The 42307-nt window shown below is 67.4% G+C and carries 36 protein-coding genes; 25 read left to right on the top strand and 11 right to left on the bottom strand.

Annotated features, from left to right (window positions below):
* Positions 1-182: 182 nt before the first annotated feature.
* Positions 183-746, bottom strand: coding sequence for an oligoribonuclease (gene orn / locus PO768_RS12540; protein WP_137942116.1), 564 nt, complete (start codon positions 744-746; stop codon positions 183-185).
* Between the two features lie 53 nt (positions 747-799).
* Here orn and PO768_RS12535 point away from each other — a divergent pair, with 53 nt between their 5' ends.
* Genes PO768_RS12535 through rsgA form a run of 3 tightly spaced genes read left to right on the top strand, consistent with a single transcriptional unit; the run spans position 800 to position 3329 of the window.
* Positions 800-2089 (top strand): M48 family metallopeptidase, encoded by a 1290-nt coding sequence (locus tag PO768_RS12535; protein WP_272646331.1) that lies wholly within the window; start codon positions 800-802, stop codon positions 2087-2089.
* Between the two features lie 2 nt (positions 2090-2091).
* Positions 2092-2424 (top strand): 4a-hydroxytetrahydrobiopterin dehydratase, encoded by a 333-nt coding sequence (locus PO768_RS12530; RefSeq protein ID WP_272646330.1) that lies wholly within the window; start codon positions 2092-2094, stop codon positions 2422-2424.
* On the top strand, positions 2379-3329 hold the full coding sequence (gene rsgA, locus PO768_RS12525) for a ribosome small subunit-dependent GTPase A (RefSeq protein ID WP_442953221.1): 951 nt from the start codon (positions 2379-2381) through the stop codon (positions 3327-3329). Before PO768_RS12530 ends, rsgA begins: the two co-directional genes overlap by 46 nt.
* 3 nt (positions 3330-3332) lie before the next feature.
* On the opposite strand, the gene PO768_RS12520 is transcribed toward rsgA, so the two are convergent.
* The 3 genes from PO768_RS12520 to PO768_RS12510 all read right to left on the bottom strand — a co-directional run bounded on the left by PO768_RS12520 (position 3333) and on the right by PO768_RS12510 (position 5483).
* Complete coding sequence (locus PO768_RS12520) at positions 3333-3605, bottom strand: hypothetical protein (protein ID WP_137942112.1); 273 nt, start codon at positions 3603-3605, stop codon at positions 3333-3335.
* Between the two features lie 18 nt (positions 3606-3623).
* Positions 3624-4376, bottom strand: coding sequence for an SDR family oxidoreductase (locus tag PO768_RS12515; RefSeq protein ID WP_262970551.1), 753 nt, complete (start codon positions 4374-4376; stop codon positions 3624-3626).
* A gap of 75 nt (positions 4377-4451) precedes the next feature.
* Complete coding sequence (locus PO768_RS12510) at positions 4452-5483, bottom strand: 6-phosphofructokinase (protein ID WP_272646328.1); 1032 nt, start codon at positions 5481-5483, stop codon at positions 4452-4454.
* A 76-nt stretch (positions 5484-5559) separates the two neighbouring features.
* Between PO768_RS12510 and PO768_RS12505 the strand changes: the two genes are divergently transcribed.
* Entirely contained in the window at positions 5560-5982 is a 423-nt protein-coding gene (locus PO768_RS12505; protein WP_269840203.1) for a response regulator, read from the top strand.
* Here PO768_RS12505 and PO768_RS12495 read toward each other — a convergent pair.
* Together PO768_RS12495 and PO768_RS12490 are read right to left on the bottom strand one after the other, a co-directional pair.
* Positions 5936-7816, bottom strand: coding sequence for a M3 family metallopeptidase (locus PO768_RS12495; protein ID WP_442953220.1), 1881 nt, complete (start codon positions 7814-7816; stop codon positions 5936-5938). The two genes, PO768_RS12505 and PO768_RS12495, sit on opposite strands and share 47 nt — an antisense overlap.
* Positions 7817-8260: 444 nt before the next feature.
* Positions 8261-8920, bottom strand: coding sequence for a hypothetical protein (locus tag PO768_RS12490; RefSeq protein ID WP_272646327.1), 660 nt, complete (start codon positions 8918-8920; stop codon positions 8261-8263).
* Positions 8921-9045: 125 nt separating this feature from the next.
* Between PO768_RS12490 and PO768_RS12485 the strand changes: the two genes are divergently transcribed.
* Genes PO768_RS12485 through PO768_RS12475 form a run of 3 tightly spaced genes read left to right on the top strand, consistent with a single transcriptional unit; the run spans position 9046 to position 12553 of the window.
* Complete coding sequence (locus tag PO768_RS12485; RefSeq protein ID WP_272646326.1) at positions 9046-9606, top strand: YaeQ family protein; 561 nt, start codon at positions 9046-9048, stop codon at positions 9604-9606.
* 47 nt (positions 9607-9653) lie between these two features.
* Positions 9654-11699 carry a prolyl oligopeptidase family serine peptidase gene (locus PO768_RS12480; protein WP_272646325.1) on the top strand — a complete coding sequence of 682 codons (2046 nt, stop codon included), beginning with the start codon at positions 9654-9656 and terminating at the stop codon, positions 11697-11699.
* Positions 11699-12553, top strand: a complete 855-nt coding sequence (locus PO768_RS12475) for a DUF924 family protein (RefSeq protein WP_272646324.1) — start codon at positions 11699-11701, stop codon at positions 12551-12553. Before PO768_RS12480 ends, PO768_RS12475 begins: the two co-directional genes overlap by 1 nt.
* 6 nt (positions 12554-12559) lie before the next feature.
* On the opposite strand, the gene PO768_RS12470 is transcribed toward PO768_RS12475, so the two are convergent.
* Positions 12560-14263 carry a long-chain fatty acid--CoA ligase gene (locus PO768_RS12470; protein ID WP_272646323.1) on the bottom strand — a complete coding sequence of 568 codons (1704 nt, stop codon included), beginning with the start codon at positions 14261-14263 and terminating at the stop codon, positions 12560-12562.
* Positions 14264-14510: 247 nt separating this feature from the next.
* Here PO768_RS12470 and PO768_RS12465 point away from each other — a divergent pair, with 247 nt between their 5' ends.
* Both PO768_RS12465 and PO768_RS12460 read left to right on the top strand, forming a co-directional pair.
* Positions 14511-15002, top strand: coding sequence for a molybdopterin-dependent oxidoreductase (locus PO768_RS12465; protein WP_272646322.1), 492 nt, complete (start codon positions 14511-14513; stop codon positions 15000-15002).
* Positions 14999-17185 (top strand): ATP-binding protein, encoded by a 2187-nt coding sequence (locus tag PO768_RS12460; RefSeq protein WP_272646321.1) that lies wholly within the window; start codon positions 14999-15001, stop codon positions 17183-17185. Before PO768_RS12465 ends, PO768_RS12460 begins: the two co-directional genes overlap by 4 nt.
* A gap of 1 nt (position 17186) precedes the next feature.
* On the opposite strand, the gene murB is transcribed toward PO768_RS12460, so the two are convergent.
* Positions 17187-18263, bottom strand: coding sequence for a UDP-N-acetylmuramate dehydrogenase (murB, locus tag PO768_RS12455; protein ID WP_272646320.1), 1077 nt, complete (start codon positions 18261-18263; stop codon positions 17187-17189).
* A gap of 64 nt (positions 18264-18327) precedes the next feature.
* Here murB and PO768_RS12450 point away from each other — a divergent pair, with 64 nt between their 5' ends.
* From PO768_RS12450 to ileS, 11 genes are all read left to right on the top strand, one after another.
* Complete coding sequence (locus PO768_RS12450; RefSeq protein WP_272646319.1) at positions 18328-18816, top strand: YajQ family cyclic di-GMP-binding protein; 489 nt, start codon at positions 18328-18330, stop codon at positions 18814-18816.
* Between the two features lie 4 nt (positions 18817-18820).
* Positions 18821-19471 carry a retropepsin-like aspartic protease family protein gene (locus tag PO768_RS12445; RefSeq protein ID WP_272646318.1) on the top strand — a complete coding sequence of 217 codons (651 nt, stop codon included), beginning with the start codon at positions 18821-18823 and terminating at the stop codon, positions 19469-19471.
* Between the two features lie 82 nt (positions 19472-19553).
* Positions 19554-22373 (top strand): XrtA/PEP-CTERM system TPR-repeat protein PrsT, encoded by a 2820-nt coding sequence (gene prsT / locus PO768_RS12440; protein WP_272646317.1) that lies wholly within the window; start codon positions 19554-19556, stop codon positions 22371-22373.
* A 158-nt stretch (positions 22374-22531) separates the two neighbouring features.
* Positions 22532-23344, top strand: a complete 813-nt coding sequence (xdp1, locus tag PO768_RS12435; RefSeq protein WP_272646316.1) for an exosortase-dependent surface protein XDP1 — start codon at positions 22532-22534, stop codon at positions 23342-23344.
* 161 nt (positions 23345-23505) lie between these two features.
* Positions 23506-24684 (top strand): acyl-CoA dehydrogenase family protein, encoded by a 1179-nt coding sequence (locus PO768_RS12430; RefSeq protein WP_272646315.1) that lies wholly within the window; start codon positions 23506-23508, stop codon positions 24682-24684.
* Between the two features lie 18 nt (positions 24685-24702).
* The gene (locus PO768_RS12425; protein WP_272646314.1) at positions 24703-25812 is read left to right on the top strand and encodes an acyl-CoA dehydrogenase family protein; all 1110 of its coding nucleotides are present in this window, start codon (positions 24703-24705) and stop codon (positions 25810-25812) included.
* A 17-nt stretch (positions 25813-25829) separates the two neighbouring features.
* Positions 25830-26798: a P1 family peptidase gene (locus PO768_RS12420; RefSeq protein WP_272646313.1), complete on the top strand. Its 969-nt coding sequence runs from the start codon at positions 25830-25832 to the stop codon at positions 26796-26798.
* A gap of 7 nt (positions 26799-26805) precedes the next feature.
* Positions 26806-27543, top strand: a complete 738-nt coding sequence (locus PO768_RS12415; protein WP_272646312.1) for a pseudouridine synthase — start codon at positions 26806-26808, stop codon at positions 27541-27543.
* Positions 27544-27814: 271 nt separating this feature from the next.
* Entirely contained in the window at positions 27815-29533 is a 1719-nt protein-coding gene (locus tag PO768_RS12410; RefSeq protein ID WP_272646311.1) for an ATP-binding protein, read from the top strand.
* A 21-nt stretch (positions 29534-29554) separates the two neighbouring features.
* The gene (locus PO768_RS12405) at positions 29555-30589 is read left to right on the top strand and encodes a bifunctional riboflavin kinase/FAD synthetase (RefSeq protein WP_272646310.1); all 1035 of its coding nucleotides are present in this window, start codon (positions 29555-29557) and stop codon (positions 30587-30589) included.
* An 88-nt stretch (positions 30590-30677) separates the two neighbouring features.
* Positions 30678-33518 carry an isoleucine--tRNA ligase gene (gene ileS, locus PO768_RS12400; protein WP_272646309.1) on the top strand — a complete coding sequence of 947 codons (2841 nt, stop codon included), beginning with the start codon at positions 30678-30680 and terminating at the stop codon, positions 33516-33518.
* A gap of 35 nt (positions 33519-33553) precedes the next feature.
* Here ileS and PO768_RS12395 read toward each other — a convergent pair whose 3' ends face one another.
* On the bottom strand, positions 33554-34063 hold the full coding sequence (locus PO768_RS12395) for a DUF1269 domain-containing protein (RefSeq protein ID WP_137942091.1): 510 nt from the start codon (positions 34061-34063) through the stop codon (positions 33554-33556).
* 157 nt (positions 34064-34220) lie between these two features.
* On the opposite strand from PO768_RS12395, the gene lspA reads away from it, so the two are divergent.
* The 3 genes from lspA (at position 34221) to PO768_RS12380 (ending at position 37130) form a co-directional block, all read left to right on the top strand.
* Complete coding sequence (gene lspA / locus PO768_RS12390) at positions 34221-34709, top strand: signal peptidase II (protein ID WP_137942090.1); 489 nt, start codon at positions 34221-34223, stop codon at positions 34707-34709.
* Between the two features lie 41 nt (positions 34710-34750).
* A complete protein-coding gene (locus tag PO768_RS12385; RefSeq protein ID WP_272646308.1) occupies positions 34751-35521 on the top strand; it encodes a DUF2189 domain-containing protein in 771 nt (256 codons plus the stop codon).
* A gap of 88 nt (positions 35522-35609) precedes the next feature.
* A complete protein-coding gene (locus tag PO768_RS12380) occupies positions 35610-37130 on the top strand; it encodes a hybrid sensor histidine kinase/response regulator (RefSeq protein ID WP_272646307.1) in 1521 nt (506 codons plus the stop codon).
* Here PO768_RS12380 and PO768_RS12375 read toward each other — a convergent pair.
* Positions 37110-38102 carry a quinone oxidoreductase family protein gene (locus PO768_RS12375; RefSeq protein WP_272646306.1) on the bottom strand — a complete coding sequence of 331 codons (993 nt, stop codon included), beginning with the start codon at positions 38100-38102 and terminating at the stop codon, positions 37110-37112. The genes PO768_RS12380 and PO768_RS12375 overlap by 21 nt on opposite strands.
* 20 nt (positions 38103-38122) lie before the next feature.
* Here PO768_RS12375 and PO768_RS12370 point away from each other — a divergent pair, with 20 nt between their 5' ends.
* Positions 38123-39079 carry a DMT family transporter gene (locus tag PO768_RS12370; protein ID WP_272646305.1) on the top strand — a complete coding sequence of 319 codons (957 nt, stop codon included), beginning with the start codon at positions 38123-38125 and terminating at the stop codon, positions 39077-39079.
* A 109-nt stretch (positions 39080-39188) separates the two neighbouring features.
* Positions 39189-40217 carry a CsgG/HfaB family protein gene (locus PO768_RS12365; RefSeq protein WP_262970530.1) on the top strand — a complete coding sequence of 343 codons (1029 nt, stop codon included), beginning with the start codon at positions 39189-39191 and terminating at the stop codon, positions 40215-40217.
* A gap of 16 nt (positions 40218-40233) precedes the next feature.
* Here the strand turns inward: PO768_RS12365 and PO768_RS12360 are convergent.
* Positions 40234-42307, bottom strand: a 2074-nt coding sequence (locus PO768_RS12360; protein ID WP_272646304.1) for a penicillin acylase family protein, incomplete at its 5' end; no start/stop codon positions are given.

Genomic DNA, 42307 nt, shown 5'->3' with positions numbered 1-42307 from the left:
ACCCAGGCGCCGGCGCGCGCGGCCGCATGGGCGGCATCCAGCACGGCCGGCAGCTCGGCCGCACTGGCGGCGCGCAGCCAGCGCTCGGGCGGGGCGTCAAAAGCGCCACGCAGACGTTCGCCGTCCTCTCGCGCCAAGGGGTGGCGCGGGAAGTCAAAAGCGGCCCAGAGCACGGAGCGCTCTCAGAGGCTCAGCAGATGCTCACGGTAATAGACCAGCTCGTCGATGGACTCGTGGATATCGGCCAGCGCGGTGTGCGCCTGGGCCTTCTTGAAGCCCTCGATGATGCCGGGCTTCCAGCGCCGCGCCAGCTCCTTCAGCGTCGACACGTCCAGATTGCGGTAGTGGAAGAAGTCTTCCAGGCTGGGCATGTAGTTGGCCAGGAAGCGGCGGTCCTGGCAGATGCTGTTGCCGCACATCGGCGACTTGCCGGCCGGCACATACTGCTTCAGAAAGGCAATCACCTCGGCGGCGGCCTGCTCTTCGCTGACGGTCGAGGCCTTGACCCGGTCGATCAGGCCGCTCTTGCCGTGCGTGCCCTTGTTCCAGTTGTCCATCGCATCCAGCGTCGCGTCGCTCTGGTGGATCGCGAAGACAGGGCCCTCGACACGTGTCGTCAGATTGGCATCGGTGACGACCACGGCCACCTCGATGATGCGATCACGGTCGGGGTAGAGACCGGTCATCTCGAGATCGATCCAGATCAGGTTTTGTTCGTGGCTGGCCAGGGTGGCGATATCACTCATTGGGATTCCTCGTCTTTGTCGGCGCATATTGTCGCAGCCCTACACTTCAGTCCATGTTCCCGTCCCAACTCCCTCCCATCCACCCGACCGCGCTGAGCCTGATCTTTGCGGCCGCGCTGCTGCTGTCGCTGGCGCTGAAGCTCTGGCTGTCGACCCGCCAGGTGCGCCACGTGATGCGGCATCGCAACGAGGTGCCGGCCGCCTTTGCCGCCACCGTGCCGCTGGCCGCGCATCAGAAGGCCGCCGACTACACGGTGGCGCGCAGCCGTTTCGGGCTGCTGGCGATGGCCTTCAATGCCGCCGTACTGCTGGGCTGGACCCTGCTGGGCGGGCTGGACGCGCTGAATCTGCGGGTCTATGAATGGGTGGCGCCACACTGGGGCGGCATGGCCTACCAGCTGGCGCTGCTGCTGGCCTTCAGCGTGATCGGCGCGCTGCTGGACCTGCCCTTCGAGCTCTACAACACCTTCCGCATCGAGCAGCGCTTCGGTTTCAACCGCATGAGCTGGCGGCTCTATCTGGCCGACGCCGCCAAGAGCGCGCTGGTCGGCGCGCTGATCGGCCTGCCGATCGCGGCGCTGATCCTGTGGCTGATGGGCGCGGCCGGCGGGCTGTGGTGGTTGTGGGCCTGGGGCGCCTGGATGGGCTTCAATCTGCTGATCCTGGTGCTCTACCCCACCGTGATCGCGCCGCTGTTCAACAAGTTCGAGCCGCTGGCCGACGAGGGGCTCCGCAGCCGGGTCGAGGGCCTGATGCAGCGCTGCGGCTTTGCGGCCAAGGGTCTGTTCGTGATGGACGGCAGCCGCCGCTCGGCCCATGGCAATGCCTATTTCACCGGCATCGGCGCGGCCAAGCGCGTGGTCTTCTTCGACACCCTGCTGCAGCGCCTCAGCGGCCCCGAGGTCGAGGCGGTGCTGGCCCATGAGCTGGGCCATTTCAAGCACAAGCATGTGCTCAAGCGCATGGTCCTGATGTTCGCCTTGAGCCTGGCCGGCTTTGCGCTGCTGGGCTGGTTGTCGCGTCAGGTAGGCTTCTACTTGGCCTTCGGCGTGCAGCCGAATCTGGCAGCGCCCAATGATGCGCTGGCCCTGCTGCTCTTCATGCTGGTGCTGCCGGTGTTCGGCTTCTTCTTCACGCCGCTGGCCAGCCGCCTGTCGCGCAAGGACGAGTTCCAGGCCGATGCCTATGCCTGCGCCCAGGCCAGCGGCGCCGATCTGGCCGCCGCGCTCTTGAAGCTGCACGAGGACAATGCCGGCACCTTGACGCCGGACCCGGTCTACGCGCGCTTTTACTACTCCCACCCGCCGGCCAGCGAACGCCTGGCCGCGCTGCAGACCCCATGACCATGAATCTTCTTCTTGCCCAATGCACGCCCCAGCGCGAGGCCCTGCCGCTCGAACAGCTGGCCGACTGGCTGGTGCAGACGCCCGGCTGGGCTGCCGACACCGAGCACAAGGTGATCGGGCGGCGCTTCGATTTTGAGAACTTCTACCAGACCATGGCCTTCGTCAACGCGGTGGCCGAGATCGCCCATGCGCAGGACCATCACCCGGAGATGATGGTCGGCTTCGATGCCTGCACCGTCAGCTTCAGCACCCATTCGGCACAAGGCCTGACCTCCAACGATTTCATCTGCGCCGCTCAGGTGAGTGCCCTGCCCGAGGCCACGGCCGGATGAGCAAATTCAACGCGCTGGACCTCGGTCGGGGGGGGCGCGGCCATGGCCGGCACTACATCGTCGAAGCCGCCGACGGCCGTCGCCTGGTCTGCCATCCGCGCGCCAAGATGAGCGACTGCGTGGTCGGCGACCAGGTGCGCTGGGCACCGTCGGGTTCGGACGAGGGGGTGATCGAGGCCGTCGAGCCGCGCCGCAATCTGCTGTTCCGCCAGGACGAGTGGAAGACCAAGAGCTTCGCCGCCAATCTCGATCAGCTGCTGATCCTGGTCGCGGTGGAGCCGGTGTTCAGCGAGAGCCAGCTGTGCCGCGCACTGATCGCGGCCGAGAGCGCCGGCATCGCGGTGCGCATCGCCTTGAACAAGACCGACCTGCCGGGCACCGAGCAGGCCCGCGAACGCCTGCTGCCCTACCGCGAGATGGGGCTGGAGGTGATGGAGGTGGCGCTGAAGGCCGACCCGGTCGGCTCCAGCGCCCTGCTCTCTCCCTGGCTGGAGGGCAAGCGGACCTTTGTGCTGGGGCCTAGCGGCACCGGCAAAAGCACGCTGATCAATCTCTTGATCCCCGATGCCAAGGCGCAGATCGGCGAGATCTCGCAGGCGCTGAATTCGGGCCGGCACACGACGACGACGACGCAGTGGTACTGGGTCGACGCACAACGCCAGACCGCGCTGATCGACTCACCGGGCTTCCAGGAATTCGGCCTGCAGCAGATCACGGCCGAGCAGTTGCCGCTCTTGATGCCCGACCTGCGCAAGCATGCCGATCATTGCCGCTTCTACAACTGCACCCATCAGCATGAGCCCGACTGCGGTGTGCGTGCCGCAGCCGCAGCCGGCCTGATCAGCCCCTCGCGCTTTCGGATCTACGGCGAGATTCTGCAGGAGCTGGGCGCCAAGCGCTGGTAAGGCTCAGGGCTCCAGCCGCGGCTGCGAGGGCTTGACCTCGCGCACCTCGACATCGACGACCTCGCCCATGGTCCTGGCTGCGGTCCCACGGCGGAACTGCTGGCGCGCACGGGCAAAGCCCGAGACATCGATGACGGGCTTGCGGCCCCGCACCAGACTCCACAGCATCAGGCCCAGCATCGTCACCAGGGCCACGGCCATCAGGCCCAGCACCAGCACGACAGTGGCGACCGCGAGCAGCAGACGCAGGGCAAACGTAACAACAGCAGACAGCAAAACCTATCCTTTACGAAGTCAACCGCGGCCGACAAAGGGCATCTTCGTCGCCATCACGGTCATATTCTGCACATTGGCCTGCAGCGGCAGGCCGGCCATATAGAGCAGCGCGCTGGCGACATGGGCCACATCCATTGTCGCCTCGACGGCGATCTCGCCGTTGGCCTGGCGCACGCCCTGGGTCATAGGCCGCGCCATCTCGGTCAGCGCATTGCCGATGTCGAGCTGGCCGCAGGCGATGTCGAAGGGCCGGCCGTCCAAGGACAGCGACTTGGTCAGCCCAGTGATCGCATGCTTGGTCGAGGTATAGGGGGCGGAGTTGGGGCGCGGCGCATGGGCCGAGATCGAGCCGTTGTTGATGATGCGGCCGCCCTGGGGCTGCTGGGCCTTCATCAGACGAAAAGCCGCCTGGGCGCAGAGAAAGCTGCCGGTCAGGTTGACATCGACCACCGCCTGCCATTGCTCGAACGGCAACTCGTCGATACAGACGCCGCGCGCGGACATGCCGGCGTTGTTGAACAGCAGATCGAGCCGACCGAAGGTTTCACGGATGCGCTCGAAGGCCTGGGCCACCGCCTGCGGCTGGCTGACATCGGTGGGCAGCAGCAGATAGCGCTCGGGCGCCGCCGCGGCGGTTTCCTCCAGCGCCTCCATGCGCCGGCCCAGCAGGGCCACGCGGTAGCCGGCGCCGGCCAGGGCCTGGGCGCAGGCCCGGCCTATGCCGCTGCCGGCGCCCGTCACGGCGGCGAATTTTTGCGTTGGAGCTGTCATCGCGAAATTGATCAGGCTTGCGGGATTGCAGGGCCAGATGATGGCATCAATTGAAGTCCAATGCTGCCGGCGCGCTCAGGGATTGGCCAGCACACCCAGACAGCGCGCCGCCTGCATCAGCTCATGATCGAGCGGCACCAGGCGGCTGGCCCCGGCCACATCGGCCAGACTCACGGCCACGCAGCGATCACCCTGCAGGGCCACCATCTGCCCATGGCCGCGCTGCAGCACCAGCTGCGCCGCCTGCACGCCGAAGCGGGTGGCCAGCACCCGGTCGAAAGCGGTCGGCGCGCCGCCGCGCTGCAGATGGCCCAGCAAGGTGTAGCGCAGCTCGGCCTCGGGGCCCAGGCGCGGGGCCAGGTCTTGCATCAGCCGCTGACCGACCGTCTCGCCCGCGCTCTCGCCTGCGGCGGCGAGCTTGACGCCCTCGGCCACGCAGACCAGCGCATAGCCCTGCTCGCGGCTGCGCCGCTCGCACAGCGCGGCCAGCGCCTGGCCGTCATAGCCGAGCTCGGGCAGCACGATGGCGTCGGCACCGCCGGCCAGCCCGCCCTCCAGCGCGATCCAGCCGGCATGCCGGCCCATGGTCTCCAGCACCATCACCCGGCCATGGCTGCGCGCCGTGGTGCCCAGCCGCCCCAGCGCGTCGGCCACCACCGCCACCGCGCTGTCGAAGCCGAAGCTGCGCTCGTTGTGCATCAAATCGTTGTCTATGGTCTTGGGCACACCGACCACCGGCACGCCCAGACGCGCAAAGCGCTCGGCGATCGTCATCGTGCCATCGCCACCGACGGCCACCAGCACTTCGATGCCATGGCGCTGCAGGCAGTCCAGCGCCCGGGCCGAGCAGTCGGCACCGCCGGCGCCGAAATAGGCAAAGGGATCGGCGCGGTTGTGGCTGCCCAGCACGGTGCCGCCCTCGTTGATCAGGCCGCGCAGCCGGGCGGCGTCGAGCGGCTGCACCCGGTCTTCCAGCAGACCCAGAAAGCCCTGCCGTATGCCGCTGACGCGCACGTCGCCGGCCTCGGTCAGCGCCAGGGTCAGCGCCCGTATCACCGCGTTCAGGCCCGGGCAGTCGCCGCCACCGGTCAGAATTCCCACATGCATGTCATCACTCCCAGGAATGGGTCCATGCTGCCACGTCAGGCGCTACATTTGTAGCCGTAGCCCCGGAGACCCGCGAGTGACAGAGTTCAGCCCCATCAGACCCCTCCCCCCTGGCCAGCCTGCCGGCGCCGGCAAGCTGCTCTATATCGAGGACAACCCGGTCAATCAGCTGGTGGTGCAGGAGTTGGTGGCGCAGCGTCCGCTGCTGCAGTTGGTCTGCGAAGAGGATGGCGGCCGCGGTCTGGCGCGCGCACGGACCATGCAGCCGGACCTGATCCTGCTGGACATGCAACTGCCCGACTTCAATGGTTACGAGGTATTGCAGCAGCTGCGCGCCGACGCGCAGACCGCTGCCATCCCCTGCATCGCGCTGTCGGCCAATGCGATGCCCGAGGACATCCGGCGCGCCCGCGAGGCGGGTTTCACCGACTACTGGACCAAGCCGATCGACTTCAAGGCCTTTCTGAGCGGGCTGGACGCCCGCTTCGGCAAGGCCTGAACCGACCCGCCTGATCCGGGACGATCAGGCCGGCAGCAGACCCCGGCCCCGCAACATCGGCGCCACCACCGCATCGCGGCCCCGGAAGGCCCGGTAGGCCTCGCGCGGCTCGCGGCTGTTGCCACTGGCGTAGATATGGTTCAGCAGGGCCTGCGCGACCTGGGGATCGAAGGGGCTGCCCGCCTCGACAAAGGCCTCGTAGCCATCGGCATCCAGCACCTCGGCCCACATATAGACGTAGTAGCCGGCGGCATAGCCGCTGCNCGACAAAGGCCTCGTAGCCATCGGCATCCAGCACCTCGGCCCACATATAGACGTAGTAGCCGGCGGCATAGCCGCTGCCGGCGAACAGGTGCTGGAAATGCGCCAGCCGGTGGTTCATGCCGATTGCGGCCGGCAGGCCGTAGGCCGCCATGGTCCGGGCCTCGAACTCGGTGATGTCCGGGCCCTGCTCGTCGGTCAGCGAATGCACGGCCATATCGACCAGGGCGCTGGCGGTGTAGCGCACCGTCTCATAACCCTGGTTGAAGAGCTCGGCGGCCTTCAGCTTGGCCAGCAGCGCGTCAGGGATCACCGCGCCGGTCTGGTAGTGGCGGGCGTGCTTCTTCAGCACCTCGGGCTCGCTCATCCAGTGCTCGAACAGCTGCGAGGGCAGCTCGACGAAGTCGCGCAGCACCTGGGTGCCCGACAGGCGCTCGTACTCGACATTGGACAGCAGGCCGTGCAGGCCATGGCCGAACTCATGGAACAGCGTGCGGGCGTCGTCGAAGCTCAGCAGCGTCGGCTCGCCGGGCGCGCCCTTGGCGAAGTTGTTGTTGTTCAGGATGACCGGGATCGCGCCGATCTCGTTGCGGGCCTGCCAGCGCAAGGCATTCATCCAGGCGCCGCTGCGCTTGGTGGCACGGGCGAAGTTGTCCTGCAAAAAGACGCCGCGCGGCGCGCCGTCGGCCCCCTGCACCTCGTAGACCTTGACATCGGCGTGATAGCCGGCGACCTCGGGCTTGGCGACGAAGCGCAGGCCGAACAGACGGCCGGCGCAATCGAACAGCGCCTGCACCATCGCATCCAGCGGGAAGTAGGGCTTGACCTCGGCCTCGTCGAGATCGTAGCGGGCCTTGCGCACCTTCTCGGCATAGAAGCGCCAGTCCCAGGCCTGCAGCTCGAAACGGTGGCCCATCGAGACCATCATGCCCTCCAGCAGCTCGCGCTCGGCCTGAGCCGCAGCCTTGGCCGGCTCCCAGACCTGGGTCAGCAGGCCTTGCACCGCCTCGCGTGTGCCGGCCATCGTGTCGGCCAGCGCATAGTCGGCATAGCAGGCATGGCCATGCAGGCGCGCCTGCTCGTTGCGCAGGCTCAGGATTTCCTGGGCCACCGCACGGTTGTCGGTCTCGCCGGCCTTTTCCCCGCGGCCAACCCAGGCTCGCCAGGCCTGCTCGCGCAGATCGCGGCGTTCGCTGAAGGTCAGGAAGGGCACGATGTGCGAGCGCGACAGGGTGATGGCATGAACGCCCTCACCCAGGCCACGATCGACAGCGGCCTGGCGCGCGGCGGCGCGCACGAAGTCCGGCAGACCGGCCTGCTCCTCATCCCCCTGCAGCAGCAGCTGGTAGCCGCTTTCGTCGGCCAGCACATTCTGCGCAAACAGCGTGTGCAGCTCGGCCAGGCGCTCGACCACCTGGGCATAGCGGCGCTGCGACTCGCCCTGCAGCTTGGCGCCGGCACGCACAAAGTCCAGATGCACACGCTCCAACAGGCGCAGCTGCTCAGGCGCCAGGCCCAGGGCCTGGCGCTCGGCATGCAGCGCGTCCACGCGCTTGAACAGTTCGGCATGCATATAGACGGCATTGCCGTGCGCAGCCAGCGGGGCGGCCAGCGCGCGCTGGGCGGCCTGCAGCTCGGGCGAGGTGGCCGAGGCGGCCAAGGTGTAGAACAGATGCTCGAGCCGGGTCAGCAGGCGGCCGCTGCGGTCGAACGCCGCCAGGGTGTTCTCGAAGCTCGGCGCGGCGCTCTGCTGGGCGATCGCATCAAGCTCGGCGCGGTGCTCGGCCAGTGCCGCCTCGAAGGCCGGCGCGAAATGCGCGGCCTCGATCTGGGCAAAAGGCGGCAGGCCGTAGGGGGTGGTCCAGTCTTGCAGCAGGGGGTTGCTCATGCCTTGTCTCACGGTGATGACGGCAGGGGTGGCGCCGCCATGGTGTTGTTGGGGTGGCGCGATTGTAGAAACGGCGCCAGCCCGGTGGGGGTGGCGCCGTTCAAAGACCGTGCGGTCCGGTGACTTTCTTTACTTCAGGCCCAGTTCCTTCTTGACGGCGATCTCGTCGGCCTCGTCATAAGGCTTCTTGCTGCAGTCTTCCTTCCAGTCATCGACCTTGTCCAGATGCGCTTCGGCGCGGGCCTGCAGGGCCTGGGTGTCGGCATTGTGCTTCTCGACCTTGGCATCGAAGGCCTTGGCGTCGGCGCTGTACTTGGTCTTGCTGGCGTTGAAGGCGTCGATCTTGGCGTCATGCGCGGCCGCCTTGGCCTTGTAATCGGCCAGCACCTTCTCGGCATCCGGGCGTTCCATCTTCGGCAGCTGGGCCTTGATCACTTCCTGGCCCTTGATCAGCTCTTCGCGTTCGGCCTTCAGCTCGGCGCCGGTAGCGGTCAGCGCCGCGCCCTGCTGGGTCAGCTCTTCCTTGGACTTGACCATCTCGGCACGCTCCTGGGCATTCGCGGCCTGGGCGGCCTTGATCTCCTTGGCGTCGGTCTCGTTCTTGTCGAAGGTCGTCAGGCAGGCGCGCAACTCGTCGCGCGTCATCAGCTTCTGCTTGGGTTTTTCGACGACGGGGCGGCTGACCTTGTTGTTCTTCGGGTCGACCTTGGCGTTCGGATTGGCCGGCTGGGCCAGCGCCAGCGCGGGCAGCAGGGCGGCGACGCAGGCGGAAAGCAGGACTCGTGTCATGGCAGGACTCTTCAGCGCGGAGGGTGAACACAGCGGCGCCGGCTCGGCGGCGCCAGGGCGGCATCATGCCATGCTGGGCAACAAGCCCGATAATCCGCCGCTTTGCCGCTCCCGAGACTCCCGATATGGCGCTCAAAGCCACCATTCACAAAGCTCTTGTGCAGATCGCCGACATGGACCGCCATGTCTACGGCGACCACAACCTGACGATTGCGCGCCATCCTTCGGAGACCGACGAGCGCATGATGATCCGCGTGCTGGCCTTCGCGCTGCACACGCCGGCCGATGATCTGAACGGCCGGCTCGAGTTCACCAAGGGCCTGTCCGATGTCGATGAGCCCGACCTCTGGCAGCTCAGCCTGACCGGCGAGGTCCTGCACTGGATTGACCTGGGCCAGCCCGATGACCGCCGCCTGATGAAGGCCCATGGCAAGGCCAACAAGGTCACGGTGATCGGCTTTGCCAGCAGCACGCCGGTCTGGTGGGCCGGCATCGAGAACAAGCTGACGCGTGCGCCGCGCCTGTCGGTCTGGCAGATCCCCTACGAACAGTCGCAGGCCCTGGCCCGGCTGGCCGAGCGCAGCATGCAGCTGCAGGTCAGCGTGCAGGACGGCGGCATCTATGTCTCGACCGCGCAGGCCTCGGTCGAGATCACCCCGATCGCCTTGAAGGTGGCCACCGAATGAAGGCACTGCTGTTAGCCTGCGGGCTTGTTCTGACTTCTTTGCACACCATGGCTCAAGACACGGCCCCCTACCAATGGCTTGAAGAGGTGCAGGGCGAGCGCGCGCTGGCCTGGGTGCGCGAGCGCAATGCCCAGAGCCTGAAGACGCTGCAGGCGCGCCCCGAGTACGCCGGCATCCGCCGCGATCTGCTGGACGTGCTGAACGCCAAGGACCGCATCCCCTTCGTCAGCCGCAAGGGCGACTGGCTCTACAACCTCTGGCAGGACGAGCAGCACAAGCGCGGCCTGTGGCGCCGCACCAGCTTGGCCGAGTACCGCAAACCCGAGCCCAAGTGGGAGACCGTACTGGACCTCGACGCGCTGGGCCAGGCCGAGGGCGAGAGCTGGGTGTTTGCCGGCGCCAGCTGCCTGGCGCCGGACTACCGGCGCTGCCTGCTGTCGCTGTCGCGCGGTGGCGCCGATGCCCGTGTGGTGCGCGAGTTCGACCTGGTCGACAAGCGCTTCGTGGCCGGCGGCTTCACGCTGCCCGAGGCCAAGAGCCAGGTCGAGTGGATCGATGCCGACACGATTTACGTCGGCACCGACTTCGGCCCCGGCTCGCTGACCGACTCTGGCTATGTGCGCATCATCAAGCGCTGGCAGCGCGGCACGCCGCTGAGCGAGGCCAGGACCGTGTTCGAGGGGGTGGCCAAGGATGTGGCGGTGTCGGTCAATGTCGACCAGACACCGGGCCATCCCCGCACCCTGTTCACCCGCGCGCTGGACTTCTACAACCAGCGCAGCTTCCTGCTGCAGCGCGAGGACAAGCTGCTCGCGCTGGACCTGCCCAGCGATGTGCAGGAGCAGTTCTGGGGCGCGCGACTGATCCTGAGCCTGCGCAGCGACTGGAGCGTCGGTGGCCAGACCTACCCGGCCGGCGCGCTGCTGCTGACCGACGCGGCCGCCTATCTGCGCGGCGAGCGGCGCTTCCAGGCCCTGTTCACGCCGACCCCGACGCGCTCGCTGGCCGGCTACAGCCTGACCCGCTCGCACCTGATCCTGAACATCTCGGACCAGGTGGCCAGCCGCCTGGAGGAATGGGACTTTTCCGGCGAGCAGCCCAAGCACCGCCCCGTACAGGCGCCCTTCCCCGGCACGCTGAGCCTGGCCAGCCTCTACGACAGCGAGCTGCCCAAGGACGAACTGGGCGACCGCTACCTGCTGAACTACGCCGACTTCCTGACCCCCGACACCCTGTTCCTGGCCCGGGCCGGCAGCGATGCACGTGAGGCGCTGAAGAGCCGCGAGCCCAAGTTCAAGTCCGAGGGCATGCGGGCCGAGCAGTTCTTCGCCAAGAGCCGCGACGGCACCGAGGTGCCCTACTTCGTGATCTGGCCGGCCGACGCCAAGGCCGACGGCAAGAACCCGACCCTGCTTTACGGCTACGGCGGCTTCGAGGTGTCTATGCAGCCCTGGTACTCGGGCGGCTTCGGCCGCGCCTGGTACGGCAAGGGCGGCGTGCTGGTGCTGGCCAATATCCGCGGCGGCGGCGAGTTCGGCCCGACCTGGCACCAGGCCGCCACCAAGGCCAACAAGCAGCGCAGCTACGACGATTTCATCGCGGTGGCTGAGGACCTGATCGCACGCAGGATCAGCAGCCCGCGCCATCTGGGCATCATGGGCGGCAGCAATGGCGGCCTGCTGGTCGGTGCCACTTTTGTGCAGCGCCCCGAGCTGTTCAATGCGGTGGTCTGCCAGGTGCCGCTGCTGGACATGCGCCGCTACCACACGCTGCTGGCCGGCGCCTCCTGGATGGCCGAGTACGGCAACCCGGACGATGCGGCCGAGTGGGCCTTCATCTCGAAGTACAGCCCCTACCAGAACGTCAAGCCGGGCGCGAAGTACCCCAAGGTCTTGTTCACCACCTCGACCCGCGACGACCGCGTCCACCCCGGCCATGCGCGCAAGATGGCGGCGCTGATGCAGGCCCAGGGCCATGAGCTGCTGTATTACGAGAACATCGAGGGCGGCCACGGCGGCGCGGCCGACAACGAGCAGCGCGCCACCTTGCAGGCGCTGGAATACAGCTATCTGTGGCAGCAACTGGGGCGCTGATGAACACGCTGGACATTCGACACAACGAGCCCGCCCAGCGCTTCGAAGCCCGGGTCGAAGGACTGAGCTGCGAAGTCGACTATCTGCGCGAGGGTGAGCGGCTGATCATCACGCACACCGGCACCGATGCGGCGCTGCGCGGCCGCGGCCTGGCCGGCCAGATGGTGGCCCATGTGCTGGCCTGGCTGGCGCCGCAAGGCCTGCAGCTGGTGCCGGCCTGCAGCTATGTGCAGACCTATCTGGCCCGGCATCCGCAGTGGCAGCGGCTGTGCGAGCCGGCCGCCGTGCAGGCGGTCTTGAACTTCTGGTTCGGTGCGCTCGGTTCGGCCGAGGAGGGCCAGGTCCGCAGCGTCTGGTTCCAGAAGAACGAGGCCTTCGATGCCGAGATCGTCCAGCGCTTTGGCGCGACGCTGCAGGCGGCCCAGCAAGGCGGGCTGAGCCACTGGCAAGCGACGCCGCTGGGCCGGCTGGCCCTGATCGTGGTGCTGGACCAGTTCAGCCGCAATGCATTCCGGGGTCAGGCCGCCGCCTTTGCCGGCGATGCGCTGGCGCTGCAGCAGGCCCTGGGCCTGCTGGACAGCCCGGCCTATGCCTGCCTGAGCAGCCTGCAGCGCTGGTTCGTGTTGATGCCGCTGGAGCATGCCGAGGACCTGGCCCTGCAGCAGCGCTGCGTGCGCGAGTTCGAGGCCTTGGCGGCCGACGATGCCCGCCTGGCCGGCGCGCTGGACTATGCGCGCCGCCATCTGGACGTCATCGCGCGCTTCGGCCGCTTCCCGCATCGCAATGCGGCGCTGGGCCGCAGCAGCACCGCCGCCGAGCAGGACTATCTGGCCCAGCCCGGCGCCGGTTTCTGAGCCCGCTCAGGCCCGCTCCTTCTCCTGCAGCAGCCGCCACATCACCTTGCCCGAGCCGGACTTGGGCAGGCTGGCGACGAACTCGACCAGGCGCGGCACCTTGTAGGCCGCCATATGCTCGCGTGCCCAGCCGATGAGGTCCTCGGCCGTCGTGCCCTCGGCGCCGGCGCGCAGCACCACCACGGCCTTGACGGTCTCGCCGCGGTAGGCGTCACGGGCCGCGATGATGCAGGCCTCCTGCACGGCCGGGTGCTTGTAGAGCAGCATCTCGACCTCGGAGGGCCAGACCTTGTAACCGCTGGCGTTGATCATGCGCTTGAGCCGGTCGGTGATGAAGAAATAGCCCTCCTCGTCCATGCGGCCCAGATCGCCGGTGCGAAAGAAGCGCTTGCCGTCGATCTCGACAAAGGCCGCCGCCGTCGCCTCGGGCTGGCGCCAATAGCCCTTGAACACCATGGGCCCGTGGCTGATGATCTCGCCGACCTCGCCGAGAGGCATCTCCTCCAGCGTCACCGGATCCACCACTCGCGAATCGACCCCGAAGATCGGAATGCCCAGGCATTGCAGCTTGGCCCGCTCGGGCGGGTTGGCATGGGTGGGCGCGGCGGTCTCGGTCAGGCCGTAGCCTTCGGCAAAGGTCAGGCCGAACTCGGCGCGCAGCCGCTCGGCGACCGCCTGCGGCATCGCCGCACCACCGCCGCTCAGATAGACCAGGCTGGTGAGATCGAAGCTCTGGTAATTGGGGCTGCCGAACAGATCGATGATCATGGTCGGGATGCAGGTCCAGTGCGTGACCTGGTGGCGCGAGATTAGCCGCCCGGCCAGCTCGCGGTCCCAGCGCGGCATGATCACCAGGCTCATGCCCTGGTAGATCGGGCCCAGCACACCGTACAGCAGGCCGGTGATGTGGAACATCGGCACCACGGCCAGGCCCACCGACTCGGGCGAGGCATAGCCCCAGAGCCCGCCGCCGCAGGCATTGGCCATCAGCGTGCGGTTGCTGTGCATGCAGCCCTTGGGCAGGCCGGTCGTGCCCGAGGTGTAGGGCAGCAGGGCCAGGTCGTCGGGGCCGGCGCTGTGCGGCCCCGGCACCAGGCCGGCGGCCAGCGCCTCGGTCCAGCGCGCCGCGCCGGCGGGCGGGGTCGGGTCAGCCATCAGCCATTGCTGCAGGGCCGGGGCCAGCGCCAGTTCGGCGTCGACACCGGCCTCGGGCAAGGCCTCGGCATAGCGGGTCACCAACACGGCCTTCAGGCGCCGCTCCGGCGGCAAGGCGGCGTTGGCCACATCGACCACGGCAGCCAGATCGGCGCTGCAGATCACGACCCGGGTCTCAGGATCGCTGATGTAGTGGCCGAACTCCTCGGCCCGGTTCATCGGATTGACCGGCACGACCACCGCATCGGCGCGGTTGATCGCGTAGAACGCGATCAGGAACTGCGGGCAGTTCTGCATGAACAGCGCGACGCGGTCGCCTTTGCCCACACCCTGGGCCTGCAGCCAGCCGGCCAGCGCCTCGGCCTGGCGCCTGAGCTCGGCATAAGTCATCGAGCGACCGCAGAAGAGGGTCGCGGCCTTGTCGGGGTAGCGGGTGGCCGCCACCTCCAGATTGAACCAGAGCGAGGTCCGGGGAATCTCCAGCCGGCGGGGCAGGCGCCGGGGCCATGACAGATGCTGGCGGGTGTGGGGCGCGGGCGGATCGGCGGCGGTCATCGGGAAGTCTCCATCGGCGGGTCGAGCGCATCTTGTCGCGCCCGGGCCGGCGGGCTTGTCACCGGAGCGACAAGCGGTGCCGCTGATGTGCGGCACATCCACTCGCGGGGGTGCCAACAGGCGCGGCCATCGCGCATCAATAGAATGCCGGGCAACGCCTATGAAGCGCAACAGCTATGGCCCGGGCTCGCACGGGCGCCACATCTGCACCGATCTGCACTGGAGTGCCATGTCTTGCCCCATCTCTGTGAGCCGTCGCGACTGGCTGTGTAGCGCCGCCGCTGCGGCGTTCGCCGGTGCCGCCCAGTCCGGCACCGAGGACAAGGTGCTGCTGAGCATAGGCGGCACGCTCGGCCGCCCCGACCGGGACGGGCGTGCGCTGTTCGACATGAAACGGCTGCAGGGTTTTCCGCAGCACAGCCTGACGCAGAAGACGCCCTGGTATGCCGGCCCGCGCAAGTTCAGCGGCCCGCTGCTGCGCGAGGTGCTGGCTGCCGCCGGGGCCCAGGGCCAGAGCATCGAGGCCATCGCCATCAATGACTACAAGGTGACGATCCCGATGGACGACGTCAGGCAGCATGATGTGATGCTGGCGCTGCAAATGGACGACCGGCCGATGCCGCTGCGCGACAAGGGCCCGCTGTTCATCATCTACCCCTTCGACAGCGATCCCCGCCTGCGCACGAGCATCTACTACGCCCGCTGCGCCTGGCAACTCAAGGCGCTGGAAATCCGGTGAGCGCGGCCGCCACCGTCCCGCGCAGGCAGCGCCGGCTACGCCTGCTGCTGGCCTCGATGGGCGTGCTGCTGGTGATGGCCTTCGGCGCCGTCGGCCTGCTGCAGTCGCGCCAGTTCGAGCTGCTCAACACCACCAGTCGCTACCAGGGAGACTATCTGGTCTGGAGCTTGTTCCAGTTCGAGGTCGAGTATCTGAAGCTGCGCCTGGCGCTGACCCAGGCGCGGCAGGACCGCAGCCCCGAGGCGGCCGAGCAGGCGGCACAGCGCTACGAGATCTTCGTCAGCCGGCTCAGCCTGATCGAGGGCGAGTACGCGGCCAAGGTGCTCAGCGCCAACCCCGACTACCAGCGCACCTTGGAGCGCACCAAGGCCTTTGTGCAATGGGCCGACGCGCTGCCGCTGAACGCGACGCTGATCCAGCAGCAGGCACCGAGCATGCAGCAGTTGCTTGATCGCATGGACGGCCTGGCCGATGCGATCCGCGAGCTGTCGCTGACGGCCTCCCACCATGTGGCCAACCAGGTCAGCGGCCGCCATGAGATGGTGCGCTCGCAAAGCAGCCTGAGCCTGTGGCTGACCGCGCTGCAATGCCTGCTGTCGCTGGGCGTGGCCCTGATCGTGATCCGCCAGTTCCGCAGCCTGGACCGCCATGGCCGCGAGCAGGAGGCGCTGGCCGAGACCCTGCGCCAGGCGCGCCAGGAGGCCGAGGCCGGCAGCCGCGCCAAGAGCATCTTCCTGGCCAATATGAGCCATGAGCTGCGCACACCGATGCATGGACTCATGGGCATGCTGAGCCTGCTGCAGGACGGCCAGCTGCAGCCCGCCCAGCGCGAGCAGCTGCAGGCCGCCCACGAATCGGCCCGCCATCTGCTGGCCATCCTCAACGACGTGCTCGATGTCTCGAAGATGGAGGCCGGCGGCATCACGATACAGCCCGAACCGATGCAACCGGCCCGGCTGGTGCAGGAGCTGGAGGAACTGCTGTGGCCGCAGGCCAGTGCCAAGGGGCTGGATCTGAGCCTGCGCCTGGACGCCGAGGTGCCGGCCTGGGTCAGCGCCGACCCGACGCGGCTGCGCCAGATCCTGTTGAACCTGCTCAGCAATGCGATCAAGTTCTCCGAGCGGGGCCGGGTGGGCCTGCGCGTCAGCAGCACGGCCGAGGCCCTGGTCTTCGAGGTCAGCGATACCGGTTTGGGCATGGACGCCGCCACCCAGGCCAAGCTGTTCCAGCGCTTCAGCCAGGGCGATCAGACGCGCTCGCGCCGTTTCGGCGGCACCGGCCTCGGCCTGGAGATCTCGCGCAATCTGGCCCGGGCCATGGGCGGCGATATCGAGGTACGCAGCGAACCCGGCCGCGGATCGGTGTTCACGGCCCGGCTGCCGCTGCCGCCCTGCCCGGCAGCGGCCGAGGCGCCCTCGCCGCCCCCGGCCGCCATGGCCGCGCCGGCACGACGGCTGCGCATCCTGGTCGCCGAGGACCATCTGACCAATCGCAGCTTCCTCGAAGCGGTGCTGGAGCGGCTGGGGCATGCGGCGGTGTTCTGTGAGAACGGCTTCGATGCGCTGCAGCAGCTCAAGGCGGCCGACTTCGATCTGGTGCTGATGGACCTGCACATGCCGATGATGGACGGCTACCAGGCCGCCCGGGCGATGCGCGAGCTGCCCGGGTCGAAGTCGCGCACCCGCATCATCGCGCTGTCGGCCGATGCCTTCGAGGAGTCGCGCGAGCGCGCGCTGCAGACCGGCATGGATGGCTTCCTGGCCAAGCCGGTCGGCATCGCCGCGCTGGCCGCCCTGCTCGACGAGGAGGCGCGCGCGCTGCCGGCGGCGTCGGCGCTGCCAGACGGCGGCTTCGATGACAGCGTGCTGCTGGAGCTGCGCCGCAGCCTGCCGCCAACCAAGATCGCGCCGCTCTACCAGACCTTTGTGCGCGGGGTGCCGGCGAGCCTGCAGCGCCTGCAGGCGGCCGGCGCGGACGTCGCCCTGCTGCGCGCCGAGGCCCATGCCTTGAAGGGCGCCAGCGCCAGCCTGGGCCTGATCGGCGTGACCGCAGCCGCGCGCGAGCTGGAGCTGCTGGCCAAGTCGGGCAGCGCCGATGCATCGGCCTTGCAGATCGCGGTTCAGGCCCTGCTGAGCGCCTTGCAGCGCAGCGCCGAGCTGTGTGCCCGACGCGGGCTGGGCTGAATCAAAGCAGGATGGGCTCCGGCTCCAGCCGGATGCCGAAGCGGCCGTAGACGCTCTCCTGGATCGCGCGCGCCAGCGTCACCACCTCGGCACCGCGCGCCTGGCCGCGATTGACCAGCACCAAGGCCTGGCGCTCATAGACCGCCGCATCGCCGACCGACTTGCCCTTCCAGCCACAGGCATCGATCAGCCAGCCCGCCGCCAGCTTCACCGTGCCATCGGGCATCGGGTAGTGGACGATGCCGGGGTCGCGGCCGATGATGTCGCGGCACTGCTCCTCGCTGACCACCGGGTTCTTGAAGAAGCTGCCGGCATTGCCAATCCGGGCCGGGTCGGGCAGCTTGGCGCTGCGAATCTCGCAGACCCAGTCGAAGATCTGGCGGGCGCCGGGCGCGCTGATGCCGGTCTCGGCCACCTTGCGCTGCAGATCCAGATAGTCGATATGCGGCTGCCAGGGTTTGGGGCAGCGCAGCCTGACCTTGGTGATGACGCTTTTGCCGGCCAGGCCACCAAAGCCGGTTTGCTTGAACACGCTGTCGCGGTAGCCGAAGCGGCAGACCGAGGCCGGCAGGTGCACGGCACGGCCGGTCACCAGGTCCACCGCATCCAGGCTGTCGAAGCGATCCTTCAGCTCGATACCATAGGCGCCGATGTTCTGGACCGGCGCGGCGCCGACCGTGCCGGGGATCAGGGCCAGGTTCTCCAGCCCCGGATAACCCTGCTCGATAGACCAGCGCACCAGCTCATGCCAGGGCACGCCGGCGCCAGCCTCGATAATCCAGGCATCATCCCGTTCTTCCAGCAGGCGCAAACCAGGAATCTCGATCTTCAGCACCACGGCCTCGATATCGCGCGTCAGCACCATATTGCTGCCGCCGCCCAGCACGAACTTGGGCGCGCGGCCCAGGCTGGGGTGGTCCACCACGCGGCGCACATCGGCTTCCGAGCGGATGCGCACCAGCTGGCGGGCCACAGCCGGCAGGCCGAAACTGTTGTAAGGCTTCAGATTGACGTCGCGCTCCAGCAGCCATGCCGGTGCGGTCGGCCCGTTAGGGGGATTTACAGCTTGTTCCTGCATGGCAGAATTTTCACCGATCGAGAGGCCGAACCCGGCCCCTCACCCCAACAGCAGACAAATAAACATGCCCAGCTTTGATACCGTCCTCGAACCCGATATGGTCAAGATCAAGAATGGCGTCGACAACAGCGCCAAGGAGATCGCGACACGCTTCGACTTCAAGGGCACCGGCGCCCGCATTGAACTCAAGGACAAGGAAATCCAGGCCTTCGGCGACAGCGAGTTCCAGCTCGAACAGATCGAGGCCGTGCTCTACGCCAAGCTGACCAAGCAGGATGTGGTCATCAGCTTCCTCGACAAGGCCGAGAAGATCGAGAAGCTCGGCGGCGACAAGGTCAAGCAGGTCTACAAGATCAAGGACGGCATCGAGTCCGAGCTGGCCAAGAAGATCGTCGCCGCCGTCAAGAAGAGTGCGCTGAAGGTGCAGGCCTCGATCCAGGGCGACACCGTGCGTATCACCGGGAAGAACCGCGACGATCTGCAGGTCGCGATCGCGATGCTGAAGAAGGACATGGCCGACACGCCGCTGTCCTACAACAACTTCCGGGACTGAACGCGTGCCGCCGCCCCGCGCCGCCGCCCTGTTCGCCCTGGTGCTGATGGTCGGCGCGGCCTGGGGCCAGAGCGTCAGCTTCAACGGCAGCCTGGGCGCCCAATCGGCCCTGCTGCTGATCGACGGCGAGGCGCGCACCGTGGCGCTGGGCCAGAGCGTGCGCGGCGTCAAGCTGCTGGCACTGGAGGATGGTCGCGCCACCGTCGAGTTCGGCGGCCGGCGCCACACCCTGGTGCTGGGCGCCTCCCCCGGCCGCATCGGTGACGGCAAGACCGCCACGGGCGCGAGCCGGCAGATCGTGCTGGCCTCGGGACCGGGTGGGCATTTCGTCGCCCAAGGCAGCATCAACGGCCAGGCCACGCAGTTCCTGGTCGATACCGGCGCCACCAATGTTGCGATCGCTCAGATCGAGGCCGAGCGCATGGGCCTGAAGTTCCGCGAAGGCCGCCGCGTGATGACCCAGACCGCCAACGGCACGGTGCCGGCCCATCTGCTACAGCTCGCCTCGGTGCGCGTCGGCGAGGTCGAGGTGCGCAATGTCGACGCCATCATCGTGCCCGGCCAGATGAGCCATGTGCTGCTGGGCAACAGCTTTCTGACGCGCTTTCAGATGCGCAGGGAGAATGATGTGATGACCTTGGAGCTGAGGTATTGACCCCCCGCTTCGGGCGGGGCGAGACGCGCGCATCACGCGCTATCTGAAAGAATAGGCTCCCGCTCCCATCCGCACATCGTCCATGCACATCAGAAATCGCCTGAACATCGCCACCGTTCTGCGCTGTGCTTGCCTGACCATCGCACTGGCAAGCGGTCCGACACTGGCCCAGGCTGACAATGCCAAAGCAGCCAAGTTCTATGAAGATGCGCTGGCCCGCTACGAGCGCAAGGACATTGCCGGCGCCATCATCCAGCTGAAGAACGCGCTGCAGATCGACAAGAGCCTATTGCCTGTGCAAGTGCTGCTGGGCAAGGCTTTGCTGATGAACGGCCAGGCCGCCGCCGCCGAGGTGGCGTTCAATGAGGCGCTGAAACTGGGGGTCAACCGTGCCGAGGTGCTCGTTCCGCTCGGGCAAGCCATGGTGGCCCAAGGCAAGCAGGCTCAAATGCTGGAGCAGGCATTGTTCTCGCCCACTGGCCTGCCGCCAACAGTGCAAGCTGCGTTGCTGCTGCTGCGCGCCTCGGCCCAGGGTGACCTGGGCGAAGGCCAGGCCGCGCTTCGCAGCATCGAGGCGGCCCGGGCGCTGGACGAGCGCTCGCCTGACAGCTGGATTGCCGAATCCCAGCTGAATTTGCGCATGCGCCGCCCGGTCGAAGCCATGGCAGCGGCCGAACGAGCGCTGGCGCTGGCCCCTGGATTGGCCGAAGCGCATTACCAGCAGGGAGCCGTGCTGCATGTGCGTGGCGACGAGCGCAATGCGCAGACCGCTTACGAACGGGCCCTGAAAATAGACGCCCGCCACCTGGAAGCCCGGCTGGCGCGCGCCGGCATCCATGTCGACCGGAACCATGATGCCGAGGCCGCCGCTGACGCGGCCGAAGTGCTTAGACTCTCGCCCGGCGAACCGCGTGCCGTCTACCTTCAAGCCCTGCTGAGCAGCCGCGCGGGGGACATGGCGAAGACTCGGGCCAAGCTCAGCGAGGTCGTGAACCTGATCGACCCGGTACCTATCGAGTTCATCCGTTACCGTCCGCAACTGCTGATGGTCAATGGTCTGGCCCATTTCGGCCTGGACGAGCCTTTGAAGGCCAAGCCCTATCTCGAAGCTTTCCAGAGAGGCCAGCCCAACAGCCCAGTGGCCAAGCTGCTGGCCCAGGTTTATATCGGTGAAAACAGTGTAGACAAGGCCATCGACGTGCTGGAATCCTATCTGCGCAGCGTGCCCCGTGATACCCAGGCCATTACCCTGCTGGCATCGGCCCATATGAGCCAGCGGCGCTATAGCAAGGCCACGACTCTGCTGCAATCGGCGCTGGGCCAGCAGGATATCCCGGATATTCGCGCGGCCCTCGGTCTGAGCTTGATGCGTGGCGGACAGAACTTGAATGCCCGCGCCCAGTTGGAGGAAGCCTACAAAAAAGACCCTCGTCAGACTGCCGCAGGCATGGCCCTGGCCACGCTCTATCTGCGTGAGGGCCTCACCCCACAAGCCCAGCGTATTGCCGAGTCGCTGCTGAAGCAGCAAAACAGCAACCCGACGCTGTTGAATCTGCTCGGGGTGGTCAAGCTTCAGGCGCGGGACTGGCAAGGCGCCCGAACGGCTTTTGAACAGGCATTGAAAACCGAGCCTGATCTGCTGCAGGCCAAGCTGGGGCTGGCCAGACTTGAGGTCGCTCAAGGGTCATTCGACGCCGCGCAGGCGCGGTTGAGTGCCTTGCTGAAGACCAATGAGCAGGACATCGACGCGCATCTGGAAATGGCTCAATTGGCCGAACGCCGAGGCAAGTCGGAAGAAGCCGTGCGTTGGTTGCAGAAGGCGGTGGATTACGCGGGGCCGCGCGAGAGGCGACCGAATTTCGCATTGGTCCAGTTGCACGAGCGACGCGGGGAAGCACCCGAGATGCTGGCCGCAGCCAAAGTGTTGCTGGCCAAAGCGCCCGAGGACAGTGCAACGCTCGGCATTTATGGTCGCGCGCAACTGCGCAACGGCGACCGGACAGCGGCACGGCAGACCCTGATTCACGCCGCACGCCAGATCCAGTCTGATGCTGGCGCGCTGCTCGAGATCGCAGGGCTACAGACAGCCGCCGGAGATCTGGCCGGCGCCCGTTACAGCCTTGAGAAAGCCCTTGGCTTTAGACCAGACCACCCACCAGCCATGGCCATGCTGGCCAGCCTGGAACTGCAGGACGGCGACAAGCTGCGTGGTGAGGCGCGTGCTCGCAAGGTGCTGCAACTTGAGCCCAAACGCGCGGCCAGCCACACGCTGATGGCTGAAGTCATGCTCGCCAAGGGAGATACCTCGGCCGCTGTGGATTCCCTGCGACGCGCGCATGAGTTGGAACCCAGCAGCGGCTCAGTGCAGCGCCTGATGCGCGTGCTGGAACCTCGAGATCGCAAGGCAGCCGGCTCTTTGGCCGAACAGTGGCTCAAGAACCATCCAAAGGATATCGCTGTGCAGCGCGCGTTGGCCGACGGCCATGCTCGACATGGCGACTATCCGGCGGCCCGCCAAGCCTATGAGAAATTGCTCAGGCAATTGCCTGGGAATGTAGAGATCAGCAATAACCTGGCCAACGTACTGCTGCGAATCGAGCCCGCGATGGCCTTGAAGATCAGCGAACAGACTCTTTCTGCCGCGCCGAACAATGTTGCCGTCATCGACACGGCCGGCTGGGCCAACCATCTGAACGGCCAGCACGAAAGAGCACTGAGGCTGCTACGCGACGCCCGGTTGCGCGCACCCGAAAGCCCCGATGTGCGCTACCACCTCGCCGCAGCGCTCTTGAAGGCTGGCAGGCCGGCCGAGGCGCGCGCCGAACTGGAATCAGCCATCCAGATCAACCCGAACTTCGAATCAGCCACGGAGGCCAGAAAGCTGCTGCAGACACTTAAGTGAGGGATGCCAGCCCTGTCAGGAAGTCTTACATTTGCACCAAAGCCGAACCGCGCCAATTCTCTAAGTACTTATTGCGATTGAAACTTTATAAGTTGGTACAGAACCTGCTTAAATCGTATAAACGGCAGTACAAGCCCAAACGCATACTGAGGAAGACAATGAAAACCAAGCACTTTGCTCATGCCGCAGGACTGCTGATCGGAATGAGCGCGAGCGTGATTTCGGGCAACGCCTTTGCTTTGTCCACCTGGAACTCCCAAAGTTGCACAGCATCCGGCAGCGCTCACGGCAATAACTACAGCTGCAGCGCGAACGGCATCACAGCGACTGTGACCGCATGGTCGACCACCGGTTCCTCGAGCACCTATCAGGACGCGACCGTCAATTTGTACTCGGGTGGCTTCGGCGTGCGCAACCGCAACCCCTATGACGGGAGCGACACCGGCACAACGCCTGATGAGCAGCAGGACCCACAACACTCCATCGACAACATGACCAATACCGACTTGGTATTGATCAATTTTGGGGCCGACTCCGTGGCGCTGAAGGCTTTGAGCCTCGGCTGGTGGACCAGCGATAGCGATGTGACCGTGATGCGATACAAGGGTGGCGCCGTGGGCAATACCTCATCATTGGCCGGCTTCGGTGCCGGCAATTTGATCTCCAATGGCTGGGAACTGGTCAAGAGCGTTGCCGATGTGGGCAATTTGCCAAATGACTCGACCACTTTCAATGCCGCCGGAGTCAGTTCGAGTTGGTGGCTGATCAGCGCCTACAACTCCACCTACGGAGGTTCGGGTACGGGCCTGGACACAGCAACCAAGGACTATTTCAAATTGCTGACCTTTGGTGGCGACAAGACTTCGCAAACGCCGGGCACTGGCGTACCCGAACCGGGCTCGCTCGCCTTAGTCGGCATTGCAGCTCTGGGCATGATGGGCCTGCGGCGACGCGCGAAGACCGCAAAGTAGCTACCCCCCTCAGCTTGCACTGTAAAGAGGCCGATTCGTCGGCCTCTTGCCATTTGGGCTGCACGCACTTCCCTGCTTGATCCCTCACCCTTTGTCCCTGCCGAGACAGGCACAAATCGAACGCTCGTGCTAAAAAGCCGCAAGCATTCTGAGGAGACAGCATGGACCTGAACTTCACCCCCGAGGAACTGGCCTTCCGGGCCGAGATCCGGCAATGGGTGGCCGAGAATCTGCCCAAGGACATCAGCCACAAGGTGCACAACGCCTTGCGACTGTCCAAGGACGATATGCAGCGCTGGGCCAAGATTCTTGGCAAGAAGGGTTGGCATGGCTGGGCCTGGCCAAAGCAGTTCGGCGGGCCGGGCTGGAATGCCGTGCAGCGCCATCTGTTCGAGGAAGAATGCGCGCTGGCCGGAGCGCCACGAGTCGTCCCCTTCGGCCCGGTGATGGTGGCGCCGGTCATCATGGCTTTCGGCTCGCCCGAGCAGCAGCAACGCCATCTGCCCGGCATCATGAGCGGCGAGGTCTGGTGGAGCCAGGGTTATAGCGAAACGGGTTCGGGGTCGGACCTGGCCTCGGTCAAATGCAGGGCCGAGCGCCAGGGTGACAAGTACCTCGTCAACGGCCAGAAGACCTGGACCACGCTGGGCCAATACGGCGACTGGATCTTCTGCCTGGTGCGCACCGACACCTCGGTCAAACCCCAGGCCGGCATCAGCTTCCTGCTGATCGACATGAAGTCGCCCGGGGTCACCGTGCGGCCCATCATCATGCTGGACGGCGAGCATGAGGTGAACGAGGTGTTTTTCGACAATGTCGAGGTGCCCGCCGAGAACCTGGTCGGCGAGGAGAACAAGGGCTGGACCTACGCCAAGTACCTGCTGGCCCATGAGCGCACCAATATCGCCGATGTGAACCGCGCCAAGCGCGAACTCGAGCGTCTCAAACGCATCGCCAAGAGCGAAGGCATGTTCGAGGACCAGCGCTTTCGCGACCAGATCGCACTGCTGGAGGTCGACATCGTCGCGCTGGAGATGATGGTGCTGCGGGTGCTGTCGGCCGAGAAGAGTGGCAAGCAAAGCCTGGATGTTGCCGGCCTGCTGAAGATCCGCGGCAGCGAGATCCAGCAACGCTATACCGAGCTGATGATGCTGGCGGCCGGGCCTTTCGCCCTGCCCTTCATCCAGGAAGCGATGGAGGCCGGCTGGCAGGGCGACCATATCGGCGCCGCCCATTGCGCGCCGCTGGCCAGCCATTACTTCAACTATCGCAAGACCACCATCTACGGCGGCTCCAACGAAGTGCAGCGCAATATCGTCGCCCAGACGGTGCTCGGCTGAAAGAAAGGACAGAAGATCATGGATTTCGACTTCAATGAAGACCAGGAATCGCTGCGCGACGCCGTGCGCCGCTGGGTCGACAAGGACTATGACTTCGCCCGCCGCCACGCCAGCGTCAAGGCTGGCGGTTTTTCCAGGCAGGCCTGGGAGGGCCTGGTCGGCCTGGGCCTGACCGCGCTGGCCGTGCCCGAGGCCCAGGGCGGTATGGGTTTCGGTCCGGTCGAGGCCATGGTGGTGATGGAAGAGCTGGGCCGCGGCATCGTGATGGAGCCCTATGCCCAGGCTGCCCTGATCGCGCCGGCCGTGCTCGCCCATGCACCGGCCGAGCTACAAGCGGCCTGGCTGCCCAAGATCGCCGGCGGCGAGGCCCTGATCGTGATGGCTCATCAGGAGCGTGGCGCCCGCTACCGCTTCGATCAGCCAAGCACCCGCGCCGACGGTCTGCTTCTGTCGGGCGCCAAAAGTCTGGTGCCGGCCGGTGACCAGGCCGATGCCTTCATCGTCCCGGCGCTGAGCCAGGGGGGCCTGGCCCTCTACCTGGTTGAACGCAGCGCGGCCGGCGTCTCGACCCGCCCCTACAGTCTGCAGGACGGCTCGCGCGCAGCCGAGCTGACGCTCATCAACACACCCGCCACGCTGCTGGTCGGCCCCCAGCAGGGCTTGGCCGTGCTGGAGCAGGCCGTCGATATCGGCATCGCCGCGCTGTGCGCCGAAGGCGTCGGCGCGATGGAGAAGCTGGTCGCGATCACGGCCGAGTACCTGAACACGCGCAAGCAGTTCGGCGTCGTGATCAGCAGCTTCCAGGCCCTGCGACATCGCATGGCCGATGTGAAGATGCAGCTGGAGCTGGCGCGCTCGATGAGCTATTTCGCGACGCTGAAGCTGGGCGACGAGCCCGCCTCGCGGCGCCGGGCGCTGTCGCAGGCCAAGCTGCAGCTGGGCCAGTCCCTGCGCTTCGTCGGCCAGCAATGCATCCAGCTGCATGGCGGCATCGGCGTCACCGACGAGTACATCGGCAGCCACTACTTCAAGCGCCTGACGACCATGGAAATGCAGTTCGGCGACAGCCTGCACCACCTCGGCGAGGTCAGCGCCCGCATGCAGGACACGGCGGGCGTCTTCGCCTGAGGCGGGCTGGCGGCCTGATGCCCGATTCCTCGATCTGCGATGTGGCCGGCCTGATGGTCGGCCACCATACCGACCACCGCCGCCCGACCGGTTGCACCGTCGTGCTATGCCCGCAAGGGGCCACCGCCGGCGTCGATGTGCGTGGCGCCGCGCCCGGCACCCGCGAGACCGATCTGCTGGCGCCCGAGAACACCGTGAACCGGGTTCATGGCCTGCTGCTGGCCGGCGGCAGCGCCTTCGGTCTGGACGCCGCCGCCGGCGTGATGCGCTGGCTGGCCGAGCGTGGCCACGGTGTCGCGGTGGGACCCGCGCGCGTGCCCATCGTGCCGGCCGCCGTGCTGTTTGATCTCTGGCTGGGCGATCCGGCGATCACCCCCGATGCGGCCTCGGGCTATGCGGCCTGCGAGGCCGCCAGCTCGCGAGCGCCGACCGAGGGTTCGGTCGGCGCCGGCACCGGTGCCACGCTGGGCAAGCTGCGCGGTATTGCGCACGCGATGAAGGGCGGCATCGGCACAGCCTCGGTGACGGTCGGTGGCATCACCGTCGGCGCTCTGGTGGTGGTCAATGCGATCGGTGACATCATCGACCCGGCCAACGGCCAGTTGATCGCCGGCGCGCGCGGCGACGACGGCCGGCCGCTGGGCATGCTGCAGGCGATGCTGCGCGGCGAGTTGCCCGCCGTGCCGCTCAGCGGCACGGCCACCACCCTGGGCATCGTCGCGACCGATGCCAGCCTGGACAAGGCAGCCGCCAAAAAGCTGGCCCAGATGGCACACGACGGCCTGGCCCGCACGATCAACCCGGTCCACACGGTCAGCGATGGCGATGTGATCTTCTCGCTGGCCACAGGCACGACGGGCGAACGCGGCGACCTCCGCCTGCTCGGGCCGCTGGCGGCCGAGGTCACCGCCCGCGCGGTCCTGCGTGCGGTGCGGGCCGCGACCGGCCTGCCCGGCCTGCCGGCTGTGGCCGAGCTGGCCGGATAATCGGCCCATGCGTCTGTCACAAATTCTATTTTCCCAAGGCTTCGGCACCCGCCGCCTGTGCGCCGGTCTGATCTACAACGGCGAGGTCAGCATCAACGGCGAGCTGATCGAGGACGCCGATGCCGAATTCGAGACCGAGGGCCTGGAATTCGTCGTCAGCGGCAAGACCTGGCCCTTCTACGAGAAGGCCCTGATCCTGCTGAACAAGCCGGCCGGCTACGAGTGTTCCCAGAAGCCCAAGCACCATCCCAGCGTGATGACCCTGCTGCCCGGGCCGCTGCGCGAGCGCAATGTGCAGCCGGTCGGACGGCTCGACGAGGACACCACCGGCCTGCTGCTGCTGACCGATGACGGCAGCCTGATCCACAAGCTGACCAGCCCCAAGCACCATGTGCCCAAGATCTACGAAGCGCAGTGCAAGCACGAGGTGACACAGGAGCAGGTCGCTCGGCTGCTGGCGGGGGTTGAGTTGCATGAGCCGGATCCGGCGCCCGGCAAGCCCGCACGCAAGGCCGAACAGGCGCGCGCGGAAGGCGCCGAGGCTTTCGATACGGCGGCTGGCACCCACGGCCTGCGCCTGACCTTGATCGAGGGCAAGTACCACCAGGTCAAGCGCATGGTCGCGGCGGTCGGCAATCGCGTAGAAGCGTTGCACCGCCCGCAGTTCGGCGCGCTGACCTTGCCTGCCGATCTGAAGCCCGGCCAGTGGACATGGGTCAGCAGCCCGAGCCTGATCACACCCTGAGTTTCCCTAGGCTTTGCGGCGGCCACACCACGCTTGCGGGTTCCTCCTAGGGTGTTTGTCATCGGCGATCTGTAGAACCTAGGGATTGATGCGGCGAGCGCCTTGCTTGCCGCCACCCGTCGTAGAGCGCCCAGCAAGGGTGCCGCGTCCTAGTTGTATGACACAGACGATCAGAGCCGAGCCCACGAGGGGCCGAGGGAACACCGAAGCTAGGGCCGACATCACCGCTCAGGTGGCGTCGGAGCGCCTCGCATCGCTGTACGAGATGACCATGGCCCCGACGCTGGCGGGCCTGCTGTTCAGTTGCTTCCCGGTCATTTTCCTGTGGCAGCATCTGCCTCGCCCGCTGCTGCTGGGCTGGCTGGCCGTGCGGCTCGCCATCGGCGGCCTGCGCTGCCTGGACGTGCTGCAGTTCCGCCGTGCGCGGCCGGCCAGCGGCCATAGTGGCCGCTGGCAGCTGCGCTATCTGCTGCTGCTGGCGCTGGACGCGCTGAGCTGGGGGGCGATGGGCTGGCTTTTCCACAGCCCGGCCGTGCCAGACCTGGACGGCATCATCCTGGCCTCAATGGTGGGGCTGGGCGCCGTCGGGCTGTTCTCGCTGGGCAGCGTCTGGCGCGCCCACCTGCTGTTCTCCGTGCTGGCCTTCGCGCCACTGGTGGCCTACCACCTGAGCCTGGGCACGCCGGCCGGCCTCTTCGTCAGCGCCGGTCTGGGGCTGTTCCTGGCCCTGACCCAGCTCGAGTCGCGCCGCGCCGAGGCCCGCAGCACCGAGCTGCTGCGCCTGCGCTTCGAGAATGCCTGGATCGCCGAGGAGCGCCAGTTGGCCCTGCAATCGGCCGAACGCGACAGCAGTAGCAAGAGCCGCTTCGTCGCGGTGATGAGCCACGAGATCCGCACGCCGCTCAACGGCATCCTGGGCATGACCCAGTTGCTGGAGCGCTCCGAGCTCGACACCCAGCAGCGCGAGCAGATCGACATCGTGCGCCGCTCGGGCCGCCATCTGCTGACCCTGGTCAACGACATCCTGGACCTGTCCCGCATTGAGTCGGGCAAGCTGGTGGTCGAGTCCGGCCCGGTGCTGCTGCGCGAGGCGGTTGACGATGTCTGCCGCCTGCTGTCGGGCAGCGCGCGCGAGAAGGGCCTGGCCTTCGAGCTCAGCCTCAGCCCTGCCCTGCCGGTCTGCGTACAGGGCGATGCCGACCGCATCAAGCAGGTGCTGCACAACCTGGTCGGCAACGCGATCAAGTTCACCGAGCGCGGCCGGGTCGCGGTCGAGGTCAGCACGGTGCTGGACATGCGCGCCGGCACGCTCCTGCGCTTCGCGGTGCGCGACACCGGCGAAGGCATCGCGCCGGACCAGATGGAGCGGGTCTTCGCGCCCTATGAGCAGGTGCTGCGGGGCGATGGCGCCGCGCCGCGCCGCCAGGAGGGCACCGGCCTGGGCCTGACGATCTCGCGCGAGCTGGCCCGCGCGATGGGCGGCGATCTGCGCTGTGCCTCGATGCCCGGTCAGGGTTCGGTGTTTGAGTTCACCCTGCCGCTGCAGGTCTGCGCGGCGCCCGAGAGCAGCCAGCCGCCAGCCCCGACCGAGCTGCCGCAGCTGGCCGGCCGGGTGCTGCTGGTCGACGACAGCGCCGTCAATCTGCTGGTCGCCTCCAGCATGCTGGAGCGTTGTGGCCTGGTCGTCGATCAGGCCGAGAACGGTCTGCAGGCGCTGGAGCGGCTCAAGAGCGCCGACTACGACCTGGTGCTGATGGACTGCCAGATGCCCGAGCTCGACGGCTTCGAGACCACGCAGAGCTGGCGCGCCCACGAGCGGCGCCAGGGGCTGACCCGCCTGCCCATCGTCGCGCTGACCGCCAGCGCGGTGAACAGCGATCGCGACCGCTGCCTCGAATGCGGCATGGACGACTACCTGGTCAAACCCTTCGAGCTGGATGACTTGGCGGCCATGGTGCAACGCCATCTGCGTGCGCCGGCTCTGGCCTAGGCCTGCGTAGATAATCCCTGAATGCATGTCTTTCGCGGCTTCCACCATCCCGGCATCGCGCCCGCCTGTGCGCTGACCATCGGCAATTTCGACGGCGTGCATCGCGGCCATCAGGCCATGCTGGCACTGCTGAAATCAGAAGCCCTGCATCGCGGGCTGCCGACCTGTGTGCTGACCTTCGAGCCGCATCCTCGCGATTTTTTCGCCGCCAAACTGGGCAAGCCCGAGCTCGCGCCGGCCCGTATCGCGCCGCTGCGCGACAAGCTCAGCGAGTTGGAGCGCTGCGGCATAGACCAGGTCGTCGTGCTGCGTTTCGATGCGTCGCTGGCCTCGCTGAGCGCGCAGGACTTCATCCAGCAAGTCCTGCAACAGGGCCTGGGCGCCAAGTACGTGCTGGTGGGCGACGATTTCCGCTTCGGTGCCAAGCGCCAGGGTGACTACGCGACGCTGGACGCGGCCGGCCAGCGCTTGGGCTTCGATGTCGCCCGCATGATGAGCTACGAGGTCCATGGCCTGCGCGTGTCCAGCTCGGCGGTGCGCGAGGCGCTGAGCCAGGGCGATATGGAGGCGGCCGCCAGCCTGCTAGGCCGGCCCTACTCGATCTCGGGCCATATCGTGCATGGCAAGAAGCTGGGCCGGATGCTGGGCGAGTCGGCGGCCGGTGCGGCCGATGGTTTTCGCACGCTGAACCTGCGCTTCCCGCATGACAAGCCGGCCGCCAAGGGCATTTATGCGGTGCGCACCCACGGGCTGACACAAGGGCCGCTGGACGGCGTCGCCTCGCTGGGCGTGCGGCCGACCATCGAGCATGCCGGCCGGGTGCTGCTGGAAGTGCATTGCCTGGACTGGCCGGCCGAGCTGGGCTCCGACGGGGCCTACGGTAAACTCGTGCGCGTGGAACTCCTGCACAAACTGCGCGACGAAGCCCGCTACGAGGGGCTGGACGCCTTGACGGCCGCGATCCGTCAGGACGTGGACAACGCGCGCGCCTATCTGAGCGGCCATGTGGCAACCCATGCCTCGCTGCGCCGCCAGACCACGCGCGACCGAATTTGAAGCGCTGAGCGCGCCTCCTCCTCAGCCTGTGCCCGCCGGGCACACCCCCGATTTGCAGGCTCACGCCTGCCCCTGATTGCCGCCTGCCATGACCGACGCCACCAAACCGGATTACCGCGCCACGCTGAACCTGCCCGACACCCCCTTCCCGATGCGCGGCGACCTGCCCAAGCGCGAGCCGGGCTGGGTCAAGAGCTGGGAAGACTGCGGTGTCTACAAGCGCCTGCGAGATGCTCGTGTGGGCCGCCCGAAGTTCGTGCTGCACGACGGCCCGCCCTACGCCAACGGCCAGATCCACATCGGCCATGCCGCCAACAAGATCCTCAAGGACATGATCGTCAAGGCGCGCCAGCTGGCGGGCTTCGATGCGGCCTACATCCCCGGCTGGGACTGCCACGGCCTGCCGATCGAGAACCAGATCGAGAAGACCTTCGGCCGCGGCCTGCCGCGCGACGAGGTGCAGGCCAAGAGCCGCGCCTACGCGACCGAGCAGATCGACCAGCAGCGCGCCGACTTCAAGCGCCTGGGCGTGCTGGGCGATTGGGAGAACCCCTACAAGACGATGAGCTTCGCCAACGAGGCCGGCGAGATCCGCGTGCTGAAGCGCCTGTTCGAGCGCGGCTTCGTCTACCGCGGCTTGAAGCCCGTCTACTGGTGCTTCGACTGCGGCTCCTCGCTGGCCGAGTTCGAGATCGAGTACGCCGACAAGCAGAGCCCGGCCGTCGACGTGGCCTTTCTGAGCGCCGAGCCGGCCAAGCTGGCCGCCGCCTTTGGCCTGCCCTCGCTGGCCAAGGACGCCTTCACCGTCATCTGGACGACCACGCCCTGGACCATCCCGGCCAACCAGGCGCTGAATCTGAACCCCGAGCTGAGCTACGCCCTGGTCGACACGCCGCGCGGCATCTTCATGGTGGCCGAGGCCCTGGTCGAGAAATGCCTGGCGCGCTGGAAGCTCGAGGGCCAAGTGCTGGCCACGACGCTGGGCAAGAAGCTCGACCTGCTGAAGTTCAAACACCCGCTGGCCCATGTCGACGCCGGCTATGACTGCGAGAGCCCGGTCTACCTGGCCGACTACGCCACCGCCGAGGACGGCACCGGCGTGGTCCATTCGGCGCCCGCCTACGGCCTCGATGACTTCAACTCCTGCGTCGCCCACGGCCTGGCCTTCAAGGACATCCTGAACCCGGTGCAGGGCAACGGCACTTACGAGGCCGAGCTGCCGCTGTTCGGCGGCCAGCACATCTGGAAGGCCAATCCGCTCATCGCCCAAGCGCTGGAAGACGCCGGCCGCCTGCTCTCGCACAGCAAGATCACCCACAGCTATCCGCACTGCTGGCGCCACAAGACGCCGGTGATCTACCGCGCGGCCGCGCAGTGGTTTGTGCGCATGGACGAAGGCGACGGTGTCTTCACCGTCGACAAGGCGCCGAAGACGCTGCGCCAGACGGCGCTTGAAGCGATCGCCGCGACCAGCTTCTATCCCGAGAACGGCCGCGCCCGTCTGCACGACATGATCGCCGGCCGGCCGGACTGGTGCATCTCGCGCCAGCGCAGCTGGGGCGTGCCGCTGCCGATCTTCCTGCACAAGGACAGCGGCCTGCCGCATCCGCAGACGCTGGAGTTCATCGAGCGCGCCGCGCAGCTGGTGGAAGCCGGTGGCGTCGAGGCCTGGGCAAAACTTGACCCTGCCGAATGGCTGGGCACCGAGGCTGAGGTCTACAGCAAGGGCAGCGACATCCTCGACGTCTGGTTCGACTCCGGCTCGACCTTCCAGCACGTGCTCAAGGGCAGCCATGCCGGCGCGGCACATGAGAGCGGCCCGGAGGCCGATCTCTACCTGGAAGGGCATGACCAGCATCGCGGCTGGTTCCATAGCTCGCTGCTGATCAGCTGCGCCCTCAACGACCGCGCGCCCTACCGCGGCCTGCTGACCCACGGCTTCACCGTCGACGGCCAGGGCCGCAAGATGAGCAAGTCGGTCGGCAACACCGTCGCGCCCCAGTTGGTCAGCGACAAGATGGGGGCCGAGATCATCCGCTTGTGGTGCGCCGCCACCGACTACTCCGGCGACCTCGCCATCGACGACAAGATCCTCGCCCGCGTCGTCGACGCCTACCGCCGCATCCGCAACACCCTGCGCTTCCTGCTGGCCAACACCAGCGACTTCGATGCCAAGAAGGACGCGGTGCCGCTGGCGCAGCTGCTGGAGGTCGACCGCTATGCGCTGGCGCGCGCGGCCGAGCTGCAGGCCGAGATCCTGGCGCACTACGAGCGCTACGAATTCCACCCGGTGGTGGCCAAGCTGCAGGTCTACTGCTCGGAAGACCTGGGCGGCTTCTACCTCGATGTGCTGAAGGACCGCCTCTACACCACCGCCCCCGGCAGCCTGGCGCGCCGCTCGGCACAGACCGCGCTGTGGCAGATCACCCAGGCCATGCTGCGCTGGATGGCGCCCTTCCTGAGCTTCACGGCCGAGGAAGCCTGGGCCATCTTCGACGGCGGCCATGCCGACGGTTCGATCTTCACCGAGACCTACTGGCAGTTCGAGGGCAGCGACAGCCACCTGATCGCCAAATGGGACCGCATCCATGCAATCCGCGATGCGGTCAACAAGGCCATTGAGGAAGTGCGCGCCGCCGGCGGTGTCGGTTCCTCGCTGCAGGCCGAGGTCAGCCTGGGTGTCAAGCCGCAAGACCTGACCCTGCTGCAAAGCCTGGGCGAGGATCTGAAGTTCGTGTTGATCACCTCGGCCGCCAGCCTGGTGCCGGCCGATGAACTCAGCGTCACGGTGACGCCGTCGAGCCAGGCCAAGTGCGAGCGCTGCTGGCATTACCGCGCCGATGTCGGCGCCAACCCGGCCCATCCGACGATCTGCGGCCGCTGCGACAGCAATCTCTACGGCACTGGCGAGCCGCGCAGCATTGCCTAAGCAAGCAGAAGGGGCGCCACAGCGCCCCTTCTTCGTCAGGGGAAGGCGGGCACGTTGGGCTCCAGGCCCTCGAAATGCGCCTCGGGATGGGTGCGCTCCAGCAGCTGCTCGATCTCGGTGACGCGCGAGCGCGGCACATCGACCATCAGCAGATACTGGCCGGCCTCGATGGCCTTATCAAACCGGGTCAGCCGCCGGCTGGGGGTCGAGCTGCCTATCATGCTGGACGACCAGGTGCCCAGCACCGCGCCGATGCCGGCCAGCGCGATCACGATCAGGGCCGGCGGTGCGGTACCAGCCAGCACATAGGCACCGACGACGCCCAGCGCCGCGCCGAGCCCGGCGCCCAGCAGCAGGCCGGTCTGGGCCGCCTCGACCAGGTCCGAGGTCTGCAGCACATTGGCCGCATGCAGGCCGCTCATATCGGCGCCTTCACGGGCGACAAAATGGATATGCGGCTCGCTGATGCGGGCCAGCAAGAGCTCGTTCATGGTTTTGACCGCGCTGCCTTGATCCGGCAGCAACCAGTAAATGCGTTTGCGCATAAGGACTCTCCTAGGGCGTTTGAGTGCACGAGGTCGATGTCTGCGGCAGCAGGGCGCGTCGCATGGCACGGCCAGAGCTTTCTTCTACTCCTGTTTGCCGGCGCAATCAAGCCAGCGGCTACAGTAGCAGCCTGCGTTCCCGCCCCGCCCCACTCTCATGACCAAGTCCTCTTCCTCGCCCCGCCTCATCCAATGGCTGGGCATCGCCCTGCTGATCATCGTGCTGGACCAGTTCAGCAAGACCCTGATCCTGGGCCACTTCCAGCTCGGCGACAGTCGCCATGTGACCGACTTCTTCAACGTCGTGCGGGTCCACAACACCGGCGCGGCCTTCAGCTTCCTGGCCGGCGCCTCGGGCTGGCAGCGCTGGTTCTTTGTCGGGCTGGGCGCGGTGGCCACCGTCTTCATCACCGTGATGCTGCGCCGCCACGGCCACCAGACCCTGTTTGCCTGGGCGCTGTCGCTGATCCTCGGCGGCGCGATCGGCAATGTGGTCGATCGCCTGCTGCACGGCTATGTGGTGGACTTCATCCAGCTGCACTGGGGTGGCTGGTACTTCCCGTCCTTCAACGTGGCCGACAGCGCGATCACGGTCGGTGCCGTGCTGCTGATCTGGGACGAGATCCGCCGCGTGCGCAAGGGCTAGCCCCGCTACACATCTGCTCGCGTCTGGCCTAGGCTCGCGCCATGAGCACCAGCGACGAGCCGGCCGAGACCTCGGCCTTTGACATCCAGCTGCGCACCCTGCGCTTTAGCGACCCGCTGCGCTGGCTGGCGGCCGGCTGGCGCGACTTCATCCGCGCCCCCGGCATCGGCCTGTTCTACGGCTTTTGCTTCATGGCCATGGGCTGGGCCCTGCTGAAGGTCTACGAGCATGCGCCGGCCTACACCCTGGCGCTGTCGGCCGGCTTTTTGCTGATGGGGCCCTTTATGTGCCTGGGCCTCTACCAGGTCAGCATGCGGCTGGAGCGCGGCGAGCAGCCCGACTTTGCCGACTCCATCCTGGCCTGGGAGGCGCGGCTGTCGCAGCTTGCGATCTTCGGCGGCGTGCTGCTAATCCTGGAGATGCTGTGGGGCCGCGCCGCGCTGGTGATCTTCGCGGTCAGCTTCGACGGCATGCCTGATCTGGCCGGCTCGCTGGCCAAGTTCCTCGACCCCGAGAACCTCGGCTTCGTCGTCACCTATCTGGGCGTCGGTGCGGTCTTCGCCGGCCTGATCTACGCGGTCAGCGTGGTCTCGATCCCGATGCTGCTGGACCGGCCGGTCGATGCCGTCACCGCCGGCTTGACCAGCCTGCGCCTGGTGCTGAACCAGACCGGCGTGATGCTGCTGTGGGGCGGCCTGATCACCGTGCTGGTGCTGCTGGCCCTGCTGCCCTGGTTTGCCGGGCTGCTGGTGGTCGGGCCGGTGCTGGGCCACGCCAGCTGGCACGCCTACCGCGCCGCCGTGACGGACTGAACAAGCCGGCACAAATTCTTCATCTCCGCAGCATCCGGCTCACGCCACAATGGAGGGCGTTGCCCTCCTCCTCCGGCCCCTGCCGCCCATGCTTGATTTCTCCAGCTTGACGCATTACGACTGGCTCGATGTGCCCATGTGGGTCTTCGATCCCGAGCGCCAGCGCAATCTCTGGGCCAATGCAGCGGCGCTGAGCTTCTGGAAGGCCGAGAGTGCCGAGGAATTCTTGTCGCGCGACTTCTCCGACACCACGCCCATGGTGCGCGAGCGGCTGGCGGTCACCGCCGCCGACCACGCCCAGGACAAGATCGTGCGCGAGCAGTGGACGCTATACCCCAAGGGCCAGGCCACCACGGTGCTGCTGGTGTCGCGCGGTATTCGCACACCGGATCGGCGCCAGGTCATGCTGTTCGCCGCCGACGCCCTGCCCACCGGGGTCGACAAAAGCATGTTGCGCGGCGTCGAGGCCTTGCAACACACCTCGGTGCGCATCGCGATGTTCAGTCTGAAGGACGGCAGCATGCTGATGCGCAACCCGGCCGCCGCCAGCTGCTTCGGCGGCCTGGCCGAGGAGCGCGGCAGCAAGGCCTTCATGGCGATGTTTCCCGAGCCCGAGCTGGCGCGGCGCATCTTCGCCCAGGTGCAGCGCGGCCAGACCTTCAGCGCCGATCTGGAACTGCTGACCAGCAGCGGCCGGCGCTGGCACGGCGTCGACGCCCGGCCGATGCGCGACCCGGTCACCGGCGAGCTGGTGATGCAATTCAATGCCCGCGACATCGCCGATCTGAAGGCCTCGCAGGCCGCGCTGGAGGCCGCCCGCGAGGTGGCCGAGGCGGCCAGCCAGGCCAAGAGCAGTTTCCTGGCCAATATGAGCCATGAGATCCGCACGCCGATGAACGGCGTGCTGGGCCTGACCGAGCTGGTGCTGCAGACCGAGCTCAACGAGCGTCAGCGCAAATTCATCGAGCTGGCCCATACCTCGGCCAAGGGGCTGATGGTCATCATCAACGACCTGCTGGACGTCGCCAAGATCGAAGCCGGCCGCGTCGTCATCGACAGCCAGCCCTTCTCCTTGCACGACTGCCTGCGCGAGGCTCTGCACCCGCTGCTGCTGCATGCGCACGAGAAGAGCATCTCGCTGCATGCCAAGGTGCAGCCGGGCGTGCCGCAGCGGGTGCTGGGCGACGCGCTGCGGCTGCGCCAGGTGCTGGTCAATCTGGTCGGCAATGCGCTGAAGTTCACCGAGAAGGGCGAGGTGCGCCTCGAAGTGCAGCGTCTCGACGAGGACAGCGCACCGGCGCCGCTGCGGCTGCGCTTTTCGGTGCACGACACCGGCATCGGCATGACGCGCGAGCAGATCGCCCAGGTCTTCGACCCCTTCACCCAGGCCGACGGCAGCATCACCCGGCGCTACGGTGGCACCGGCCTGGGCCTGACCATCGTGCAGCGCCTGGTGGGCCTGATGGGCGGCCAGGTCGCGGTGGAGAGCCAGCCCGGCACCGGCTCCTGCTTCAGCTTCGAACTGGCCATGGCCCGCCTGCCGGCGCCCGAGTCGGCGGCCAATTCACCGTCGCCTCTGCCCTCGACCTCAGACCAGCAGCACGCCTGAACCGATGGTCGTGCGGGCCTCGAGCTCGCGGTGCGCTTGCACCACATCAGCCAGCGCATAGCGCTGCTCGACACGGATCGTCACCTGACCGCTGCCGACAACCGAGAACAAATCGTCGGCCATCGCCTGCGTTGCCTCGCGCGTCGCCATGTGCGTGAACAGCGTCGGCCGGGTCACATAGAGCGAGCCCTTGGCGGCCAGTTGGCCCAGTTGCACCGGCGGCGCAAAGCCCGAGGCATTGCCAAAGCTGACCAGCAGGCCGAAGGTCGCCAGGCTGTTCAGCGAGCCCTCGAAAGTGTCCAGGCCCACCGAGTCGTAAACCACCTTGACGCCCTTGCCGCCGGTGATCTCGCGCACCCGCGCGGCGAAGTCCTCGCGCCGGTAGTTGATCGCATGGCTCGCGCCCGAGGCCAGCGCCAGCGCGCATTTCTCATCCGAGCCGGCCGTCGCGATCAGCTGCAGGCCCAAGGCCTTGGCCCACTGGCAGGCGATCAGGCCGACACCGCCGGCGGCGGCATGGAAGAGCACGAAATCACCGGCCTGCAGACCGCCCTGCGGCAGGGTACGGCGCAGCAGGTATTGCGCGGTCAGGCCCTTGAGCATCATCGCGGCGCCGGTCTCGAACGAGATCGCGTCCGGCAATCGCACCACGCAGCGGGCCGGCATCACGCGCGCCGTGCAGTAGGCGCCGGGCGGCTGGCTGGCATAGGCGGCGCGGTCGCCAACGCTCAGATGCGTGACGCCCTCGCCCACCGCTTCGATGACACCGGCGCCCTCCATGCCCAGGCGGGCCGGCAGCGGCAGCGGGTAAGCGCCATTGCGGTGGTAGACGTCGATGTAGTTCAGGCCGCAGGCCTGATGGCGGATGCGGATCTCGCCAGGCCCGGGCTCGCCGACCTCGATATCGACCAGCTGCATCGCCTCCGGTGCGCCCGGCTGCAGGATCTGGACGGCTTTTTCGCGACGGCTCATAGGCTCTCTCCTCAACGTCAATGGATGAATTCCGCTATCGTGCCAGCCTTTGCCAGATCCTGCCGACGCCGCCGATGCTGACCCCGCGCCTTGCCCTGATGCTGACCCTGCCACCGCTGCTGTGGGCCGGCAATGCGGTGGTCGGCCGTCTGATGGCCGGTAGCGTGCCGCCCTTGCTGCTCAACGCGATGCGCTGGAGCCTGGTCTTTGTGCTGCTGCTGCCACTGGCCTGGCGGCTGTTGGTGCGGCCGCAGCAATGGCTGAGCCGCTGGCGCTATCTGGCGCTCAGCGGACTGCTGGGCATGGGCTGCTACAACGCGTTGCAGTACCAGGCGCTGCGCAGTTCCAGTGCGCTCAACGTCACGCTTATCGCCGCCAGCATGCCGGTCTGGATGCTGGCCATCGGCGCGCTGGTCTTTAAGGTGCGGCCCAGCCGCTGGCAGATAGGCGGTGCGCTGCTGTCGCTGGTCGGCGTGGCCTTTGTGATCGCGCGCGGGCAGCTCGCCAATCTGGCCCGGGTGCAGTTCGTGGCCGGCGATCTGCTGATGCTGCTGGCGGTGTTCTCCTGGGCGATCTACAGCTGGATGCTGGCGCGGCCGCCGGCCCATATGCGGGGCGAGCAGAAGCCCTCCTGGAACTGGGCCGAGATCATGATGTCGCAGCTGATCTTCGGTCTCGGCTTCGCCGGGCTGATGGCCGGCGTCGAGCAGAGCTACACCGAGCAGCCCCTGGTCTGGGGGCCAGGTCTTGCGATGGCCCTCGTCTATGTGGCCATCGGCCCCTCGCTGATCGCCTACCGCTGCTGGGGCCAGGGCGTGGCCGAGGCCGGGCCGGCGATGGCGGCCTTCTTCGGCAATCTGACGCCGGTGTTCGCCGCGCTGATGTCCACTGCGCTGCTGGGCGAATGGCCGCAGTGGTACCACGGCGTGGCCTTCGCGCTGATCGCGGCAGGCATCGCGGTCTCGGGGCGGCGCTAAGCGGCGGTTAAGCGGCGGCTAAGCGGCGGATCGCCCCCCAAGCTAGAACCGCGCCGGCGGGCCTCGCCATGCCTAGAATCAGCAGCTGCAACTACAACGGGGGCTCTCGATGACAAAGCATAAACACTCGTGGCTGGCCTTGGCCTGCGGTCTGGCACTGGCGGTCCCGCTGCAGGGCCTGGCGCAGGAACTCGGCAAGGGCGGCTCCAAGGCCACCGGCGGCGTCGGCCCCGATGGCGCCCAGGGCGCCTCGGCCGAGCTGGAGAAATGCGAGGCCCCCAAGGGCACGATTGCGGTGGTCGAGCCGCAGTCGGCGCTGTCGGTAGCGCTGCAGCGCTATCAGCTGGGCTCGCCCACCAGCGTGATCCGCATGCTGATCCAGCAGTCCAACTGCTTCCAGGTGGTCGAGCGCGGCATGGCGATGCAGAACATGATGCAGGAGCGTGCATTGGCCCAGTCCGGCCAGTTGCAGGCCGACCAGAACATCGGCAAGGGCCAGATGGTGACGGCCGATTTCCTGGTCACGCCCAATGTGGTGTTCAGCGAGAACAATGCCGGCGGCATCGGTGGCGGCCTGCTGGGCGCCTTCGGCGGCAATGCCGGGCGACTGATCGGCGGCATCGTCGGCGGGCTCAAGTTCAAGCAGGCCCAGACCAGCCTGCTGCTGGCCGACTCGCGCTCCGGCATCCAGGTCGCGGCGGCCGAGGGCAGCGCCGAGAAGGCCGATTTCTCGCTGGGCGGCGCGCTGTTCGGCGGCGGTGGCGGCGCGGCGCTGGGCGGCTATTCCAACACCAATGAGGGCAAGGTCATCGTCGCCTCCTTCATCGACAACTGGAACAACATCGTCCGCTCGATCCGCAACAACCCGTCCTTGATACAGGCCCGCGCCGGCGAGGCCTCGCAGCGCAATGCCGCCACCAGCGTGCAGGCCGGCGCGGCGGCCGAGGGTGATGTGATGGTGCCCAAGATCGGCGGGGCCAAGGTGTTGCGCCAGCCGCGCGAGGGTGCGCCCGAGTTGCAGACCCTGGCACGCAGCGACGAGGTGCTCTACCTCGGCGAAGAGCGCGATGGCTTCCTGAAGGTGCAGTCGGGCAAGGGCGAGGGCTGGATCAAGAAGGTGCTCGTCAAGAAGCAATGACGCCTCCGCCCGGCGATCAGGGGCGCAGCGTCAGCGTGTAGCGCGTCTGGCCGGGCAGGAAAGGCAAGGCCTGACCCTGCAGCCAGGCCTGGTGATCGGCGCGGTAGAACGGCGACAGCGGGTGGCCGGACTGGCCGGCCGGCACGCTCAGAATGCCCCGGGCCTCCTGGCCCGGCGCCACCACCATGCGCTGGGACTGGCCATGCACGCTCTGCTGCACCCGCGGCATATGGCGATCGCCGGCCAACGGCGTGTCCGGCATGTCCAGCCAGGGGCCCAGCAGCGGCAGGGCCTGGCTCAGCGGATGCCTGATCGCGGCGCGGTTCTGCTCGCCCCAGTTGGCGTCGGCCAGCTGACGGCTGGGCGTGGCTTCGAGGATTTTCTTGCGGCTGTCCAGCACCGCCTGCTCCAGCAGGGCCTGCCACGAGGCCTGCGCCTGCGGCAGCGTGTCGGCACGGCGCGCCTGCAGCAGGGCCCAGCCGGGCGTCTCGGGCGCCAGCTTCAGATCGCGCAGGCGCAGCTGGCGCGACTCCAGCAGGGCCGCCAGCGGCGCGAACAGCTGTTCCAGCACCTGCTCGCGCCAGCCGCGCAACAGCCGGTAGCCGACCGCATCCGGACTGGCCGCTGCGGCGCTTCGCTCGATGGCGGCGCGGTAGTCGGCCAGGCCATGCTGCTGCACGAACGCCGGCGTCAGCACCTCATCGAGCAGCAGCCGGCGCCAGCGCTGCAGGAACAGCGCGCGGTGGTCGAGCTGGATCGCATGCAAATCGGCCTCGCCCAGCTTGGGCTTGGCAAACAGGCCGTCGCGGATCTGCTGGCCGCGCGCGCCGAGGTCGTAACCGCCCTCGCCGATCAGGGCCAGGGCCGCACCGCCGACCGTGCGGGCATTGGCGGTCCAGAGCCGGCCTTCGGAAGGATCGACCAGCCGGGGCCAGGCGGCGTCGCCAGCGCCGAGGTAGCCACGCCAGCCCTGGCGGCCATCGCTCCAGTCCTGCGGCACATTCAGATCGTCCAGCTCGCGTTTGGGCAGCGCGCCAATCAGGGTCCAGCCGATGCGGCCGGCGGCATCGGCCACCAACAGGTTCTGCGCCGGCAGGCCGGCGCCCTGTGCCAGCTGCATGGCTTCGTCAACCGAGGCGGCGCGCTCCAGCCCCATCAGGCGCAGATTGAGGCCCTCGACATCATGAGCCACCCAGCGCAAGACATGGCCCTCGAAGGGCGCCGCCAGGCGCGGGCCCCAGATCGTTTCCTGCACCTCCTGCTCGACCGTCGCACCACCCGCCACCTCGATGCGCTCGAGATGGCGGCTCAGCGGCAGCTCGCCCTGCGGGCTTTGGTAATGGGTGCCGGCGGCGTTGAGCTTGAGCAGCACGACATCGGCCCAGTCGGCCGTGGCATTGGTGAAACCCCAGGCGACGGCGCCGTTGCTGCCGGCCACGATGGCCGGTGTGCCCGGCAGGCTGACGCCGCTGACCTGATGCGCCCTGCCAGCCTCGGTCCAGCGCAGCTGGGCCTTGAACCAGATCGCCGGCACGCGCAGGCCCAGGTGCATATCGTCGGCCAGAATGGCCGCGCCATGCGGGCTCAGCGCGCCGCTGACGGCGAAGTTGTTGCTGCCGATGTCGCGGCTGTCCTGCAGCCCGCAGTCGCCCCGGCAAGCCAGTTTGGCGGCGCGCAGCGCCTCGGGCAGCGGCGTGGCCGGCACGGCCACCGGCTGCACACGGCTGCCGTCGATCGCGGCCTGCCAGTCGCTGCTGTGCTGGGTCAGGAAGGCATACCAGTCGGGGGGCACACTGTGCTTCAGCACGCCCATCGCCAGATCGTCGCGGCCCTGCGAGGACTGCAGATCCAGATACATGCTGTAGATCACCAGCAGCGAATCGGTGCTCTGCCAGGGCCGGGGCTGCTGGCGCAGGATCAGGTACTCGAAGGGCCGCGCCCCCAGGGCGGCAAGGCCCTCGTTGACACCGGCCGTGTAGGCGTCGAGCAGGCTGCGCTGCTCGGCCGGCAGGGCCGCCAGCGCCACCGCGGCGCGGTGGCGGAAGCGGTGCAGCCGGCGTCCCTGGTCCAGCGGCAGCGCCTTGGCGCCG

This window comes from Paucibacter sp. XJ19-41, from assembly GCF_028462495.1.
In the GTDB taxonomy this organism is placed as follows: Bacteria; Pseudomonadota; Gammaproteobacteria; order Burkholderiales; family Burkholderiaceae_C; genus Roseateles_E.
The sequence above is the reverse complement of the archived record's forward strand: the minus strand, read 5'-3'. Positions and strand labels throughout refer to the sequence as shown.

Coding starts and splice junctions, on each gene's coding strand:
- orn (WP_137942116.1), bottom strand. CDS start 746: ATGAGTGATATCGCCACCCTGGCCAGCCACGAACAAAACCTGATCTGG.
- PO768_RS12535 (WP_272646331.1), top strand. CDS start 800: ATGTTCCCGTCCCAACTCCCTCCCATCCACCCGACCGCGCTGAGCCTG.
- PO768_RS12530 (WP_272646330.1), top strand. CDS start 2,092: ATGAATCTTCTTCTTGCCCAATGCACGCCCCAGCGCGAGGCCCTGCCG.
- PO768_RS12515 (WP_262970551.1), bottom strand. CDS start 4,376: ATGACAGCTCCAACGCAAAAATTCGCCGCCGTGACGGGCGCCGGCAGC.
- PO768_RS12510 (WP_272646328.1), bottom strand. CDS start 5,483: ATGCATGTGGGAATTCTGACCGGTGGCGGCGACTGCCCGGGCCTGAAC.
- PO768_RS12490 (WP_272646327.1), bottom strand. CDS start 8,920: ATGACACGAGTCCTGCTTTCCGCCTGCGTCGCCGCCCTGCTGCCCGCG.
- PO768_RS12485 (WP_272646326.1), top strand. CDS start 9,046: ATGGCGCTCAAAGCCACCATTCACAAAGCTCTTGTGCAGATCGCCGAC.
- PO768_RS12480 (WP_272646325.1), top strand. CDS start 9,654: ATGGCTCAAGACACGGCCCCCTACCAATGGCTTGAAGAGGTGCAGGGC.
- PO768_RS12475 (WP_272646324.1), top strand. CDS start 11,699: ATGAACACGCTGGACATTCGACACAACGAGCCCGCCCAGCGCTTCGAA.
- PO768_RS12470 (WP_272646323.1), bottom strand. CDS start 14,263: ATGACCGCCGCCGATCCGCCCGCGCCCCACACCCGCCAGCATCTGTCA.
- murB (WP_272646320.1), bottom strand. CDS start 18,263: ATGCAGGAACAAGCTGTAAATCCCCCTAACGGGCCGACCGCACCGGCA.
- PO768_RS12450 (WP_272646319.1), top strand. CDS start 18,328: ATGCCCAGCTTTGATACCGTCCTCGAACCCGATATGGTCAAGATCAAG.
- prsT (WP_272646317.1), top strand. CDS start 19,554: ATGCACATCAGAAATCGCCTGAACATCGCCACCGTTCTGCGCTGTGCT.
- xdp1 (WP_272646316.1), top strand. CDS start 22,532: ATGAAAACCAAGCACTTTGCTCATGCCGCAGGACTGCTGATCGGAATG.
- PO768_RS12430 (WP_272646315.1), top strand. CDS start 23,506: ATGGACCTGAACTTCACCCCCGAGGAACTGGCCTTCCGGGCCGAGATC.
- PO768_RS12425 (WP_272646314.1), top strand. CDS start 24,703: ATGGATTTCGACTTCAATGAAGACCAGGAATCGCTGCGCGACGCCGTG.
- PO768_RS12420 (WP_272646313.1), top strand. CDS start 25,830: ATGCCCGATTCCTCGATCTGCGATGTGGCCGGCCTGATGGTCGGCCAC.
- PO768_RS12415 (WP_272646312.1), top strand. CDS start 26,806: ATGCGTCTGTCACAAATTCTATTTTCCCAAGGCTTCGGCACCCGCCGC.
- PO768_RS12410 (WP_272646311.1), top strand. CDS start 27,815: ATGGCCCCGACGCTGGCGGGCCTGCTGTTCAGTTGCTTCCCGGTCATT.
- PO768_RS12405 (WP_272646310.1), top strand. CDS start 29,555: ATGCATGTCTTTCGCGGCTTCCACCATCCCGGCATCGCGCCCGCCTGT.
- ileS (WP_272646309.1), top strand. CDS start 30,678: ATGACCGACGCCACCAAACCGGATTACCGCGCCACGCTGAACCTGCCC.
- PO768_RS12395 (WP_137942091.1), bottom strand. CDS start 34,063: ATGCGCAAACGCATTTACTGGTTGCTGCCGGATCAAGGCAGCGCGGTC.
- lspA (WP_137942090.1), top strand. CDS start 34,221: ATGACCAAGTCCTCTTCCTCGCCCCGCCTCATCCAATGGCTGGGCATC.
- PO768_RS12385 (WP_272646308.1), top strand. CDS start 34,751: ATGAGCACCAGCGACGAGCCGGCCGAGACCTCGGCCTTTGACATCCAG.
- PO768_RS12380 (WP_272646307.1), top strand. CDS start 35,610: ATGCTTGATTTCTCCAGCTTGACGCATTACGACTGGCTCGATGTGCCC.
- PO768_RS12375 (WP_272646306.1), bottom strand. CDS start 38,102: ATGAGCCGTCGCGAAAAAGCCGTCCAGATCCTGCAGCCGGGCGCACCG.
- PO768_RS12370 (WP_272646305.1), top strand. CDS start 38,123: ATGGATGAATTCCGCTATCGTGCCAGCCTTTGCCAGATCCTGCCGACG.
- PO768_RS12365 (WP_262970530.1), top strand. CDS start 39,189: ATGACAAAGCATAAACACTCGTGGCTGGCCTTGGCCTGCGGTCTGGCA.